Here is a 56,447-nt window from a genome sequence, read left to right on the forward strand (position 1 = left end):
ATGCATTGCTCCGCATGTTCGAACAGCTTTACGATCTGACCAGCCGCAAGCTGTTCCGTGGTTTCCTGTTCCTGTCGGGGGAAGTCGTCGGTGGGCTGTCGGCGCAGAACCAGTTCCGGCGTGTCGAGGCGCTTGGGGGCATCGAGAGCGCCGATCGTTGGATCGAGATCGGCGTCACCCGCAATATCCTGGTGCACGACTACCCGACCAATATGCCGGCGCGCGTGCAGCGCGCCAATCGCGCCTGGGCGGATCTGCCACCGCTGATCGCCGCCACTCGCCAGACCATTCAAGCGCTTCGCGCGGAGAAGCTGATATGACCACCGAAGCCGAACGCCTTCGTCTCGCCGAGCACGGCATGTACCGTCCCGAATTCGAGGGCGACGCATGCGGCGTCGGCATGGTCGCGGCGACCGACGGCAGGGCGTCGCGCCGGGTCGTCCAGTCCGCCATCGATGCGCTGAAGGCAGTGTGGCACCGCGGCGCGGTCGACGCCGATGGCAAGACCGGCGACGGCGCCGGGCTGCACATCGATCTGCCGCACCGCTTCTTCGACGATGCGGTGGTCGCGTCGGGGCACAAGGTGCTGCCGAACCGGCTCGCGGTCGGCATGATCTTCCTGCCGCGCACCGATCTCGGCGCGTCGGAAAGCTGCCGGACGATCGTCGAGAGCGCGATCATCGAGGCGGGCTACACCATCTATGGTTGGCGGCAGGTGCCGGTCGACGTGTCGGTAATCGGGCTGAAGGCGCAGGCTACCCGGCCGGAGATCGAGCAGATCATGATCGCGGGCCCGCTGCCCGACGAGGTCGATGCGGCGGAGTTCGAGAAGAACCTGTACCTCGTCCGCCGCCGGATCGAGAAGCGCGTGATCGCCGCGCAGATCCAGGGTTTCTACATCTGTTCCCTGTCGTGCCGCTCGATCGTCTACAAGGGGCTGTTCCTCGCCGAGAGCCTGTCCGTCTTCTACCCCGACCTGCAGGACCAGCGCTTCGAATCGCGGGTCGCGATCTTCCACCAGCGCTATTCGACCAACACCTTCCCGCAATGGTGGCTGGCGCAGCCGTTCCGCTGCCTCGCGCACAACGGCGAGATCAACACGATCCGCGGCAACAAGAACTGGATGCTCAGCCACGAGATCCGGATGGCGAGCCTCGCGTTCGGCGACAATTCGGAAGACATCAAGCCGGTGATCCCGGCGGGCGCGTCCGATACCGCCGCGCTCGACGCGGTGTTCGAGGCGATCTGCCGCTCCGGCCGCGACGCCCCGACCGCCAAGCTGATGCTGGTGCCCGAAGCCTGGCAGAAGCGCGGCGACGTGCCCGACGATCACGCCGCGATGTATTCCTATCTGTCGTCGGTGATGGAGCCGTGGGACGGTCCCGCCGCGCTGGCGATGACCGACGGCCGCTGGGCGGTCGCGGGCATGGACCGCAACGCGCTGCGCCCCTTGCGCTACACCCGCACCGCCGACGGGTTGCTGATCGTGGGTTCCGAGAGCGGCATGGTCGTGGTGCCGGAGAGCACCGTGATCGCCAAGGGCCGGCTCGGGCCGGGGCAGATGATCGCGGTCGATCTCGACGAAGGCCGCGTGCTCGAAGACCGCGAGGTGAAGGACCGGATCGCCGGCGAGCAGGACTATGCCGGGATGATCGGCGAGTTCCACACCATGAAGGACCTGCCGGTGGTCGAAGGGGGCGTGATCGTCCGCTACGACCGCGCCGAACTCGCGCGGCGCCAGGTCGCGGCCGGGCAGACGCTGGAGGACATGGAGCTGATCCTGTCGCCGATGGTCGACGGCGCCAAGGAGGCGATCGGGTCGATGGGCGACGACACGCCGCTTGCCGTCATCAGCGACAAGCCGCGGCTGATCAGCCAGTTCTTCCGCCAGAATTTCAGCCAGGTCACCAACCCGCCGATCGATTCGCTGCGCGAACGCCATGTAATGTCGCTGAAGACGCGGTTCGGCAATCTCGCCAATATCCTCGACCTGCGCGACCAGCGCGAACGCGTGCTGGTGCTCGATTCGCCTGTGCTCACCGGCGAACATTGGGTGCGGCTGAAGGCGCATTTCGGCACCAGCGCGGCCGAGATCGACTGCACGTTCGACGCCGGCGGCGGCCCCGAAAAGCTCCGCGCGGCGATCCAGCGGATCCGCAACCAGGCCGAACAGGCGGTGCGCGAGGGCAAGAGCGAGCTCTTCCTGACCGACGAGAACGTGTCGGAGGATCGCGTCGCGATCGCCGGCGTGCTCGCCGCCGCGGCGGTGCACACCCATCTCGTCCGGCGCGGGCTGCGTTCCTTCGCGTCGATCAACGTCCGCACCGCCGAATGCCTCGACACGCATTATTATGCGGTGCTGATCGGCGTCGGCGCCACCACCGTGAACGCCTATCTCGCCGAGGCCGCGATCGTCGATCGTCAGGCGCGCGGCCTGTTCGGCGACCTCAGCCTCGAGGATTGCCTGCGCCGCCACCGCGTCGCGATCGAGGAGGGGCTGCTCAAGATCATGTCGAAGATGGGGATCGCGGTGATCTCCTCCTATCGCGGCGGCTACAATTTCGAGGCGGTCGGGCTCAGCCGGGCGCTGGTCAACGATCTCTTCCCCGGCATGCCCGCGAAGATCTCGGGCGAAGGCTATGCCTCGCTCCATCACAGCGCGACGATCCGTCACGAGGCGGCGTTCGACGAGGCGGTCGCGACGCTGCCGATCGGCGGCTTCTACCGCCAGCGCCACACCGGCGAGACGCATGCCTATTCGGCGCAGTTGATGCACCTGTTGCAGACCGCGGTCGCGACCGACAGCTACACCAGCTATCTGCAATTCTCGCGCGGGGTGTCCGATCTCCCGCCGGTCTATCTGCGCGACCTGCTGCAATTCAACTTCCCCGCGGAGGGGGTTCCCGTCGACCAGGTCGAGGCGATCACCGAGATCCGCAAGCGCTTCGTCACCCCCGGCATGTCGCTCGGCGCGCTCAGCCCCGAAGCGCATGAGACGATGGCGATCGCGATGAACCGGATCGGGGCCAAGGCGGTGTCGGGCGAGGGCGGCGAGGACAAGGCGCGCTACACGCCCTATCCGAACGGCGACAATGCGAACTCGACGATCAAGCAGATCGCGTCCGGCCGGTTCGGCGTCACCGCGGAGTATCTCAACGCCTGCGACGAGATCGAGATCAAGGTCGCCCAAGGTGCCAAGCCCGGCGAGGGCGGGCAGTTGCCCGGCTTCAAGGTCACCGAATTCATCGCACAGCTGCGCCATGCGACCCCGGGCGTCACGCTGATCAGCCCGCCGCCGCATCACGACATCTATTCGATCGAAGATCTCGCGCAGCTCATCTACGACTGCAAGCAGATCAACCCGCGCGCGCGGGTCTGCGTCAAGCTCGTCTCGTCGGCCGGGATCGGCACCGTCGCCGCGGGCGTCGCGAAGGCGCATGCCGACGTGATCCTCGTCGCCGGCCATGTCGGCGGCACCGGCGCCAGCCCACAGACCTCGATCAAATATGCCGGCACCCCGTGGGAAATGGGCCTCAGCGAGGTCAACCAGGTGCTGACGCTCAACGGCCTGCGCGGGCGGGTACGGCTGCGCACCGACGGCGGGCTGAAGACCGGGCGCGACATCGTCATCGCCGCGATTCTCGGCGCCGAGGAGTTCGGGATCGGCACGCTGTCGCTGGTCGCGATGGGTTGCATCATGGTCCGGCAATGCCATTCAAACACCTGCCCGGTCGGCATCTGCACCCAGGATGCGCGGCTGCGCGACAAGTTCGTCGGCACGCCGGAAAAGGTGATCAACCTGATGACCTTCATTGCCGAAGAGGTTCGCGACATCCTCGCGCGGCTAGGCATGAAGAGCCTCGACGAGGTGATCGGCCGCACCGAGCTCCTCCGCCAGGTCAGCCGCGGGGCCGAGCATCTCGACGATCTCGATCTCAACCCGATCCTCGCCAAGGTCGACGCGACCGACGCCGAGCGCCGGTTCAGCCTGTCGACCTTCCGTAACGACGTCCCCGACAGCCTCGACGCGCAGATCATCAAGGACAGCGCCGCGGTGTTCAGCCGCGGCGAGAAGATGCAGCTGACCTATTCGGTGCGCAACACCCACCGCGCGGTCGGCACCCGGCTGTCGAGCGAGGTCACGCGCACCTTCGGCATGTCGAAGCTCGCCGACGGTCACGTCACCATCCGTCTGCGCGGCTCGGCGGGGCAGAGCCTCGGCGCGTTCCTGTGCAAGGGCATCACGCTCGAGGTATTCGGCGACGCCAACGACTATGTCGGCAAGGGATTGTCGGGCGGGATCATCATCCTCCGCCCTGCGGTCAGTTCACCGCTCGCGAGCCAAGACAACACGATCCTCGGCAACACCGTGCTTTACGGCGCGACCTCGGGCAAATTGCTCGCGGCCGGGCAGGCGGGGGAACGCTTCGCGGTCCGCAATTCGGGCGCGACCGTGGTGGTCGAGGGCTGCGGCGCGAACGGCTGCGAATATATGACTGGCGGCGTCGCGGTGCTGCTCGGCAAGGTCGGGCAGAACTTTGGCGCGGGCATGACCGGGGGGATGGCGTTCGTCTACGATCCCGACGCGACTTTCGAACGCCGAGCCAACCCCGACAGCATCGTCTGGCAGCGCGTCGCCACCCAGCATTGGGAGAACACGCTCTACGATCTGGTCGCCGACCACGCCAAGGCGACCGACAGCAAATGGTCGAAGGGGCTGATCGAAGATTGGCCGCGGGTCGTTGGTGATTTCTGGCAGGTCGTGCCGAAGGAAATGCTCACCCGCCTGCCACATCCGCTGTCGGAGGAAGAGGCGATCGCCGCGGAATAAGGCGGAGAGTGGGTTTGTCGTCGCACGTCCTCTCGATGGACGGTGACGCGGCCAAATATCTCCGTCACCCCGGACTTGATCCGGGGTCCCGCTAACGCGCGTGAGCCGCAGCCAATGATTGCGAGGCAAGCGGGACCCCGGATCGAGTCCGGGGTGACGGGATGAGTTTCGGGACAGCTGCGGCGTCACCGACTTCACGGCACCGCCCCTTGCAGCCGCGCCTCCGCCGCCGCTACAGCGAGATGATGTGGCAGCTTTACCAATTCCCCCTGTGCCCCTTCTCCCGCAAGGTCCGGCTGTTGCTGGGCGAGAAGGGCGTCGGCTATGAACTGGTGAAGGAATATCCCTGGGAACGGCGCGACGAGTTCATCGACATGAACCCCGCCGGCCAGACCCCGGTGATGGTCGACGTCGCCCGCGCGTCGGCGCCGCTGATCGATTCGGTCGCGATCTGCGAATATGTCGAGGAGACCGTCGACAAGGCCGCGATGATCAACGGCACCGCCGCCAATCGCGCCGAGATCCGGCGGCTCGTGACGTGGTTCGACACTCAATTCTACCGCGACGTCACCGGGCTGCTGCTCCACGAACGCGTCGTCAAGCGCATCGCGCAGCGCTCGGCGCCGGACGCGCGCGGCCTGCGCGATGCGATGAAGGGGGCGGTCGGGCACCTCGATTATATCGATTACCTGCTCGATCACCGGAACTGGCTGGCGGGCGCGACGATGAGCCTCGCCGATCTCGCCGCCGCCGCGCAGATCTCGGTCACCGACTATCTCGGCGGGATCGACTGGAAGGGCCACGAACAGACCGCCCGCTGGTATCGCGGCCTGAAAAGCCGCCCAGCCTTCCGCCCGTTGCTGTCGGAACGGATGGAAATGATCAATCCGCCGGCTCATTATGATAATGTGGATTTCTGACGGGTAGGGTCGGGCGCCTTCCGTTCACCCGTTTGTCCAGTCACCCCTCGGTACGTCCAGCGTTCCTGTCCGCCAGCCGATCCTTGCTCGCAGCCACCACCCCCGTTCGTCCTGACACCAACCCCGTTCGTCCTGAGTAGGGATCGAGTAGCTGCGTCAGCAGTGTATCGAGAGCCCGTATCGAAGGACAGGTTGGCGTGCGGAACCCATGCTTCGATACGAGCCTTCGATACGGCTCTTCGAGCCTACTCAGTCTCTACTCAGCACGAACGGGGTGGGGTGGTTCCATCTAACTCCACCTCACCCTCACCCCAACAGCCGCAGCGTCTCCGCATCCCGCTCGCCCCCGAAGAATCGTTCGAGCGCAGTAGCGAACGGCGCCCCATCCTCCGCGACCGCCTCGAACAACGTCATCGACGACCGCAGCTTGACCGCGTCGATCCCGCCGAAGATCGCCTCCGCGCTCCCCGCCGTCGCCGTCGCCACGCCGGTCGCCTCGATCAGCCGCGCACCCAGCAGCGGGTGTGCCAGATACGCGCGTGCCTCTGCGGCCGACGCGATCGCATAGAAGCGCGCGGTCTCGCTCCGCCCCAGCCCGGCGATCTGCGGGAACACGAACCACATCCAGTGGCTGGCCTTCCGCCCGCGACGAAGCTCGGCGATCGCCGCGGCATAGCTGGTCTGCTGCGCACGGACGAAGCGGTCGAGAGCATTCATGCGCCCCATCTGGGCAACCGACGCGGCGACCGCAACCGTCGTGGCAGCGATGCGTTCTGATTCCGTAACGACGGGGAGCAGCGCATGCGGGCGATCATCGGAATGACGGCGCTGGCCTTGCTGGCCGGGTGCGGCGACGGCAACGATGCGCCGCCCGGCAACGCGGCGGCGTTCGTGCCCCCCGCGGTCCAGGCCCCCGCACCGCTGCCCGGGCAGGCGCAATCGAACCCGCTCACCGCCTATGTCGGCAAATACCCGGGCGACGCGGTCGACGGCGTCGGCTTCTTCGATCGCACCGAGGTCGCGTCCGCGCTGATCGAAGCGGTGCCCGACCCCAAGTTCCGGCGTGCAATAACCAGCCGCGACGTCACCGAGACGCCGATCTTCGCGCGCGGCGGGCGGATCGGCGCGCATGGCTGTGAGCCGCATAATTGCGGCGACAACAACTGGACGTTCCTGGTCCGTCCGAACGGCACCGGTGGGCTAGCCTGCCACCACGTCGCATCGGACGGCGCCAACAGCCGCTGGTATTCGGGTGACAAGCCGGTCGTCCGCCCCGGCGATTGCCCGAGCGCCTGATGCTCGAACATCTTCCCTCGTGGCTGGGCAAGGCCCTGACCGGCCTGCGTGCCGGTGCCGACAAGCTCGCGATCGCGCGCGACGAACTCGGCGGCAGCTATCCCGCGCTGGCGTTGTCGAGCCCGGCCTTCGCCGATGGCGCACGGCTGCCGGAACGCTTTACCGCCGATGGAGAGGGCCGTTCCCCGCCGCTCGTCTGGGGCGATCCGCCTGCGGGCACCGCATGCCTGGCGTTGCTGGTCGAGGATGCCGACGCGCCGACCCCGCAGCCGCTGGTCCACGCCGCGATCTGGGCGCTCGCCGCGGACGCGGGCCGCCTTGCGGAGGGCGATATCGCCGCGGACGGCACCGGCGACGGGGCAGGCGATGTCGGTCGCAACTCCTACCGCCGCGAAGGCTGGCTGCCGCCCGACCCGCCGACGGGGCATGGCGAGCATCGCTATGCCTTCCAGCTGTTCGCGCTGTCCGCGGGGTGCGGCGATCCCGGCCCGACACCTGGCCGGACCGCGATGATCGACGCGATGAGCGGGCATGTGCTCGCCGCCGGACTGCTGATCGGCACCTATAGCCGTGGCGAGGAAGCGCCGGTCGGTCCGGTCGGAGCCGTGGCGCCGGCCTGAAAATGAAAGGGGAGGGCGGCGGCGCGGTGTTCGGCACCGTGCGGTCTCAGCCGATCGTCGTGCCGCCCTGGCCGACGATCAACAGCGCGGTCATGGCGAAGGCCGCCGCGGCGATCAGGAAACTGCGAAGCACCAATTGCGCTCTGCTCCAGCCGATCGCGATCACGCGACCGGCACGACGGGAACGGCAGCGCTGACGGCGACGGCAGCGAAGAACAGCGCGCTGGCGAGCGAGAGAGCGATGCGCTGAGCGTTCTGGAAACGATAGGCCATGGTTGAACTCCTTGTCGTGATCGGGGCGGACCATCCGCTGCCGATGTCCAAGGCTTTGCAACCGCCGTGCCAGAATTGGTAAGTAGTTGATCCGCAGTGATATGGCATTCGCGACGGTTTGGGGGTGGTATGATCCGCCAAGTCGTCCGGCGAAATTCGCCAAAGCTCGGCGCGCGTCGCTGACGCGAGCGACGTTGGATGCACCCAACCCATCTTGTGCTCCCGCGGAGGCGGGAGCCCAGGACCAAGCAGCACCACGATCCGTTACTCTGCCAGACCCTGGACTCCCGCATTGCTGGGAGAACAATAGGTGCCTTGCAGGAGGGGCGCGGCTCCGCGGGACCACAGAAGCATCACGCTGCCGCCCACATGCGAGAACCGTCCCAGCCCAGCCGGAGCTTACCCCGCCACGACCTGGTTCCGCCCCGCGGTCTTCGCCGCGTACAACAGCTGGTCCGCACGAACGAAAGCCTGTTCGCCCGTCTCGCCGTCGCGGATCGTCGTTATCCCCACCGACATCGTCACCGCGCCGAGCGATCGATCGGTGTCGCGGTTGCGGAAGCGCTTCGCGGCGACCGCGGTCCGCGCCAGCTCGATCAGTGCCGCGGCTTTCGCCAGCGTCGTCGGGCCGATCAGCACCGCGAATTCCTCGCCGCCATGCCGCACCACCAGATGCTCGCCGCACGCTTCGGCGATGGTGTGCCCGACGACGCTCAACACCCGGTCGCCGACCGCGTGTCCGTGTTCGTCGTTCACGCGCTTGAACCGGTCGATATCGCACACCGCGAGGCACCACACGCCGCGCGATGTGTCGCGTCCAGCGAAGGCTTCGTCGAACGCGCGGCGGTTGGGCAGGGCGGTCAGCGGATCGCGGCGCGCGGCGAGATGCGCCTCGGCCAACTTCTCGCGCAGGTCGTCGGTCTCGTCGGTGGCGCGCGCCAGCCGCTTTTCCGCATCGTGGATCCGCGCGATCATCGCGCCTGTGACCCGCGCAATCTCGTCGATCCCCTCGATATCCGGCTGGCGGACGATCGCCGCCGCGCTCTGTTCGAGATCGCGACCGAAGCCGCGGGTCTCGTCGTGCATCGCGCGCACCATCATCGCGAAGCCCTCGACCTGCGCCTGGGTCTGCGCGACCAGACGATCGGCGCCGTCGGCCATGGCCTCGGCGATATCGTCCTGCCGCAGCGCGACGACACCCGGCTCGCTTGCCGGCGCTTCTCCCGTCGCGCCGACCCCGAGCTTCTCGATATCGCGGGCGGTAAGGCGGACCCGTCCGTCACTGAGCCGGTCCACCGCCTGCGCAATCGTTCCGTTCGGCTCGGTCAGGATTTGGTAGGCGAAGCTGTAATGCGCGGGATCAGGGCTCAGCCGGTGGTCGGCGAGGAAGCGACCGATCCGATCGTACAGATCGTCCACCTCGTTATCCCCATGCCGTGCCAAGCCCGACGCGTTCATTTACCATCCTATGCGACGGACGGCCATACGCCGGAAATGGTTAGGGTAGCGTTGACGATCCCTCGGCTTCGGCGCCATCGCTACCCCACCGCGTCAGCCGCGCGCCGAACCGCGTACCGCCGCCAGCGTCTTGGCGACATGCTCGCTTGCGTCCATGTCGCTATGCACGAACAGCACGCGGCCGTTACGGCCGATCACGTAGCTGGTGCGGCTGGTGATCGCGCGGCCCTGCATCTTCTGCGGCAGCCCGACGTCATACTCCGCGATCACCTTCGGCCCCGCGCTCGCCACCGCGAACTTGCCCGCGCATTTCTCGGAGGAGAACTTCGCCAGCGTGTCGACGGTGTCTGCCGACATGCCGATCACGGTCGCGCCCGCCTTGGTGAAGTCGGGGATCGCTTCCGCGAACGCGCGAGCCTCGGCGTTGCAGCCGCCGGTGAATGCCGCGGGGAAGAAGTAGAGCACGACCGGCCCCTTCTTCAGCGCATTCGACAGCTTCAGGTTGAACACCTTGCCCGCGATCGCGCCGCGGGTCGCGAAATCGGGGGCCTTTGCGCCCGGTGCCAGCGCAGCGGTTGCCGGCGAGGCGAGAAGCAGGGCGGCGGCGGCGAGATAGCGCATGGCGGAAAACTCCTGGATGGATGCGATACGCTAGGCGTCGTTGCCCGCCGCGTCCATTGGCGATACCGCTGCGGCCATGCCCGTCAGCCAAGCCGATATCGATCTCGCCCACCGCCTCGCCGACGCCGCCGGCGCCGCGATCCGCCCCTATTTCCGCCGCGAGCACGGCGTCGAGCTGAAGGAGGATCGCTCGCCCGTCACGCTGGCGGATCGCGCCGCGGAGACCGCGATGCGCCGGCTGATCGACGCCGAACGATCGGGCGACGGCATCGTCGGCGAGGAATTCGGCACCAAGGAGGGTGTGACCGGACGGCAATGGGTGCTCGACCCTATCGACGGCACCCGCAGCTTCACCGTCGGCCGCGCGATCTTCGGCACGCTGATCGCGCTGGTCGAGGACGGCTGGCCGGTGCTCGGCGTGATCGACCAGCCGGTGCAGCGCGAGCGCTGGATCGGCGTCACCGGCCGGCCGACGCTGTTCAACGGCGCTCCCGCGAACACCCGCACCTGCGCAGCGCTGGAGGGCGCGATCACCGCGACCACCAGCCCGCATCTGTTCGGCGAGGGCGACGTCCCGCACTACATGGCGCTGGTCGCGGCGGTAACGGGCGGCAATGCGCGTCAGGGGCCGGTCTATGGCGGGGATTGCTACAACTACGGCCTGCTCGCCAGCGGTCACCTCGACATCGTCTGCGAATCGGGGCTCCAGCTTTACGACTTCGCCGCGCTGGTGCCCGTCGTCGAGGGCGCGGGCGGGCGGATGTGCGACTGGAACGGCGACCCGTTGACCGCTGCCAGCGAGGGCCACGTCCTCGCGATCGGCGACCCCGCGCGCACCGACGACGTGCTGGAGGCGCTCCACGCCGTACCGCACGCGTGACGGCGATTGCGTTTCGCGCGGCGTTCGGCTAACGGCCCCGCTTCCTCGAACTTCGCGTGGAACAGATTGCCCGGCCAGTGTGGGCTGCCGCGGCGGTTTTTAGCGAAGATCGTCATCGAAAGGACGAAAATGCCCAAACTCAAGACGAAGAGCGGCGTCAAGAAACGCTTCAAGCTCACCGCCACCGGCCTGTTGAAGCACGGCGTCGCCGGCAAGCGCCACCGCCTGCTGCATCACAACGGCAAGTACATCCGCCAGAATCGCGGCACCAAGGTATTGGCCAAGGCCGACACCGCAGCAGTGAAGGCCTGGGCGCCTTACGGCCTCGGTTGAGCGGAAGGGATTAGACTATGGCACGCGTCAAACGGGGTGTAACCACCCGCGCCAAGCACAAGAACATACTTGAGCAGGCAAAAGGCTATTATGGCCGCCGCAAGAACACCATCCGCATCGCGCGGCAGGCCGTCGAAAAGGCCGGCCAATACGCGTATCGCGACCGCAAGGTTAAGAAGCGCACCTTCCGCGGCCTGTGGATCCAGCGCATCAACGCCGGCGTCCGCGCCGAGGGCTTGACCTATTCGCAGTTCATGCACGGCTGCAAGCTGGCCGGCATCGAACTCGACCGCAAGGTCCTGGCCGACATCGCGATGCACGAGGAAGCCGCGTTTACCGCGATCGTCGCGCAGGCGAAGGCAGCCTTGCCCCAGGCCGCCTGAAGGCGCCTGTCCGCGAGGACGAGATCGGGGGCGTCGGTGGCAACACCGGCGCCCTTTTTCTTGGTTGTTCTGGCCGTGCATTCCCCTCCCCGTCATCCCGGCGAACGCCGGGGACCCATGGACTCGGGCGGCTAGTGATCGCGTGCTACCACCAGCCAAACCGCTACCATGGGTCCCGGCGTTCGCCGGGATGACGGATGCGGGGAAAGGGATCAGGCACATGCGCAACGACTTCCAGCCTTGCGTGTACATCCTCGCCAGCCGCCGCCACGGTACGCTCTACATCGGCGTCACCTCGAACCTGCTCGCGCGAACGGTGCAGCACCGCGAGGGGTTGATCCCCGGCTTCACGAGGCGGTACGGCGTCGATCGCCTCGTCTGGTGTGAGGTGCATGACACGATGGAGAGCGCCATCCTTCGCGAGAAGCGGCTGAAGGAATGGCGGCGGGCGTGGAAGATCGAGCTGATCGAAGCGCACAACGAAGACTGGGCCGATCTCGGCATCGCATTGGGACTGCCTCGCCTCGCGCCGGCATCATCGAAAGTGAGCATGAAGTGACCGACGACCTCGACCAGATGCGCGACCATATGCTCACCGCGATCGACGCGGCGGCGGGGCTCGATGCGCTTGACGCGGTGCGGGTCGAGGCGCTCGGCAAGCAGGGGCGGGTGACGCAGTTGCTGAAGACGCTCGGCGGCATGACCCCAGAGGAGCGGCAGGAGCAGGGCCCGCGGATCAACGGCCTGCGCGAGGCGGTCGCGACCGCGATCGCGGCGCGCAAGGCGACGCTAGAGACGATCGCGCTCGACACGCGGCTGGCGGCGGAGACGATCGACCTCACGCTCCCCGCCGACGCACCGCTCGCGGGCACGATCCACCCGGTCAGCCAGGTGATGGACGAACTCGCGGAGATCTTCGCCGACCTCGGCTTCGCGGTCGCCACCGGGCCGGAGATCGAGGACGACTGGTACAACTTCACCGCGCTCAACATCCCGGAGACGCATCCGGCGCGGGCGATGCACGACACGTTTTACTTCCCCGACGTGGTCGACGCGGACAGCGGCAAGGTGACCAAGCGCACCGTGCTCCGCACCCACACCTCGCCGGTGCAGATCCGTGCGATGCAGGCGGCGGGCGGCAACACGCCGATCCGGATCATCGCTCCCGGCCGCACCTATCGGTCCGACAGCGACGCCACCCACACGCCGATGTTCCATCAGGTCGAAGGGCTGGTTATCGACAAGGGGATCACGCTCGGCCATCTGAAATGGACGCTCGAGACGTTCCTGAAGGCGTTCTTCGAGCGCGACGACATCGTCCTGCGGCTGCGCCCCAGCTACTTCCCGTTCACCGAGCCCAGCGCCGAGATCGACGTCGGCTATTCGGTGGTGAAGGGCAAGCGCGTGATCGGCGGCGGGGATGGCTGGATGGAGGTGCTCGGCAGCGGCATGGTTCACCACACCGTATTGGAGGCGGGCGGCTACGACCCCGCCGAATGGCAGGGCTTCGCGTTCGGCTGCGGGATCGATCGACTGGCGATGCTCAAATACGGAATGGACGATCTGCGTGCGTTCTTCGACGGCGATGTCCGCTGGCTGAAGCATTACGGGTTCTCGAGCCTCGACGTGCCCACCTTGTCCGGGGGAGTCGGCGCATGAAGTTCACGCTAGGCTGGCTCCGCGAGCATCTGGACGGCGACGCGACGCTCGACGACATCGTCGAGGCGCTGACCCGCATCGGGCTCGAGGTCGAGGGCGTCGAGGATCCCGCCGCCAAGCTCGCGGCGTTCCGCGTCGCGCGCGTGCTGTCGGCCGGACGCCATCCGCAGGCCGACAAGCTGCAGGTCTTGTCGGTCGATGCCGGCGACGGTCCGTTGCAGGTGGTCTGCGGCGCGCCCAACGCGCGCGCCGGGATGGTCGGCGTGTTCGGCGCGCCGGGTGCCTATGTGCCCGGGCTCGACGTGACGTTGAAGGTCGCGAGCATCCGCGGCGTCGAATCGAACGGCATGATGTGTTCGACGCGCGAGCTGGAACTCGGCGACGATCACGACGGCATCATCGAATTGCCCGCCGATGCGCCGGTCGGCACATCCTATCCCGACTATGCAGGGCTAGCCGATCCGGTGATCGACGTCGCGATCACGCCCAACCGCCAGGATTGCATGGGCGTACGCGGCATCGCGCGCGATCTGGCTGCGGCGGGTCTCGGCACGCTGAAGCCGCTCGCCGTCGATACCACACCGGGGGAGGGCGAGGGTCCCGACATCCATATCGAAGACGCGGCAGGATGCCCTGCCTTCTACGCGCAGGCGGTGTCGGGCGTGACGAACGGCGAATCCCCCGATTGGATGCGCCGGCGGCTGATCGCAATCGGGCAGAAGCCGATCTCGACGCTGGTCGACATTACCAATTACGTGATGATCGATCTCGGCCGGCCGCTCCACGTCTATGACCGCGCGACGCTGTCGGGCGGGCTGGTCGCGCGCAAGGCGAGGGCGGGGGAGCAGGTGCTCGCGCTCAACGGCAAGAGCTACACGCTCGACGAGGACGTGACCGTGATCGCGGATGACGCGCAGGTCCACGACATCGGCGGGATCATGGGCGGCGAGCATTCGGGGGTATCGGCGACGACGACCGACGTGCTGATCGAATGCGCCTATTTCGATCCCGACGCGATCGCGCGTACCGGGCAGAAGCTGCTGCTTACGTCCGATGCGCGCACCCGCTTCGAACGCGGGGTCGACCCGGCATTCCTCGACGAGGGACTCGCGATCGCGGCCCGGCTGGTGACCGCGTTGTGCGGCGGCACCGCCAGCGGCGTCACCCGCGCGGGTAGCCCGCCGACCGCACCCCGAATTGTCAGCTACGACCCGCGGCTGTGCAGCTACCTCGCCGGGCTCCACGTCGCGCCCGAACGGCAGGCAAGGATCCTGCTGTCGCTCGGCTTCTCGGTCGGCGCGATCCACCGGCCCGACGCGTTCGCCGACGCGCTGTTCGCGACGATCGGGTCCGCATGGCCGGTGACCGTGCCGAGCTGGCGCCGCGACGTCGACGGCCCCGCCGATCTGGTCGAGGAAATCGTCCGCATCGAGGGCATCGACAAGGTCCCGTCGACGCCCCTCCCGCGGGTGCCCGGCGTAGCGCGGCCGACCGCGACACCCGAACAGAAGCGCGAGCGCCGGGTCCGCCGGGCCGCCGCGGCGCGCGGTCTCGACGAGGCGGTGACGTGGAGCTTCGTATCGGAGGCGGAGGCCACGCCGTTCGGCGGCGGCGCCTGGTCGCTCGCCAATCCGATCAGCGAAGACCTGAAGGTGATGCGCCCCTCGCTGCTGCCCGGCCTGCTGTCCGCGACCGCGCGCAACCTGCGTCGGGGCGCGACCAGCGTGCGGCTGTTCGAACTCGGCCGCCGGTATCTGGCCGCTGGCGAGCACCCGACCTTGGGCGTCCTGCTCGCCGGCGAGCGCCGCGCGCGGGGCTGGCGCGAGGGTAAGGCGGCGGCGTTCGACGCCTTCGACGCTAAGGCGGAGGCCATCGCGCTGCTCGCCGCGGCAGGCGCGCCGATCGACAATCTGCAAGTCATGCCTGTCGACGCGACTGCAGCAGGCGACGCCTGGCACGCCGGCCAGTCGGCGACGCTGCGGCTCGGGCCGAAGACGGTGCTCGCGGCATTCGGCATGCTCCACCCGCGCGTGCTGAAGGCGTTCGACCTCGACGGCCCGATCGCCGCGGTCGAGCTCTATCTGGACGCAGTGCCGCTGAAGCGCGCTGCGGGCTTCATGCGTCCTGCCTATACGCCGCCGACGCTTCAGCCGGTCCGGCGCGACTTCGCCTTCCTGGTTCCGCCCGGTCTCACCGCCGACACCCTGGTCCGCGCGATCCGCGGCGCCGACAAGACGGCGATCGTCGCAGCCCGCATCTTCGACGTGTTCGAGCGCGACGGCGAAAAATCCGTGGCTGTCGAAATCGTGCTCCAGCCGGGTGATAAGAGCTACACCGAAGCCGAGCTGAAGGCGGTGGCCGACAAGGTCGTCGCGACCGCGACGAAACTGGGAGCATCGCTGCGTGGCTGACCTCATCCGTATCGCCTCGGACACGCTCAGCGCCGCGATCGACCCGAACGGTGCGGAGTTGTCGAGCCTGCGCGACGTCGAGGGACGCGAGCTGATGACCGACGCCGATCCGGCGTTCTGGACCGGGCGCGCGCCGTTGCTCTTCCCCGTCGTCGGCATGCCGTTCCGCGAGACGATCCGCGTCGACGGCGTCGAATACCCTATGAAGAAGCACGGCTTCGCCCGCCGCGCACGCTTTGCGGTCGCGGAGGTCGGGGCGGATCAAGCGCGGTTCGTGCTCGTCGATAGCGACGAGACGCGGGCGAGCTACCCGTTCGCGTTCGAACTCGCGGTGACGTTCCGGATCACCGGACCGACGCTGTCGGTCGACGTCGTCGTCGCTAACCGCGGCGCTGTCGAGATGCCGGCCAGCTTCGGCTTCCACCCCGCCTTCGCGTGGCCGCTGCCTTACGGCCAGGATCGCGGCGCGCACCGCATCATGTTCTCCGCCGACGAACCCGACGCGCTGAAGGCGATCGCCGCGGACGGGACGATCGCGCAAGCTACCCGCGGGACGCCGCTCGACGGCCGCACGCTCCATCTCGCCGACGCGCTGTTCGGGAAGGACGCGCTGGTGTGGGACCGGGTGCGCTCCGACAAGGTCACCTACGGCGCAACGGCCGGGCCGCGGCTCGACATCCGGTTTCCCGATACGCCGATGCTCGGCATCTGGACCAAGCCCGGTGCCGCCTATGTCTGCGTCGAGCCGTGGCACGGCATCGCCGATCCCGAGGGCTATACTGGCGAGTATCGCGACAAGCCCGGGGTGTTCATCGTCCCCGTCGGTGGCGAGAAGCGGATCGGCATGAGCGTGACGCTGGTGCCGTAGCGACCCCTCGTCATGCCGGCGCCATGCCGGTATTTGCCCCGACGCACCGGCCGCGGACCTGCGGCCCGGTGGATGCCGGAACCAGTCCGGCATGACGAAGAGTTGCCATGACCCAGTCCCCCCGCCGCACCTTCGCGATCATCTCGCACCCCGACGCCGGCAAGACCACCCTGACCGAAAAGCTGCTCTACTTCGGCGGCGCGATCCACCTCGCCGGCGAAGTGAAGGCCCGCGGCCAGAACCGCCGGGCGCGATCCGACTGGATGAAGATCGAGCAGCAGCGCGGGATCTCGGTCACCTCCTCGGTGATGACCTTCGAGCGGGAAGGGATTACCTTCAACCTGCTCGACACGCCGGGGCATGAAGATTTCAGCGAGGACACCTATCGCACCCTGACCGCGGTCGATTCCGCGGTGATGGTGATCGACGCGGCCAAGGGCATCGAGCCGCAGACCCGCAAGCTGTTCGAAGTCTGCCGTCTGCGCAGCGTCCCGATCATCACCTTCGTCAACAAGGTCGATCGTGAAGGCCGCCCGGTGTTCGAGCTGCTCGACGAGATCGCCGACATGCTGGCGCTCGACGTCTGCCCGATGAGCTGGCCAATCGGTATGGGCGGCGAGTTCGAGGGCGTGCAGGAACTCGCGACCGGTAAGGTCAGCCGCCCCGAAGGCGACAGCCGCGCCTTCCTCGGCAGGATCGACACCGACGTCACCTTGCCCGATCGATTCGCAGAGGAGATCGAGCTCGCGCAGATGGGCTATCCTGCCTTCGATGCGGAGGCGTACCGCAACGGCGACCTGACTCCGGTCTATTTCGGATCGGCGCTGAAGGATTTCGGCGTCGCCGAGTTGATCGCGGCGCTCGCCGAGTTCGCCCCCAGCCCGCGGCCGCAGCCCGCCGAGCCGGCTCCGGTGCTGCCCGACGAGAAGGAGGTCACCGGCTTCATCTTCAAGGTCCAGGCCAACATGGACCCCAACCACCGCGACCGGATTGCGTTCATGCGGCTCTGCTCGGGGGTGTTCAAGCGCGGCATGAAGCTGACCCCCTCCGGCAGCGGCAAGCCGATCGCGGTGCATTCGCCGATCCTGTTCTTCGCGCAGAACCGCGAACTCGCGGACGAGGCGTTTCCCGGCGACATCATCGGCATCCCCAACCACGGCACGCTGCGGGTCGGCGACACGCTGTCCGAACGCGCGGCGGTTCGCTTCACCGGCTTGCCCAATTTCGCGCCCGAGATTCTGCGCCGCGTCGTCCTGAAGGACCCGACCAAGACCAAGCAGCTGCGCAAGGCGCTCGACGACATGGCCGAGGAGGGCGTGACCCAGGTCTTCTACCCGGAGATCGGGTCGAACTGGATCATCGGCGTGGTCGGCCAGCTCCAGCTCGAGGTGCTGCTCAGCCGGCTCGACGCGGAATACAAGGTCGCTGCCGGGCTCGAACCCGCGCCGTTTGACACCGCGCGCTGGGTATCGGCGGAGGACGCCGCTGACCTGAAGGCCTTCACCGACATCAACCGTGCCGCGATGGCCAAGGACCGCGACGGCAATCCGGTATTCCTGGCGAAGAGCGCGTGGGAAGTCGGCTACATTGCCGACCGTTACGCAAAGGTTCGCTTCGCCGCGACGCGAGAACGCTGAGCAGATTGATCTGGCTCAATAATAAAGATGAGTTCCCCCTATTTGGGGGGTTCGTCCCGCCGAATGCACCGGCGGTCGACGCACGCCGGGAATCGCCTTGTATCAAGGCTCTGCCCGCGCTTTGAGGAAAATGCAGGACGGAGGCAACGATCTCTCCCGGCCTGTCCTCCACATCGATAAACAGGGCGTCGCGCTGTTCGCGCGCGGCTGCCTTTTCGCCACAAAGGGCTCTCCATGCACGTCACCGCGCAGTCCACCAGATCGATCCTCACCAAGCGCCGCCTGATGGCCACTACCCTCGTCTTCGTCGTCGCAGCAACCGCCTGGGCCGAGGTGAAAGAGCCTTACGGCGAAGATTACCCCGTCGTCGTCGTGCCCGGCACCTCGACGCCAAGCCCAACACCCACTCCAACGCCCGCCCCGGTGACCGTCCCGACCGCCCCGGCAGGACGCTCGTTGCGGCTAGGGGTAAACGTCGCGGGTAGTGTCTACTACAATACCGAGCGTGTGTTCGCAAATCTGGCGCAGATCGCAGGCCCGTGGAAAGATCCGAGCGCCGGCTATGCCGCCATGGCCGCCAGCAAGCTCAACGCCTACGGCTTCCCCATTAGCGCCGGTGTGTTGGCGCTCAATGTGCCGCAGCCGGCCTGGGCGGGCAAGGCCGTTGCGGTCACCTGCACATGGCTCGGCAGCGGAACAGTCCGAATCGACGGCGATGCGCGTGTGGTCGGCGCCAACAACCGCGTGTCATTCACTTGGCCCGGCAGGACGGGCACTAATCGGCCGAACATTCTCGTCAATGTTTCAGGGGCAAACACCGCTGCGCCGTTCCGAGCACTCGATTGTCGCGAGCCCGGTCTGGTCGCGAACGGCCAATTCGACCAGCGCTTCGTCGACGACATGAAGCCGTTCGGCGTTCTGCGCTTCCTCGATTGGTCGAATACCAACGGCAACCCCGCGAGTGTGACCTGGGCGAACCGGTCGACGCTCGACAGAGCGGGCACCGATGGCACCGCGTTGGAACACGAAATCGATCTTGCCAACGCCGTAGGATCGGATCCGTGGTTCACAGTCCCGTACAATGCCGATGAGAACTATATCCGCAACATGGGCAAGCTGGTCCACGACCGGCTGGCCCCCGGTCGCCGGGCCTATTTCGAGCTGTCGAACGAGGTCTGGAACTACTCCTTCCCGGTAGCGTCCCAGGCATTGAACGAGGGCATCGCCGAGAAGCTGTCGACCGACAAATACAGCAACGGGCTGATGCGGTATGCGGAAAAGTCGATCTGGATGCACAAGTTCCTGACCACGGCTTTCGCCGACAATCCGGCTCGGTTGGTACGGGTGGTCAGTGCGCAGAACGACAACAGCTTCAGCGCGCGGACGATCATGGCCTTCCGCGATACCGCGAAGTGGGTCGATGCCCTGGCGACGGCACCCTATTTCGGGCACAGCTTCTATACGGGGGCGAACACCTACGTTACCGATTTGTCGAAGCTGTTCGTCTCGCTTGAGGCGATGCGCGTCAGCGCGCTGGCGAAGGCGCGCGAGAACAAGGCGATCGCGGACAAATACGGCAAGCGCTACGTCGCCTACGAGGCCGGGCAGCACATTATCGCGCCGGCGGCAAAGGCGACGCTCGACGCCGCGTTGCAGCGCAGCCCGCTGATGTACGACATCTACAAGCGCTACATTGCCGATTGGAAGGCGCAGATGGGCGACACCATGACGCTCTACTCCGCGACCGGCACGATCTCGCAATATGGATCATGGGGTATGCGGGAATATGCGGGGCAGCCGCTCGCGGAAACGCCTAAGCGGCGCGCTGTGCTGGAAGCCGCCAGGTAAGAGCATCGGGCATGGTTCACCGAAAAATCGGGAACCGACCGACCTACCAGGGCGTAAACTGCCATCGCTTCAGCATGGCGACTTAGACCGGCGGCATCTTGCGATGCCGCCGGTCGTCTTTTCGCCCCCGCGAAAAGCTATTGGCCGTAGGATACCACGGAGCGACGCTGGCGATAGCGCATCGACGCGCCGATCAGGCCGAAGCCGACGAGCATCATTCCCCAGGTGGCGGGTTCCGGAACCGGGCTGATCGTTTCGGCGAAGATGGTGCCAGGTCCTTCGATCGTCAGTGAATAAGCGCCGAAGTCCGCGTTATCGAAGCCGCTTACGACCGCTTGATAGAAGCTTGCGGCAGTCAGTTGAATTTCGATGCGTGACTGAAGAACATTTTCGGCGATATCATCGTCTAAGGCGATCAGACCGGCCAACGGGGCCGACGGTTCGAAGGTGCCATCATACAGCGCCAGGAAGGGATCGTAGGTAAGTGGGACATTGAGCAAAGTCAGGATGTAAGTACCGTCGGCGTCGACGACGAATTCGGTTACTTGAAATCGCACTGCCGTTCCGATGGTCGACTCATTCACGGTCGTCACTGGACGATTATACGTCGGACCGCCGGTGGTGTTGCCTGGCAGAACTACCTTCGCTGCCAGCGCCGGGGATGTTATTCCTACGAGCAGCGCCGCCGCTAAAACCGTCCTCATGACAAACCGTCCCTGACTGATTGTTGATCGTGCCTATCTTGGCCCCCAAGATCAAAGGATGTCGCACGCGTTAAGGAATCGCAAACTTATTTCGCCTGCGAACCATGTTCCTGGCCTTTCCGTCCCGCGATGAGACATGGCTCGAGCGACGGAATCGACCGTGTTGCGGTTCACCGTGTTGGGCGGGGCGGCTGTCGCAATCGCCGCTTCGCGCCATGGACGAAGCCGGTTTCGCAGGTCATTGCCTGGGCATGCCGGGGGGCTGGAGTTCGATTCTTGTTCAATACTATGTGGAAGATGCCCGCCCGCCTGTGGCGCAAGCGAGACGCGGCGGCCGATGGTGGTCATGGCAGTGATCGGCTGGAGATCGCGCATGGGCCGCTCGAGGAAATGGTCAAACTGGCGGCCGATGTCGACGAGGACGAGGGTCAGTTGCTGTCGATCGACTGCGTCGGCGCGAAGAAGCCGCTGGCCTGGTCGGAGATCCGCGCACTGCGCCGCGCGCCCACCTTCCCGATCGAGATCTGACATCGGCGCTGCGGACGCGACCCCACCTGCGTCCGGCCCGACCACGGTCGGCACGCGGCACATGCCCCGCGTGCTCGCCGGCGCGGGCGTGATCGCGGCCGGCATCGTCCTGGTCCTGCTGGCGGGTCTCGCGATTGGCCGCTGGCCGTTCCCGTTCGACGGGCCGATCGTGACCGGGCTGCGGCACTGGGGCGGACCGCGCTGGCTCGCGCATGCCGCGGGCGACGTCACCGCGCTCGGCGGTGGGACCGTGCTGACGATCGTCGTGATCCTGGTCGCCGGCCTGCTCGCGGTTCAGCGGCTGTGGCTCAGCGCGGCCTCGATCCTCCTCGCCAGCACCACTGGCGGCATCGCCGTCGACCTGATCAAGAGCCAGGTGCTCCGCGCGCGTCCCGATCTGGTCCCGCACCTGGTGCCCGCTTCGGGCTACAGTTTCCCGAGTGGCCATGCCGCGAGTAGCGCAGTGGTCTATCTGACGATCGCAGCGATCGCGGGGCAGGTCACCCCGACCCGCGCGATCCGCCGCTATCTGCTCGGCTGTGCGATCCTGCTCGTCGGCGTGATCGGCAGCAGCCGGGTCTATCTCGGCGTGCATTGGCCTAGCGACGTGCTCGTCGGCTGGAGCTTCGGCACGCTCTGGGCACTAGGCTGGTGGATCGCCACCGCCCGCACCCGCGTCGCGATCGGCGGCGAGCGCTAGCGCCGCCGGATCAGCGACCCATCTCGGCTAGCTTGCGCTCCCAGGCGAGCGCATCACGGACGATGCCGTCGAGATCGTCGCGTTCCGGACGCCAGTCGAGCGTGCGCAGGATTGCGCTGTTGTCGGCGACCAGTTCGGCCGGATCGCCCGCCCGGCGTCCCTCCAGACGGCGATTGATGACATGGTTGGTCACCCGATCGACCGCGTCGAGCACCTCGAGCACCGAAAATCCGCGGCCATAGCCCGCGTTGAGTGTGTGCGACCGTGTAGGTTCGTCGACCAGCAACGCGAGCGCGGCGACGTGCGCGGCGGCGAGATCGCTGACATGGATGTAATCGCGCACCCCGGTGCCATCCGGCGTGTCGAAATCGGTGCCGTAGACCCCGACCGCATCGCGCTTGCCGGTTGCCGCCTCGACCGCGATCTTGATCAGGTGCGTCGCGCCAATCGTCGATTGGCCGCTGCGCGCCTGCGGATCCGCGCCCGCGACATTGAAATAGCGCAGCGCCGCATAGTTCATCGGGTGCGCCGCAGCGACATCGCGCAACATTGCCTCGGTCATCAGCTTCGACATGCCATAGGGATTGATCGGCACCGTCGGATCGCCCTCCGCCACCGGCACCTTGGCCGGCGTGCCGTAGGTTGCGGCGGTCGACGAGAAGATGAAGTGCGGCACTCCCTCCGCCACCGCGCTTTCGATCAACGCGCGCGAGGCAGCGGTGTTGTTGCGATAATATTTGAGCGGATCCACCACCGACTCGGGCACCACGACCGATCCGGCGAAATGCATGATCGCGCGGACCCCGTGATCGCGCAGCGCCGCGCGGACCTTGGCATCGTCGGACACATCGGCCACCACCAGCGACGCGCGCCTGTCAACCGCCCAATCGAACCCGGTGACCAGATTGTCGAGCACGACCACGTCATAGCCGGCATCGAGCAGCGCGAGCACCGCGTGGCTGCCGATATAGCCTGCCCCGCCGGTCACCATCACCTTGCCTTGCAATCGCGCCATTTTCGACTCTCCAACTTTGCGCGGGCCCTAGCGGCTTCCTATCTTGGCGGAAAGGAGATCGTAATGACCGACTATGCCACGTTAGCGGGCGGCTGCTTCTGGTGCACCGAAGCTGTGTTCAAGGACGTGATCGGCGTCGAAAGCGTCGAGAGCGGCTATATCGGCGGCACCGTGCCCGATCCGACGTACAAGCAGGTCTGCGGCGGCGAAACTGGCCATGCCGAGGCGATTCGGATTGGCTACGATCCCGAACAGCTGAACTATGGCGACCTGCTCGACATCTTCTTCGCGACCCACGATCCGACGCAACTCAATCGGCAGGGTGGCGATATCGGCACGCAATACCGGTCGGCGATCTTCCCGGAGAATGCGGATCAGGAACGTCAGGCGCTCGCCGGAATACAGCGTGCCCAGGCCGATCAGAGCAAGCCGATCGTCACCACGGTCGAGCCGATGAGCACCTGGTATCCAGCAGAGATCTACCACCAGGATTATTGGGAGACCTCGGGCCGCGCCAATCCCTACTGCATGGCGGTGATCCCGCCGAAGCTGCAGAAGCTGCGCAAGTCGTTCGCGGCCCGGTCTAAGGCTGCGGTGTCGGCGTAGTAACCTTCATGGAGCGACGACGATGACTCGTCGTCGCTCTACTACGTTAGCGCGAGCGCGTGCGGTTCTTGCGAGCGGCGTATTTAGCGTCGCGGATCGCCTTGCGCTCGGCCTCCGTCAGCTCGGGTGCGGCTACCGGGACGGGCACCGCGGCCGCGGCCTCGGCCTTCTCGCGCTTGAGGCGCTTGGCTTCCTCTTCGGCGGCGCGCTTGGCGGCGCGCTTTTCGGCCTCGGCGGCCTCGCGCGCCTCACGCGCGGCGGCGCGGGCCGCGACGACTGACTCGTCGACCGGCGGTTTCGCCTTCAGCTGTTCGAGCGCCTTTTGCTTGGCAAGCGCGGACGCGCCCATCCGGTCGTTGTAATCGGGAAGCTTGAACCCCGCCATTCTCGTCGTCCTCTAGTCGTTCGTCGCGGCCCGCTACTCTGCGGGCGTTCGAACCAGCCCCTTAAACCTTTCTTGGCGGCACGATATCCCCCGCACGTGCTTTTCGCGTCTGCAATAGGTCAGAAGCGCTCGCCGAAGCGGCTTTCATTCATCGAACGACTGTCCTAAGCCGATACTCGGAACGCGGGGGCGCGCTACTTTTCTGGTAGGCGTTTCAATGGCGTAGGGGAGGGCTACGATTGACAAGCGTACCTGCCGGTCTTTGGGAGAGCATCGTCCAATCGGGGCGTGGCCCGATTTGCGCGTTCGACCGTGATTTTCGCCTGATCGGCTTCAACCAGGCGCACAGCGACGAATTCTTCCGCATCTACGCGTACCGCGTGCAGATCGGCGACGTTTTCCCCGACCTCTTCCTTCCCGAACAGGCACCGGTGATCCGCGGCTTTATGGCTCGTGCCCTCGCCGGCGAGGTCTTCAGCGTTGTCGAGGAGTTCGGCGATCCCGACATCGAGCGGCCCTATTGGGAGATCCATTACGCGCCGCTCCGCGACGCCGACGGCACCATCTTCGGCGCCTTCCACCACGCGCAGGATATCAGCGCGCGGCTGCAGGCCGAGGCAGCGCTTGCCGAGACCCGCAACGTCTTGCGCGTGTCGCAGCGGATGGAGGCGGTCGTCGCGCAGGCCGCGGCCGGTATCGCCAATCTCGATGCGCAGGGCCGCTTCACCTTCGTCAACGATCGCTATTGCGAGATGCTCGGCCGCGCGCGGGAGGAATTGCTGCGGCTGCGGATCCAGGATCTGACCAGCGCGATCGATCTGGACCGCGACGTCACCGACATCGCCGCGCTGGTCGACGGCGGCGCGCCGTTCGAGAGCGAACGCCGGTTCCGCCGTCCCGACGGCAGCGAGGTCTGGATCCGCAACGGCGTCTCCGCGATCCGCGGCGCCGACGGCCGGCTCGAATCCATCCTTGCGGTCGCGTTCGACGTGACCGAGCGCCGCCGGCTCGAAGACGAGCTGGCACATGCTCGCGATACGCTCGAAGCCGAGATCGCGACCCGCACCGCGGAGCTTCGCGCCAGTCAGGACCGGCTGCGCACGATCTTCGAGACCAGCTTCGGCTTCCAGGCGCTGATGGATGCGGACGGCGTGCTGCTCGATGCCAACGCCACCTCGCTCGCCACGATCGGCGCCGGGCTCGGCGACGTGGTCGGACGCCCCTTCTGGGACACGCCCTGGTTCGCCGCGACGCCCGGCATGGCGGAGGCGGTGCGCGCCGGCTTCGCGCGCGCGGCTAGCGGCGGGATCTTCCGCCAGTCGATTCATCTCGATCTCCCGGTCGGCGGATGGCGCTGGTATGATTTCGCGATGCGCCCGATCGCCGACCGTAGCGGCACCGTCGTCGCGATCGTTGCCGAAGCGATCGAGACCACCCGCCGCCGTGTCGCCGAGGAAGCGCTGCGCCAGTCGCAGAAACTTGAGGCGATGGGCCAGCTCACCGGCGGCGTCGCTCACGATTTCAACAATCTGCTTACCCCGATCATCGGCGCGCTGGACATGCTCCAGCGTCGCGGGGTCGGCGGCGACCGCGAACATCGGCTGATCGACGGCGCAATGCAGGCCGCGGATCGCGCCAAGACGCTGGTCCAGCGCCTGCTCGCCTTCGCCCGCCGTCAGCCGCTGCGCTCGACCCCGGTCGATCTGGCGGAGCTGGTCGGCAGCATGGCCGGCCTGATCTCGAGCACGCTCGGCCCCAAGATCATCGTCAAGGTCGAGGTGCCCGCCGATACGCCCGCCGCGCAGGCCGATCCCCACCAGCTTGAGATGGCGATCCTCAATCTCGGGGTGAACGCCGGCGATGCCATGCCCGATGGCGGCGTCCTGACGATCTCCGCGCATCTCGAAACCGTCGGCGTGCGACACCGCCTGGATCTCGCACCGGGCGTCTATCTGCGACTGCGGGTCGCGGATACCGGCGTCGGCATGGCCGACGAGGTACGGACGCGTGCCGTCGAGCCCTTCTATTCGACGAAGGGCATCGGCAAGGGCACCGGGCTGGGGCTGTCGATGGTCCACGGGCTTGTCGCGCAGCTCGGCGGCGCGATGGCGATCGACTCGGCGCCCGGCGAAGGCGCGCGCGTCGATCTCTGGCTGCCCGCCAGCGCCCAGCCCGCACCACGCAGCGCGCGCCCCGCCGAGATCCTGCCGCTGATCCGCGCCCGCGGCATTGCGCTGCTGGTCGATGACGAGGAACTGGTGCGCACCAGCACCGCCGACATGCTCGTCCAGCTGGGCTATGACGTGATCGAGTCGCCGTCGGCGGAGGACGCCTTGGCGATCATCCAGAGCGGCAGGCGGATCGACCTGCTCGTCACCGATCACCTAATGGCAGGCATCTCGGGCGCCGAACTCGCGCGCATCCTCCGCGATCTCCGACCGGACCTGCCGATCCTGATCGTGTCGGGCTATGCCGAAGTCGCGGAAATGGCGCCGGACGTCCCGCGCCTCGCTAAACCGTTCCGCCAGGCTGACCTGGCTGCAAGCGTGGCGGCCCTCGCGCTGGCCTGAGGTGTCGGAGGACGAGCCTCCCAGACCGACGAACCTGTAAAGAACTTACAGCGCGACTAAGTCCGCGCCTCCGTTCTGGTCATCAGCACGCGATCACCGACGGAAATCCGGCATCGAGCGCCCGAGCATCATGTACGTACCTTTGCAACATCGACTCGCAAGGGGCTTCAACCATGACCTACCAGGACAGCATCGCGCAGACCGGCCAACTTATCCGCAGCTACAAGGGCAGCTGGGACGGCATCGATGCAGAGGCCGTGGCGCGGATGAAGCTCCAGAACCGGTTCCAGACGGGCATCGAGATCGCGCGCTACACCGCCGCGATCATGCGCCGCGACATGGCCGCCTATGACGCCGATCCCGCCGCCTACACCCAATCGCTCGGCTGCTGGCACGGTTTCATCGGCCAGCAGAAGATGATCAGCATCAAGAAGCATTTCGGCTCGACCGAGCGCCGCTATCTCTATCTCTCGGGATGGATGGTCGCCGCGCTGCGCAGCGAATTCGGCCCGCTGCCCGATCAGTCGATGCACGAGAAGACCAGCGTCCCCGCGCTGATCGAGGAACTCTACACCTTCCTGCGCCAGGCCGATGCCCGCGAACTCGGCATGATGTTCCGCGACATCGACGCCGCGCGTGCGGCGGGCAACGAGATCGAGGAGAAGCGCCTGCTCAACGCGGTCGAGAACTACCAGACCCATGTCGTGCCGATCATCGCCGACATCGACGCGGGCTTCGGCAACGCCGAGGCGACCTATTTGCTCGCCAAGAAGATGATCGAGGCGGGCGCCTGCGCGCTCCAGATCGAAAACCAAGTCAGCGACGAAAAGCAGTGCGGCCACCAGGACGGCAAGGTCACCGTGCCGCACGAGGACTTCCTCGCGAAGGTCCGCGCCTGCCGCTACGCCTTCCTCGAACTCGGCGTCGACGACGGCATCATCGTCACCCGCACCGACTCGCTCGGCGCCGGCCTCACCAAGCAGATCGCGGTCAGCAAGGAGCCGGGCGACCTCGGCGACCAGTATAACGGCTATCTCGATTGCGAGGAGATCGACCCGACCACCGCGCGCAACGGCGACGTCATCCTCAACCGCGACGGCAAGCTGATGCGCCCGAAGCGGCTGCCCTCGAACCTCTTCCAGTTCCGCGAGGGCACCGGCGCCGATCGCTGCGTGATGGACTGCATCGCGTCGTTGCAACATGGCGCGGATTTGCTCTGGATCGAGACCGAGAAGCCGCACATCGAGCAGATCGCATCGATGGTCGACCGCATCCGGCAGGTCGTGCCCAACGCCAAGCTGGTCTACAACAATTCGCCCAGCTTCAACTGGACGCTGAACTTCCGCCAGCAGGTCTACGACGCCTGGATGGAGGCAGGGCGCGACGTGTCGGCGTACGATCGCGCGAAGCTGATGTCGGTGCAATATGACGCCACCGATCTCGGCGCCGAGGCCGACGAGCGTATCCGCACCTTCCAGAAGGACGCGGCGGCGCGGGCGGGCATCTTCCACCACCTCATCACCCTGCCGACCTACCACACCGCGGCGCTCAGCACCGACAATCTCGCCAAGGAGTATTTCGGCGAGGCTGGGATGCTCGGCTATGTGAAGGGCGTCCAGCGCAAGGAGATTCGCGAGGGGATCGCCTGCGTCAAGCACCAGAACATGTCCGGCAGTGACCTCGGCGACGACCACAAGGAATATTTCGCGGGAGAAGCCGCGCTGAAGGCCGGCGGCGCGCACAACACGATGAACCAGTTCGCGGCGTGATGAGCGGGAGCGGCCGCAAGATTGTGTCCCCGCGAAAGCGCGGACCCAGTACTGCTTCCCGCCTTCGCGGGAGCACAACTAGCGCCGATCCACTTGAGCAGCGTCAAACGCTTCCCGCTTGTATCCCGCCGCGCGCTCCGCGAATGACGGCCTGACCAGCCGCTGACGAGGACGCCACCCTGACCGACCATCCGGCCGCCGCTCACACCGTCGTTATCGCGTGACCGGCCTAACCTCCCATGTGCTCGACACGATGCACGGCTGCCCCGCTGTGGGCATGGCGGTGCGGCTGTTCGTCGACGGCGACCTGCTGTCCGCCTGTGTCACCGACGCGGACGGGCGCTGCGAGGCGCTGTTGCTCGACGCACCGCTGCGTCCCGGCCGCTACCGACTCGAGTTCGGCGTCGGCGCCTATTTCGCAGCGAAGGGGCTCGCGCCCGCCGATCCGCCGTTCCTCGACGTCGTGCCCGTCGAGTTCGGCGTCGCGAACGAGGAGGCGCACCACCACGTGCCGCTGTTCGTCTCGCCCTACGCCTATTCTACCTTCCGGAGCAGCTGATGCGTCGCGGCGGTGGCAACGATAGGGCCGCCGCATGATCCGCCGCATCCTCGCGCTCGTCGAACCCTTCATCCTGCTGTTGCTCGGCACCGTGTTGCTGGCGACGCTGCTGCCGCCGCGCGGCGTCTGGGCGACGGTCGCGAGCGTCGCCGCGGATGTCGGTATCGTCCTGCTGTTCTTCCTCCACGGTGCGAAGCTGTCGCGCGAGGCGATCGTCGACGGCGCGCGCAACTGGCGGCTCCACCTCGCGGTACTCGGCACCACCTTCCTGATCTTTCCGTTGCTCGGCCTAGCGTTCGGCAATTTCGCCGCGCTGCCGCCTCTCGTGCTGCAGGGATTACTGTTCCTGACGCTGCTCCCCTCCACGGTGCAATCGTCGATCGCCTTCACCGCGATCGCGCGCGGCAACGTCGCCGCGGCGGTGTGCAGTGCGTCCTTCTCCAACCTGATCGGCATCGCGCTGACGCCGGCGCTGGTGGCGTTGACGATCGGCGGCGTCGGCGGGGAGGGCGCGGGGGTGTCGATCGCCGCGGTGGAGGCGATCGTGCTCCAGTTGCTCGTGCCGTTCATCGTCGGGCATCTGCTGCGACCATGGATCGGCGAGTTGGTCACGCGGCACAAGGCGGTGCTGAGCGTCGTCGATCGCGGCTCGATCCTGCTCGTCGTCTACGCCGCATTCGGTGCCGCGGTGGTCGAGGGGCTGTGGCACCGTGTGTCCGCCGCGGACCTGGCGTTGATCGCGCTGCTCTGCACATTGCTGCTTGGAATCGTCATGCTCTTCACCACGCTGCTGGCGCGGCTGATGAAGCTGGAGCGCGGCGACGCGATCGTGCTGCTGTTCTGCGGGTCGAAGAAGAGCCTCGCTTCCGGCGTGCCGATGGCCGGCGTGTTGTTTCCCGCCGCGCAGGTCGGGGTCGTGCTGCTGCCGGTGATGCTGTTCCACCAGATCCAGCTGATCGCCTGCGCCTTTATCGCGCGCCGCTATGCCGACGCCTTGGCGGACACCGGCGACGCCGACATCGCGGTTTGATCAGGCGGTGACGATCGCGCCGTCGACGACCGCGACGGGCCAAGGCGTCAGCCGCGCACCGACGCACGGCCCGCCGACGCAGCGACCGTCGTCGATCTCGAACAGCGCGCCGTGCCAACTGCACGCGATCAGCGCGCCGTCGGGCGCAAGATACTGATCGAGCGTCTGCGCCAGCGGCACGCCCATATGCGGGCACCGATCGACATAGCCCGTCACCGTGTCGCCGCGCCGGACCACGAAGCCGTGGAACCGCCCCGCCTTCATCTGCAACACGAAGTTGCGCGCCGCGCCGTCCGCCACCGCCTCCAACCGCGCCAGCGTCACGCCCGCGGGGGTCGCAAGCAACCGCTCGGTCACGGCGCGTCCGGCTGGCGATCGGGATGCGCAGCGGCGAAGGCGTCGAGCGCCCGCGCGCGGTCCGCCGCCGCCATCAACGCCGGATAAGGCGCGAGATCCACCGCGAACCGCTCCGCCGAATAGACTTGCGGCACCAGCACGCAATCCGCGAGCCCCGGCGCATCTCCGAACGCGAAGCCGCGGCCGTGCCGCGTGATCAGCACGTCCAGCGCCGCGAAGCCGTCACCGATCCACCGCGCGATCCACGCCGTTACCGCGGCATCGTCCGCGCCCAGGTCCCGGCGCAGCATCGTCTGCACCCGCAAATTGTTGAGCGGATGGATGTCACACGCGACGATCCCCATCATCGCCCGCACCGCGGCGCGATCGTCCGTGCCCGCGGGCAGCAGCGCGGGGTCGGGAAACCGCTCCTCGATCCATTCGAGGATCGCCGGGCTCTGCACGATCACGCTGTCGCCGGTCTCGAGCGCGGGAACCAACCCCTGCGGATTGAGCGCGCGATACGCGTCTGCGCCCTGTTCGCCAGTGCGCAGATCGTGCGTCACCTGCTCGTACGCGACACCCTTCAACGCTAGCGCGATCCGCACGCGATAGGCCGCGCTCGACCGCCAATAGCCGTGCAGCTTCACGCCGATCCTTCGCGGGGCAGCTGCGCCTTCGGGAAGTCGCTCCACACCGCATCGTAATCGAGCTGCGCATGGTCGAGCGCATAGGTCGTCGGCTTGTACGGCCAGCAGCTCTCCAGCATGAACGCCATCGTGCCCTCGATCTTGTGCGGCTTCAGGTCCGCCGCCGACGCGCCCTGCCAACTCGCCAAATCGGGGCCGTGGCCCGCCATCAGATTGTGCAGCGAAACCCCGCCCGGCGCGAACCCCTCCGCCTTGGCGTCGTACGCCCCCATGATCAGCCCCATCGCCTCCGACATCACGTTGCGGTGGAACCAGGGCGGCCGGAACGTCCCCTCCGCGACCATCCAGCGTGGCGGGAAGATCACGAAATCGGCATTGGCGCGGCCGGGCACGTCGCTGGGCGAGGTCAGCAGCGTGAAGATCGACGGATCGGGATGATCGAAGCTGACCGTGTTGATCGTGTTGAAGCGTGACAGGTCGTAGCGCCACGGCGCGAGGTTGCCGTGCCACGCGACGACGTCGAGCGGCGAGTGATCGAGCGTCGTCGTCCACAGCGATCCCATGAACTTCTGCACCACCTCGGTTGCGTCGTCGCGGTCCTCGAACCACGCCACCGGCGTCTCGAAATCACGCGGATTGGCAAGGCCGTTGGCGCCGATCGGGCCGAGATCGGGCAACCGGAACAAGCTCCCGTGATTCTCCGCGACATAGCCGCTCGCGCTGCCGTCGGGCAGGGTCGCGCGGAACCGGACGCCGCGCGGGATCAGCGCGATCTGCCCGGGTGCGACCTCGATCCGGCCGAGCTCGGTGAACAGCGTCAGCCGGCCATGCTGCGGGATGAACAGCAACTCGCCATCGGCATTGGTGAACACCCGATCGGTCATATCGCGATTGGCTGCGTAGACGTGGAGCGCCACGCCCTCGAGATCCGCCGGGTCGCGGTTGGCAAGCATCGTCGTCATGCCGTCGATCAGGTCGGTCGGCGCGTCGGGGATTGGCGCCGGGTCCCAGCGCAGCCGGTTCGGCGCGAGCGGCGCGTCGGTGGTGCCGGGCGCCAGCCGCGGCGCGCCTTCGTAGCGCCGATACGGCGGATGCTCGGCTGTCGGGCGCATGCGGTACAGCCAGCTCCGCCGGTTCTCGTGCCGCGGCGCGGTGAAGGCGGTGCCCGACAACTGCTCGGCATACAGCCCAAATGCTGGCCGCTGCGGCGAATTCCGCCCGATCGGCAGCGCGCCGGGGATCGCCTCCGTGGACACGTGATTGCCAAAGCCTGGGATATAGTCGCTCATGTCATCCTCTCCCGTCGGGGGCTGGTCGGTCACGCGAAGGCGCAAAGGCCCGAAGAAGTCGTGCATCGGGTAATCGATGTCTCTGTCCCGCGAATGTTGATGCACCACCCCATATTAGACCACCCCGGCGAAAGCCGGGGCCCAGTTGGGAGACGATTGTAACAGCGTATCGCACCTCACCACATCCGCCTTCCTACCTGGGCCCCGGCCTCCGCCGGGGTGCTAAGAGGGGTAAGCCACCTCCCCCTTCTTGTGCGCCCGCCTTCGCGTGAACCCCGCATCGACCGACCACCCGCCGGCCCGTCGGACCCGGCAAAGCCGGCCCCTATGGACCGGCTCCGCCGCGCCGCCCGGTCGACGGCGGCGCCTGCGCGCCGCAGCTCGGGCGATCCTCGCCCATCGATCAGGCGTCGACCGAAATCACCCCGCGCCGGATCTGATCCAACTCGATCGACTCGTACAACGCCTGAAAATTGCCGTTGCCGAACCCTTCGTTTCCCTTGCGCTGGATGATCTCGAAGAAGATCGGCCCCACCATCGCCTCGGTGAAGATCTGCAGCAACAGCCCCTCGTTCTCGACGTCGCCATCGATCAGGATGCGGTTGCGGCGCAGCCGTTCCAGATCCTCGCCGTGCCCCGGCACGCGCTTGTCGACCAGCTCGTAATAGGTCTCGATCGTGTCCTGCAAACGCACCCCGCGCGACCGCAGCTTTTCCACGGTGGCGTAGATGTCGTCGGTGGTCAGCGCGAGATGCTGGATGCCTTCGCCCTTATAGTCGCGAATGAATTCCTCGATCTGGCTATGCTCGTCCTGGCTTTCGTTCAGCGGGATGCGGATCGCCTTGTCGGGCGCGATCATCGCCTGGCTGAACAGCCCTGTCGCCTTGCCCTTGATGTCGAAATACTTCTGCTCCTCGAAGCCGAAGATCCGCCCGTAGAAGGACGACCAGGTCCGCATCTCGCCGCGACGGACATTGTGGGTGAGGTGGTCGAGCAGGTCCAGCCCGACATTGTTCTCGGCCTCCGCCTCGGCGGCACCGGGCACAGCGTCCCAATCGTCGTACAGGCTGCCGTTCGCGCCGTGGCGGTCGACCAGGTACAGCAGCGATCCGCCGATCCCCTCCAGCACCCACGATCCCTCGCCCAGCGCGCCCTGCGACGCGTCCGCGGCCTTCGCCCCGCGCTCGATCGCTGCGGCATGCGCCTGTTCGGCATTGGCGACGCGGAACGCCATGCCGTTCGCCGAAGGGCCATGTGCCGCGGCGAACGCGGTCGCCTGTCCGCCGCTCTCGCGGTTAAGCAGCAGGTTGATGCGCCCCTGCTTGTACCGCGTCACCGCCTTGGTGGGATGGGTCGACGCCGGCACGAACCCCAGCATCTCGAACTGCCGCGCGAGCGCATCCGGATCGGGCGAGGTGAATTCGGCGAATTCGAAGCCGTCGAGCCCCATCGGATTGACGTCGAAATGATCCATCGTCGCGAGTCCTTAACTGGTATCTTGTGTTACCAATTCGTGGGCGTTTGCCAAACCGATGTCAACTGTTACGGTTCCGCCATGAAGCGGCTCGTCCTCGAGAATTTCATCCCATACCGGCTGTCGCTGACCTCGAATCTCGTCAGCGACACGATCGCGCGGACCTATGAAGCGCTATACGGGCTGAGCATCCCGCAATGGAGGCTGATCGCAGTCACCGCAGAAAAGTCGGGCGTGACGCAGCAGGCGATCGGGTTGCAGATTCGGATGGACAAGGTCACGGTCAGCCGCGCCGCGATCGCGCTCGTCGAGCGCGGGCTGCTGCGCCGCATCGCCAATGCCGAGGATCGCCGGTCCCACCTGCTCGAACTCACCGACGCCGGTCGCGATCTCTATGCAGTGGTCGCGCCCAAGGCCCTGGAACTCGAACGCCGGATCTTCTCGCAATTCGACCGCGACGAGGTGGCGACCTTCACCGCAATGCTCCAGCGCATCGAAACGATCGCACTGTCGCTGGAGGACTGAGTCAGCGGGTGCGCTAAACCTGCCCACGTAACCCACCATTGCCTGTGTCGATATACGCCCCCTTGCGCTCGCCGCCGTTTCCGGGGCAAGCGCAGGGTTCCTTCCCCAGGGCAGAGCGAACCGCGCCGCGGTGGTCGAAGGAGTATGCGCAATGAACGTCGTAGCCATGGTCGACCGGTCGGGTCTCCACGTCGCGGATTCGCTGGCGCGCTTCATCGACGATGCCGCGCTGCCCGGCACTGGTATCTCGCCCGACGCGTTCTGGGCGGGTGCCGCCGCGATCTTCACGCGCTTCGCCCCCGAAAACGCCGCGCTGCTCCGCACCCGCGACCGGATGCAGGGCGAGATCGACGCCTGGCACCGTGCCAATGCCGACCGGCCGGTCGATCGGCGCGCTTATCAGGCCTTCCTGCGCGACATCGGCTACCTCGTCCCCGAACCCGCGCCGTTCATGATCGCCACCACCAGCGTCGACGATGAGATCGCGACGCTCGCGGGTCCGCAAGTCGTCGTTCCGGTGCTCAACGCGCGCTTCGTGCTCAACGCCGCCAATGCGCGCTGGGGCAGCCTCTACGACGCGCTCTACGGCACCGATGCGATTCCGGGCACCGCGGCGGGCAAGGGCTACGACCCGGTTCGCGGTGCGCAGGTGATCGCCTGGGCAAAAGCGTTCCTCGACGACGCGGTGCCGCTCGCGTCGGGGTCATGGAGCGATTGGGCGGGCGGCGATCCCGCGCTCGCCGACCCGGCACAACTGGTCGGACACGCCGGCGCCAACCTGCTGCTCCGCCACAATGGCCTCCATATCGAATTGGTGATCGACCCCGCGCACCCGATCGGTCGCGGCGATCCCGCGGGGCTTGCGGACGTGGTGCTCGAATCCGCGCTCACCGCGATCGTCGACCTCGAGGATTCGATCGCCGCGGTCGATGCCGAGGACAAGGTGGCGGCCTATGCCAATTGGCTCGGGCTGATGAAGGGCGACCTGGCGGCGAGTTTCGACAAGAACGGGCGCACCCAGACGCGCACGCTGGAGCCCGACCGCCGCTACACTGCGATCGACGGCAGCGAGCTCGTGCTGCCCGGCCGCAGCCTGCTGTTCGTGCGCAACGTCGGTCACCTGATGACCACACCCGCGGTCCGCCTCGCCGACGGCAGCGGGGCGCCCGAAGGCATTCTCGACGCGATCGTCACCAGCCTGATCGCGGTCCACGATCTCCGAGGCGGCACCAACAGCCGCACCGGATCGGTCTATATCGTCAAACCCAAGATGCACGGCCCCGAAGAAGCCGCCTTCACCGATCGCCTGTTCGACGCGGTCGAGGACCTGCTCGGCCTCGCGCGGCACACCGTGAAGGTCGGGGTGATGGACGAGGAGCGCCGCACCTCCGCCAATCTCGCCGCGTGCATCCATGCGGTGAAGGACCGCATCGTCTTCATCAACACTGGCTTCCTCGATCGCACCGGCGACGAGATGCACACGTCGATGCTGGCCGGCGCGATGATCCCGAAGGGCGAGATGAAGAACGCATCCTGGATCAAGGCGTATGAGGATCGCAACGTCCAGATCGGGCTCGCCTGCGGGCTGTCGGGCCGTGCGCAGATCGGCAAGGGGATGTGGGCGGCGCCCGATCGGATGGCCGACATGCTCGACCAGAAGACCGCCCACCCGCTGACCGGCGCCAATACCGCCTGGGTCCCTAGCCCGACTGCGGCGACGCTCCATGCGACGCACTATCACCGCGTCGACGTCTTCGCCCGCCGCCGGGAACGCGCCGCGGAGTCGATCGCGTCGCTCGACGCGCTGCTCGACATCCCCGTCGCATCCGGCCGAAACTGGGCGCCAGAGGAAGTACGCGAGGAACTCGACAACAATGCGCAGGGCATCCTCGGCTATGTGGTCCGCTGGATCGACCAGGGCATCGGCTGTTCCAAGGTCCCCGACATCCACGACATCGGCCTGATGGAAGACCGCGCGACGCTCCGCATCAGTTCGCAGCACATGGCCAACTGGCTGCGCCACGGCGTCGCGACGCCCGAAGATGCCGACGCCGCGCTGGTCCGAATGGCTGCGAAGGTCGACGCGCAGAATGCGGGCGACCCGCTGTACGAAGACATGGCGGGCAACGAAGCCACCAGCCTCGCCTTCCAGGCGGCCCGCGCGCTGGTGTTCGAGGGGCTGCAACAACCCAACGGCTACACCGAACCGCTCCTCCACCGCTTCCGCGCGATGAAGAAGGCGATGGCGGCCGACTCGAAACTGTAACCGCCACGAGATGTGGGTGACTTAATCGGCGGGCATAAGCTGGAGGCGACAGCTCCGGGGGGAACCCATGCCGCCATTCGACAACGTCACCGACATCGCGGATTTCGTCCATTCGACACCCGCGATCCCCGAACGGATCGTCGAGCGGCGGCAGTACCGGACGATCTGGATCAGCGACGTCCATCTCGGCACCCGCGGCTGCAACGCGGATCTGCTGATCGACTTCCTCGACCATGTCGACAGCGAGCAGCTCTATCTGGTCGGCGACATGATCGACGGCTGGCGCCTGAAGAAACGCTTCTACTGGCCCGCCGCGCACAACGACGTGGTCTGGCGATTGCTGAAGCGCGCGCGCCGCGGCACCCGCGTGATCTACATCCCCGGCAATCACGACGAGGTGTTCCGCCAGTTCACCGGGCTCGACTTCGGCGGCATCCAGATCATGCGGAAAGCGATCCACGAGACCGCCGACGGCCGCCGCCTGCTGGTGCTGCACGGCGACGAGTTCGACGCGATCACTTTGGCGCACCGCTGGCTCGCGCACCTCGGCGACGGTGCCTACACCGCGCTGATGGTGGTCAACCGCTGGGTCAACGCCGCCCGCCGCCGGCTCGGCATGCCCTATTGGTCGCTGTCGAAGCACGCCAAGGCCAAGGTCAAGAACGCGGTCGCGTTCATCTCGCATTTCGAGGAGGTCGTCGCCCACGCCGCCGGGGTGCGCGGGGTCGACGGCGTGGTCTGCGGTCACATCCACACCGCCGAGATCCGCGAGATCGCGGGCGTCGCCTATTACAACGACGGCGACTGGGTCGAAGGCTGCACCGCGCTCGTCGAGCATCACGACGGTCGGATCGAGCTGCTTCACTGGGCCGACGAGATCGCCCGCCGGCCCATCGCCTCCACCGCCACGATCGTCCCGCTCGCCGCCTGAGGAGAATAGCCGATGCGTATCGCCATCGTCACCGACGCCTGGACGCCGCAGATCAACGGCGTCGTCCGCACACTTCAGGCGGTCACCCGCGAACTCGAAGCGATCGGGCACGAGGTGCTGGTGATCGCGCCCGACCGGTTCGTGTCGGTGCCATGCCCGACCTATCCCGAGATCCGCCTGGCGCTGGCCAGCACCGCAGCGGTCGCGCGACTGATCGACGATTTCGGGCCCGATGCGATCCACCTCGCGACGGAGGGTCCGGTATGCCTCGCCGCGCGCAAGCATTGCCTGGTGCGCGGGCTACCCTTCACCACCGCCTATCACACCCAGTTCCCCGATTACGTCGCCGCGCGCACCGGCGCCAATCCCGACTGGATCTGGCGCTACATTCGCTGGTTCCACGCGCCTGCGCAGGCGATCCTCGCGGCGACGCCGTCGATCGCGCGGACGTTGAACCAGCATGGCCTGGCCCAGGTGCGGGCGTGGGGACGCGGCGTCGATTTCTCGCTCTTCGGCATGGCCGGCGCGCGCGATCCGGACATCGCCACGCTGCCGGAGCCGGTGCAGCTCTATGTCGGGCGCATCGCGGTCGAGAAGAACCTCGAGGCCTTCCTATCGTCCGCACACCCCGGATCGAAGGTCGTGATCGGTGAAGGACCGGCCCGGGCCGCGCTCGAACGCCGCTTCCCCGACGCGCATTTCCTCGGCGTTCGGTCGGGCACCGCGCTCGCCGCAGCGTATCGCGCCGCCGACGTGCTGGTCTTCCCGAGCCGCACCGACACGTTCGGCCTGGTGATGATCGAGGCGCTCGCCTGCGGCACGCCGGTCGCCGCCTATCCGGTGACCGGCCCGGTCGACGTCCTCGACGAGCGCGTCGGGGCGATGCACGCCGACCTCGACGTCGCAATCGCCCAGGCGTTGACCCGTGAGCGCGTCGCCTGCGCCGCCTATGCGGGGCGGTTCAGCTGGCCCGCCAGCGCGCGGCAGTTCCTCGCCGCGCTGGTGCCGATCGCGGGATATTCGCTCGCGGCCTGAACGCGGGCACATTCTTGCGACAATTGCGGGTTAGGCGCTTCGCTCACGATTGTTGGGTGATGAGTCGATGCGGTATTTGATGGTTCTACTGGCGGCATCGAGCTGGACCGCGACCGCCACGGCGCAACAGGCACCGGCGCCTGAACCCGCACCCGCACCCGCACCCGCACCCGCTTCCGCTGCTGAAGCCGCACCCGCCGATCCGACGGCAGCAATCCCGGCCACTGGCGGGGCGCCTGCCGCTCAGGAGCCGGAAGGAGAGGTGTCGGACGAACCCGACATCATCGTCACCGGCCAGCGCAACCTGCCCGGCTCGGTGGTCGGCGACATTCCGCCCGACCAGCAGCTCGGCCCCGCGGACATCCGCAGCTACGGCGTCAGCTCGGTGTCGGACCTGCTGACGGAGCTGGCGCCGCAGACGCGGAGCGGTGCGGGCGGGGCGCCGGTGGTGTTGCTCGACGGGCGCCGGATCGCTGGGTTCCAGGAGATCCGCGATATCCCGACCGAAGCGATCGCACGGGTCGATATCCTGCCCGAGGAGGTCGCGCTCAAATACGGCTATTCCGCGGATCAGCGCGTGGTCAATTTCGTCCTCCGCCGCCGCTTCCGCGCCACCACCGTCGAAGCGGCGAACCGCGTCGCCACCGAAGGCGGGCGGACCAATCCGCAGGGCGAGCTCGACCTTCTCCAGATCCGCAACGGCGGGCGGTTCAACGTTCACGCGGAGTACCAGGAACAGTCGCCGCTGTTGGAATCCGAACGCTCGATCCTCGCCGCGCCGACCGAAGGCACGGGCGGCACCGCGTTCGACCAGCGCCCCTACCGGACGCTGCAGAACTTCAGTCGCGATATGTCGATCAACACGATCTACGCGCGCCCGATCGGATCGGTGTCGGCGACGCTCAACGCGCAGATCCAGGCGACCGACAGCGTCGGTCGCTTCGGGCTGCCGACCGCGCAGCTGACCGTCCCCGCGGGCTCGCCCTTCGCGACCGACGGCACCGCGACCGCGCTGACGCGGGTGCTCGACGGTGGCGACTTCGGTCCGCTGAAGCAGCGCAACGCGGCGATCACCAGCCATCTCGGCACGACGCTGACGGGCGTGGTCAGTGGCTGGAACTGGTCGCTCACCGGCAGCTACGACCGCGTGGAAAGCGAGACGATCACCGATGTCGGGGTCGATACCTCGGCGTTCCAGGCGCGGCTCGACGCCGGCGACCCGTCCGCCAACCCGCTCTCGACGCTCACCGCGCGCGACATCGGCGCGCTGCCCAGCAACCGCGGTGAATCGACCTCCAGCGTCGGGGCGATCGATGCGCTGGTCAACGGCTCACTGTTCGAACTGCCCGCGGGCAAGGTATCGACCGCGATCCGCGTCGGCGCGACCACCAGCGATTTCTCCAGCCGATCCTTCCGTTCCGGCCTGGTCCAGACCGGCGAGGTTTCCCGGGACGGCGCCAATGGCCGGATCAACATCGACCTGCCGATCGCCAGCCGCTCGCGCGACGTGCTCGGTGCGATCGGTAATTTCTCGCTCAGCGCCAATGCCGCGATCAACCAGTTGTCGGATTTCGGCACGCTGATCTCCTATGGCTATGGCGCCAACTGGTCACCGATCGAGGCGGTACGGATCATCGGGTCGATCAACAATCAGGAGGGCGCGCCGAGCGCGAACCAGCTCGGCAACCCGGTGATCACGACGCCCAATGCGCGGGTGTTCGACTACGTCCAGGGTCGGACCGTGACGGTGACCACGCTCAGCGGCGGCAACCCGCTGCTGCGCGCCGACGATCGCCGCGTCCAGCGGCTCGGCCTGACGCTGAAGCCGTGGAGCGAGAAGGACCTGACGCTCACCGCGAACTTCACCGACACCCGGATCGACAACCCGATCGTGTCCTTCCCGTCGCCGACCGCGGCGATCGAGGCGGCGTTTCCGGATCGGTTCACGCGCGACGCGGGCGGCGCGCTGACCCGGATCGACGCGCGGCCGATCAACTTCGCGCGGTCTGAAAGTTCCGAAGTGCGCTGGGGGATCAACTTCTCCAAGCCGATCAAGTCGAAGATCCAGAAGGAGCTCGAGGCATTCCGTGCGGGCACCGGGCCCAACCCGTTCGCCGGCCTCCAGCCGCCGGGCGGTCGACGCCCCGGCGAGGGCGGCCCAGGCGGAGCCGGCGGACCGGGAGGTGAAGGTCGCGGCGGCGCCGGTGGTGGTGGCGGTAGAGGATTCCGCGGCGGTGGCGGCTTCGGCGGGGGCGGGGGCGGTCGCGGGCAGGGCGGCGGCCGTATTCAGTTCGCGCTCTACCACACCTGGCATCTGACCGAACGGGTGCTGGTCGCGGACGGCGGGCCCAGTCTCGATCTGCTGCGCGGCGACGCGATCGGGCTGTCGGGCGGGGAGCCGCGCCACGAATTCGAAGGGCAGGCGGGTTATTCGAACAACGGCATCGGCGTGCGCCTGTCCGCCAACTACGCTACGGGTACGCGGGTGAACGGCGGCACCGCAGCCAATCCGGAGGCGCTGCGGTTCGGCGGGCTCGCGACCGCGAACCTGCGGATCTTCGCCGATCTCGGCCAGCAGCTCGGTCTGGTGAAGGCGCATCCGTGGATCCGCGGCACCCGCGTGACCTTCTCGATCGACAACCTCTTCAACACCCGCCAGCAGGTCACCGACGCCACCGGCGCGACACCGATCAGCTTCCAGCCCGATTACCTCGATCCGCTCGGCCGATCGGTGCGGATCAGCCTGCGGAAGCTGTTCTTCTAGGGCCAGACGACTTCAAGTTGGACCATTCACCTCTGTCGTCATCCCCGCGCAGGCGGGGATGACGGGGAAGTGAGGCAATGTCGTCCCGCTTCACCTCCCGATGCGCTGCTCCAGCCAAGCCGCCGCCTGTTCGGGCGTCCGCTTGTCCGCATCCCGATCGACCTGATAATTGGCGGCGCGCATCGCGGCGACCGGGATGCGCCCGACCAGCGGCTTGATCGCCGCCAGGAACGCCGCATCACGCGCGTGGGCGGGCGCCACCAGCAGGATCGCGTCGTAGCTCGGGATCGCGTGGCGCGGGTCGGCGAGCACCACCAGCTTGTCCGCGGCGATCCGCCCATCCGATGAGAAGGCGGAGATCACGTCGGCATCGCCGCTCGCCAGCGCGCGATACATGAAGGTCGGGCTGTACGGCTTGGTCGCGGCGAAGCGCAGGGGATAGGCCCGCTTCACCGCCGCCCATTCCGGACGTTCGAGAAATTCGAGGTCGCTGCCGAGCGTCAGATCGGGCGACGCGGGCACCAGATCGTCGAGTGTCGCAATGCCCAGCCGTTTCGCCTCGTCGGCCTTCATTGCGAACGCATAGGCATTCTCGAACCCCAGCGCGCCGATCACCCCGACGCCGCTGGTCTGTCGCGCCCAGTCGGTGATCGCGGCGATCATCCGCGCGGGCGGCGGCACGTCCTTGCGCTGCATCGCCCCGGTCCAGATCGTCCCGGCATAATCGACATAGACATCGACATCGCCCCCCGCGACCGCGCCGAACACCACCGCGGAACCGAGCCCGTCGCGATACTCGACCGTGTAGCCCGCCGCCGCCAGTCGTGCGCCGATCAGCCGCGCCAGTATATATTGCTCGGAGAAGTTCTTGGCGCCGACGACGACGCGGCGGTCGTCGTCGCGCGACCACAAAGGCGTTGTCGCCGCAGCGAGGCCGATGATCAGCACAGCGGTCGCAGTCACCCACACTCCACGACGCCGGGTACGGATGCCGCGCTCGATCGCGCCGATCAACGCATCGACTGCAAGCGCCAGCCCCGCCGCCGCGACGCATCCCGCCAGCACCAGCGCCCAATTCTGCGTCTGAAGCCCCGCAAAGATCAGGTCGCCGAGGCTCGGCTGCCCGACCGTCGTCGACAGCGTTGCCGCACCGATCGTCCACACCGCGGCGGTGCGGATGCCCGCGACCAGCACCGGCGCGACCAGCGGCGCCTCCACCAGCCGCAGCTTCTGCGCGGGCGCCATTCCGACCGCATCCGCGGCTTGCAGGATCGCAGGATCGATTCCGTGCAGTCCCGCCACGCCGTTGCGGAGGATCGGCAGTAGCGCGTAGAGCGTCAGTGCGATCAGCGACGGCAGGAAGCCGAGCGCGGGAATGCCCCCGCCGACCAGCCCCGATAGCCACAGCAGCAACGGATAGAACAGCGCCAGCAGCGCCAGCGACGGAATCGTCTGGACAAGGCTCGCGAAGCCCAGCGCGACCTGCGCGACGCGGGGAGAGCGCGCTGACCAGATCGCCAGGGGCAGGCTGATCGCGATGCCGATCAATAGCGCCGCCGCCGCGAGCAGGACGTGCTGCGCCAGCAGCGGCGGGACGCGGCCGAGCGCCTCGACGAAGGCGCTCACCCGGCCAGGACCCGCAACCGCTCGGCCTGATCGCGCGGCACCGCGACCAGCGCCTGCGCCGCATCGCCGCCGCCGCCCGCCAGCAGCGTCGCCGGTGTCGCGTCGGCGACGATCCGCCCCGCGGTCATCACCAGCACGCGGTCCGCGAGCAGCAAGGCCTCGGCCATGTCGTGGGTGACCAGGATCGTCGTCAGCCCCAGCCGGTCGTGGAGCCGACGGATTTCGCCGCCCAGCGCGTCGCGGGTGACAGGATCGAGCGCACCCATCGCCTCGTCGAGCAGCAACAGCCGTGCCCCGGGCGCCAGCGCGCGCGCGATCCCGACCCGCTGGCGCTGCCCGCCCGACAGTTCGGCGGGCATCCGCGCTGCCAGCTCGCGGGGCAGCGACACCAGGTCGAGCAGCGCGCCGACATCGGCGGTCTTGCCTGCGATCCGCGCGCCGATCGCGACGTTCTCCGCGACCGTCATGTGCGGGAACAACCCGACCTCCTGGAACACATAGCCGATCCCCCGACGCAGGATCGGGGCAGGCGCGTCGGCGACGTCCGCGTCGGCGATCAGGACGCGTCCCGCGCTCGGCTCGACCAGCCGGTTGACCGTCTTGAGCAGCGTCGACTTGCCCGATCCCGAGGTGCCGACCAGCGCGACGAAGCTGCCGCCGGCGATCTTCAGCGAGACGTCGTCGACCGCCAGCGTGGCGCCGAAGCGGCGGCTGACGCCTTCGAACCGAAGCGATATCGCTGGCATTGCCACCGACGATGCGGGAAAGACCCTGCAAGGTCAAACGGCCAGCGACGACGATAGGCGAGGGTGCATGAGCGAAGTCCGGGCAATCTTCATCACCGGCGGCGGATCGGGCATCGGCCGGGCCACCGCGCGGCTGTTCGCCAATCGCGGCTGGCGCGTCGGGCTCGCCGATGTCGACGAGGCCGGGCTGAACGAAACCCGCGGCATGTTCGGTGGCATGGCGAGCAGCTACGTCATGGACGTCCGCGACCGCGGCGCCTGGACCGCGAGCCTCGATGCCTTCGTCACCGCGAGCGGCGGGCGGCTCGACGTGCTGTTCAACAATGCCGGGATCGGTTCGGGCGGTCCGCTGGCACAAGCGACGTTCGAGGAGATCGACCGGGTCGTCGCGGTCAACTTCGTCGGGGTGCTGAACGGTGCACGGATCGGCTACGAGTATCTGGCGCGGACCCCGGGATCGTGCCTGCTCAACACCGCATCGGCTTCCGCGATCTATGGCACCTCGGGCCTTGCCACCTATTCCGCGACCAAGTTCGCGGTGCGCGCGCTGACTGAGGCGCTCGACGGCGAATGGCATGGCGCGGGGATCAAGGTTCGCGATCTCATTCCCGGCTTCATCGAAACCCCGCTGCTCGATGCGCTGCCCGGCAACAGCAACCGCACGATCCGCGAGGCGGTGACCGCGGCCGGGATGGAGCTGACCTCCGCCGATACGGTCGCCGAAGCCGCCTGGGCCGCGGTCCACGGCGACAAGGTCCACACCTATGTCGGCAAGACCGCGCATCGCCTGGCGTTCGCGGCGCGATGGACGCCGAAAGCGTTGCGTAAGCGAATGCGGCGTCGCTGAGAGCCCGTTTGAGAACGCGCTGTAGCGCGTTTCACGGTGCCGGCCCGCTCCCCCTCCCGACCTCCCACACGGTATCCTGATGGGAGGTCGGGAGGGGGAGCGGGCCGGCACCGCCTTATAAACTCGCTCTTTCGCGAGTTTCAAACAGCCTCTGACTGGTAAGCCAACCATCGCTTTTCCTCGTCTGCCCAAGGGCCTATAGCGCAGTACACGCATGACCACCGCGACTCCCCTGCTGCCGCCTGCCGACTGGCGGGACTTCCTCGCGCTGACGAAGCCGCGGGTGATGACGCTCGTGGTCTTCACCGGGCTGTGCGGCATGCTCGCCGCGCCGACCTCGATCCATCCCGTGCTCGGCTTCACGGCGATCCTCTGCATCGCGCTCGGCGCCGGGGCGGCGGGTGCGCTGAACCAATGGTATGAGGCGGATATCGACGCGGTGATGCGGCGGACGCAGAAGCGGCCGTTGCCGGCGGGCCGGATGGACCGTCAGTCGGCGCTCCATTTCGGGGTCGGGCTCAGCGTGTTCTCGGTGCTGCTGATGGGGCTCGCGATCAACCTCGCCGCGGCCGCGATCCTTACCGTGTCGATCCTGTTCTACGTGTTCGTCTACACCGTCTGGCTGAAGCGCCGGACCCCACAGAACATCGTCATCGGTGGTGCGGCGGGCGCGTTTCCGCCGCTGATCGGCTGGGCGGCGGCAACCAATGACGTCGCGACGCTGCCGGTGCTGCTGTTCCTGCTCGTGTTCCTGTGGACGCCGCCGCATTTCTGGGCGCTCGCGCTGTTCGTGAAGACCGATTACGCCAATGCCGGGGTGCCGATGCTGCCGGTTGTCGCGGGCGAGCGGGTCACCCGTCGCCAGATCGGGCTCTACACCATCCCAATGGCGGCGGTCGCGATCGCGCCCTGGCCGCTGGGGCTGACCGGCTTTATCTACGGCGCCGTCGCGGTCGTCACCACGGCCATCTTCGCCGCGCTGGCGCTGGTGGTCGCGACCCGCGCCACCGCGGCGGACGACGCGATGACGCCCGAAAAGCGGCTGTTCAAATATTCGATCCTCTATCTGTTCGTCATCTTCGGCGCGCTCGTCGCCGATCGCTGGATGTTGTCATGATCCCCCCCGAGCAAAATCACGACCAAGACCTGATCCGCCGTCGCCAGAAGAGCCGTGCATTGGTGCTGGCGCTGCTGCTCGGTGCGCTCGTCGTGCTGATCTTCTTCATCACGCTGGTGCGGATCCGGGGGCAGATGCAATGAACCGCCAGTCGCGGACCGCGCTGCTCGCGGTGCTCGGGATCAGCTTCATGGGCGGGCTCGCCTTCGCCAGCGTGCCGCTCTACCGGATGTTCTGCGAGGCGACCGGGTTCAACGGCACCACGAACCGCGGCCTCAACGCGCCCGGCGCGATCAACCGCCGCATCACGGTCGATTTCGATGCCAACGTCGCCAAGAAGATGCCGTGGCGGTTCCGCCCGGAAAGCCCGTCCGACGTGGTCGAGATCGGCGCGCGCGACATGGCGTTCTTCACCGCGACGAACACCAGCGACAAGCCGATCACCGGCACCGCCACCTTCAACGTGACGCCAGCGACCGCGGGCAAATACTTCACCAAGATCCAGTGTTTCTGCTTCACCGAACAGACGCTGAAGCCCGGGGAAACCGCGCGGATGCCGGTGATCTTCTACGTCGACCCGAAGATCCTGAAGGATCCCGACGCCGCCGACATCGACACGATCACGCTCAGCTACACGTTTTACGAGGTGGATTCCGCCAAGGCTGCGGGCTAGGGTAGAGGCATAATCGCCCCGGCAATGGGGCACCAGACGAACAGGGAAGCGACGAATGGCCGGCGCCAAGAACCACGACTACCATATCCTTCCGCCCGACATCGTCCCGATCATGGGCGCGTTCTCGGCGCTGACCATGGCGGTCGGCGGCATCATGTGGATGCATGGCGGTCACCTCGGCCCCGACAAGGGCAATGGCGGCGGCTGGATCTTCTTCATCGGCCTCGCGGCGGTGCTGTTCACGATGTATTCGTGGTGGGCGAAGGTCATCGACGAGGCGCATCACGGCGATCACACGCCGGTGGTGCAGCTTCATTTCCGCTATGGGATGATCCTGTTCATCGCCTCCGAGGTGATGTTCTTCGTCGGCTGGTTCTGGGCGTTCTTCGATTTCTCGCTGTTCCCGACCGCGATGAGCATCGTCGACGGACAGGTCGAGCGCGCGGCCGAAGGCGCTGCGGCGATCGCCGCGACCTGGCCGCCCAAGGGGCTGGAGGTGATCAACGCCTTCGAACTGCCGCTGCTGAACACGCTGATCCTGTTGACCAGCGGCACCACCGTCACCTGGGCGCACCATGCGTTGATCCACAACGAACGTGGCGGCGAGAAGACCGGGCTGTGGGGCATGATCGGCGTCGGCAACCGCGACGGCGTGCTGAAGGGGCTGTGGCTCACCGTCATCCTCGGCGCGCTGTTCACCTCGATCCAGGCTTATGAATACGCCCACGCGCCGTTCCCGTTCAAGGGCATCAACTATGGCGCGGCGTTCTTTATGGCGACCGGGTTCCACGGTTTCCACGTGCTCATCGGCACGATCTTCCTGATCGTCTGCCTCGTCCGCGCGTACAAGGGCGACTTCACCCCACGCCAGCATTTCGGCTTCGAAGCCGCCGCCTGGTACTGGCATTTCGTCGACGTGGTGTGGCTGTTCCTCTTCGTCACCGTCTATGTCTGGGGTGGCTGGGGCGCGCCGGTCCACGGCGGCTGATCGAACCAGGGCGCGGGATCATCGTGGACGATCTTCCCGCGCCGGCTACTCCGGAGCCGGCTGAACCCGACCGCCGGCCTTCGGTCGTCCAGGCCGGGTTGAAGGGCCTCTGCCCACGCTGCGGCGAACCGACGCTGTTCGCGGGCATGCTCCGGTTCGCCGACAAGTGCAGCGCCTGCGGGCTCGACATCTCCTCCTTCAACGTCGGCGACGGCCCAGCGGCGTTCCTCACACTGATCCTCGGTACGCTGGTGGTGATCATGGCGATCGCGCTCGAACTGACGCTCAGCCCGCCCTTGTGGCTGCACATGCTGATCTGGATACCCGTCACGCTCGCCGGCACGATCGGCACCTTGCGCCTGACCAAGGGCGCGCTGCTCGCCGCCGAATTTCGCAACGCCGCGCGCGAGGGCAAGATCGACCTGCGGCCATGAACGCGCGACGGTTTCCCGTCATCCCGACGATCATCGTCGCGCTCGCGGTCGCTACGATGATCGCGCTGTGCCTGTGGCAGTTGCTCGACCGGCTGCCGAAGAAGGAGGCGTTTCTCGCGCAGATCGAGCGCAATCCCGCCAGGCCCCCTGTCGCGTTCCCACGATCGCCCGACGATCGCCTGCTCTTCCGCCGATCCTCGATCGACTGCCGCGACCCGCGCGATCAGCAACTCGCCGGCGCCGGTGGTGCCGGGTATCGCGTGATCGTGCGGTGCGCGGGCGGCGTCGCGGTCCAGCTCGGCACCACGCGCGATCCGAAGGACAGGATCGCGTGGTCGGGCGGCAGGATAGACGGCTACATCAGCCACGCACCGGATTCGCGCGCGCTGATCACGACGCTGTTCGATCACCGCGCACAGGAAATGATGCTGGTCGCAGCGGCGCCACCCGCGGGCCTCGCCGCCAACCGCCCGCCCGACCTTTCCGCCATCCCCAACAGCCATCTGGCCTATGCCGGGCAATGGTTCTTCTTCGCCGCGATCGCGAGCGTGATCTACGTGCTTGCATCGCGGCGACGCAGCCTCCGCGCACCCGGAGCCGGCCCGTCCTCCTGATGTGAGGACGACGCGACAGGATAATCTCACCCGTTCCGTTATCCCCGCGCAGGCGGGGATCCAGACTGGCAAGCGTCGCGGCTTAAGCCCAGGCAGCCAGTATGGATCCCCGCCTGCGCGGGGATGACGACTATAGCTGGTTCCGACCTCATCCACCCTCTGCCGCTATCCCGCAGGTTGCCGCCCACCCGCTGCGTCGCTAAGCCGCGCGGCCATGCGGTACATCAGCACGCGGGGGGCGGCCCCCATCCTCGATTTCCGCGGCGCGACGCTCAACGGGCTGGCCGCCGATGGTGGGCTTTACCTGCCCGAGGCATGGCCGACGCTGTCGCGCGAAACGATCGCTGGGCTCGCCGGGCTTTCCTATGCCGATACCGCGGTCGAGATCATGCTGCCGTTCGTCGGCGACACGTTGTCGCGCGCGGAGCTGAAGGGCCTGTGCGACATCGCCTATGGCCGCTTCTCGCACGGCGCGGTGACCCCGCTGGTGCAGATCGATCACGACCAGTGGCTGCTCGAGCTTTTCCACGGCCCGACACTCGCGTTCAAGGACGTCGCGCTGCAGCTGCTGGGGCTGCTCTTCGAACGGTTCCTGACGGGCACTAACCAGCATCTCACCGTGATCGGCGCAACCTCCGGCGATACCGGATCGGCGGCGATCGACGCGGTCGCGGGACGTAGCGGGGTCGACATCTTCATGCTTCACCCGGTCGGCCGGGTGTCGGATGTCCAGCGGCGCCAGATGACGACGGTGCTCGCGCCCAACGTCCACAACATCGCGATCGACGGCGACTTCGATACCGCGCAGGCGCTGGTGAAGGCGGTCTTCAACGACCCCGATCTGTCCGCGCGCTACGATCTGTCGGCGGTGAATTCGATCAACTGGGCGCGGCTGATGGCGCAGATCGTCTATTATTTCTACGCCGCGGTCCGGCTCGGCGCACCCGATCGCCCGGTCGCCTTCTCGGTCCCGACCGGCAATTTCGGTGACATCTTCGCCGGTTACGTCGCCGCGCAGATGGGCCTGCCGGTCGCCAGGCTGATCGTCGCTACCAACGTCAACGACATCCTCTACCGTGCTTTGTCCGCGGGCGACTATTCGAAGGGCATCGTCCAGCAGACCCCGACGCCGTCGATGGACATCCAGATCAGCTCGAACTTCGAACGGCTGTTGTTCGATCTCGGCGGTCGCGACGGCGCGGCGTTGGCGGCGCAGATGGCGGGGTTCGAATCCGCGGGCAGCATGCGCCTCACTAACGCCCAGTCCGAGGGTGCCGCGGCGTTGCTGGCGAGCGAGCGGGTCGATGTCGATACCATGTCGATGACGATGCGCTGGGCATCCGAGAATGCCGGCCAGATCATCGATCCGCACACCGCGATCGGCCTGGCCGCGGCACAGCGGGCCCGGCTCGACGTGCCCGTGGTCACGCTCGCCACCGCGCACCCCGCCAAGTTTCGCGACGCCGTCGAGCGCGCGACGGGCGTCCGTCCCGAGCTGCCCGCCCGCGTTGGCGACCTGTTCGACCGCACCGAACGCTACGTTACCTTACCCGCGACCAAGGCCGCGATCGCGTCCTATCTCGACGAGCACGCGGTCCGGACATGACGCTGGTCACCATGATCGGCGAGCCCTGGGCCGATTACGGGCTGGTCGACAGCGGGCATGGCCGCAAGCTCGAACGCTATGGCCGGTTCCGCTTCATTCGCCCCGAGCCGCAGGCGATGTGGGCGCCGCATAGCGACGACTGGCACGCACAGGGCGAGTTCGTGCCCGGCTCGGACGAGGATGGCGGCGGCCAGTGGCGGTTCGCGGAGCCGGTGCCGCGTGACGGCTGGCCACTCGAATGGAACGAGGTGCGCTTCGGCGCGCAGACGACGCCGTTCCGCCATCTCGGTTTCTTTCCGGACATGGCACCGGTGTGGAGCTGGATGCGCAAGCGGCTCGAGGGGCTCGACGCGCCCGATTGCATGAACCTGTTCGGCTATACCGGGGTCGGCACGCTCGCGCTCGCAAGTCGCGGGGCGAAGATGGTGCATGTCGATGCGTCGAAGAAGTCGGTCGAAGCCGCCCGTGCCAATGCCGTTCTGTCGGGGATGAGCGCGGCGCCGGTGCGCTGGATCGTCGACGACGCTGCCAAGTTCGTCGCGCGCGAGGTTCGTCGCGGGCGCCGCTATGACGGCATCCTGCTCGATCCGCCCAAATATGGTCGCGGGCCGGAGGGCGAGGTATGGCGGCTGGAGGAGGATCTGCCGCGCTTGATGGCAGACTGCCGCAAGCTGCTCGACGCCGACTCGCGGTTCCTGTTCCTGACGGTCTACGCGGTGCGAATGTCCGCGCTCGCGATCGGTGAACTGCTCCGCCAATTGTTCGCGGATCTGCCGGGCAACGTCGAGGCGGGCGAGCTCGGCGTTCGCGAGGAGGCGAGGGGCCTGGTACTGCCCACCGCGATCTGGGCACGCTGGAGCCGCTGAGCTCAATCCATCCCGGCACGCATCGCAGCCGCGGCGACAAACGGTGCTCCCGCGGCGATCAGCAGCGACACCGCCGCGAGCAGCTTCAACGCACCCCCACCACCCTCGATCGAACCGACCCCGAAGATCAGCAGCGGCAGCGCGAGCGGCAGCATCACCAGTCCCGCGACCGCGCCCGCACTGCGCAGCCCTGCGGTCAGGGCACCCGTCGCCACCGCCAATGCCGCAAGTCCGGGGGTGCCGATCAGCAACCCGATCTCCACGGTCGCGAGCGTCGTCGCGGGCAGGTCGAACAGCCCGGCGACGATCACCGCCGCGAGCATCAGCGGCGGCGCGAAGGCAACCCAGTGGGCGACGATCTTCGCCGCCGCGACGAGCGCCATCGAGGCCCCGCGCACTGCCAGCTGATCGAGGATCCCCGCCTCCAGATCGGGCGCGACCAGCCGCTCCACCGGCAGCAGCGCCGCAAGCAGTGCCGCCGCCCAGATCACGCCACCGCCGATCCGCGCGAGCAGCGCCAGATCCGGCCCGACGGCGAACGGGAACAGCGTCGCGGTCATCAGGAAGAAGGCGATCGGCCACCACAGTCCGCCACCGCGCCATGCCCGGCGCAGGTCGCGCGCGACGAGGCTCGCGACGACGCTCATGCCGCGCCCAGCTCGATCGACAGCGCGCCGGGCAGATCGATCGGCAGATGGGTCGCGACGAGCACGGTCCCACCCTGTGCCCGGTGATCCGCGATGACGCTGCCGAGCGCGGCCACTGCCCGCGCATCGAGCCCGTTGGCGGGTTCGTCGAGCAGCCACAGTCTCGCCCCCGACGCTAGAACCCGCGCGATCCCCGCACGCCGCCGCTGGCCGGTCGACAGCAGCCGCACGGGCACTTCGGCGAGCGGCGCCAGGTCCATCCTCGCGAGCGCCGCCGCCGCACGTCCGGCCTCGTCGTGATCGAGCTTCGTCCAAAATGCCAGGGCGTTGGCCAGCGTAAGATCGGGATCGAGCGCGCTAGCCTCGCCGAGCAGCGCGGGGGCGGTCGTGCCGCGGCTCACCGTCCCCGCTGCCGGCGCCAGCAGCCCGGCCGCGATACGGATCAGCGTCGATTTACCGGCGCCGTTCGCCCCCGTCACCAGCGCCGCCTCGCCCATCGCAAGTTTGAAGGATAGCGCCTCGAACAACAGCTTGTCCCGGCGTATCGCCGACACGCGGTCAAACGCCAGGGCTGCGGTCACGCGTCGGTCACCAGATCCTCGAGGGCGTGCATGTCGGCGTCGCTCAGCCCGAAATGATGGCCGATCTCGTGGATCGTGACGTGCGCGACCAGATCGTCCAGCCGGACGCCGGTCTCGATCCATTCGTCCAGGATCGCGCGGCGATAAAGGTGAATGCGATCCGGCAAGCTGCCCGACTCGGCGGAGGATTTCTGCCCGACCGGATTGCCGTGATAGATCCCGGTCAGGTCGAGCGGATGATCGATACCGAGGTTCGCGAGGACATGGTCTTCGGCGATCTCCTCGATGATCAGCACGATGTCGGTGAGGTGCGCCGCGAACGGCTCGGGCAACGCCGCGATCGTCGCGCGCGCGATCGCCTCGATCGCCGCCGCGTCCGGCGCGGTTCCGATTGCCCCTTGCCCGTCCATGGCCCGAGCCATAGTCGGTCGCGGATACACGCGGCAAGGAGCGGCACGCATGATCGAGGCGTTGAACGAGACCGAACGCGCCGAGGCGCTCGATGGCTTGCCCGATTGGGATTATGACGAGGCGCGCGACGCGATCACCCGCGCGCTGGTGTTCGCGGATTTCGTTGAGGCGTTCGGCTTCATGACCCAGGTCGCGCTGATGGCGGAGAAGGCGGATCATCATCCCGAATGGAAGAACGTCTACAACCGCGTGGACATCCTGTTGACCACGCACGACGCCGGTGGCCTGTCTCCGCGTGACATCGAGATGGCCGAGGCGATCGACGCGCTGGTCGACGATTAGGGTTCGGGCGATTGGGTCGGCAGGGAATGACGGCCCGCCGCTAATGGCGAGCCCCTAGATCATCCCCCAAAGCAGCGTCACGTTCAGCCCGATGATCACCGCGGTGATCGTCCACGCCAGCACCCGCAGCCAGACCGCACTGGCGAACTCGCCCATGATCGATCGCCGCGCAGTGAACGCCACCAGCGGCACCACCGCGAACGGCAGTTGCAGGCTCAGTATCACCTGGCTCAGCACCAGCAGCTTGGTCGCGCCCGTGTCGCCCGTCGCCGCCACGACGAACACCGCGGGAACGATCGCGATCAGCCGCGTGACCATCCGCCGTGCCCAAAGCGGCAGGCGCAGGTTGAGGAAACCTTCCATGACGATCTGGCCGGCGAGCGTGCCGGTCACCGTCGAATTCTGACCCGAGGCGAGCAGCGCCACCGCGAACACCACGCTCGCCGCGCCCACGCCCATCATCGGCGACAACAGCCGGTAAGCCTCATCGATCTCCGCCACGTCGGTCCGCCCCGCGGTGTGGAAGGTCGCCGCGGCGACAATCAGGATCGCGGCGTTGATGAAGAAGGCGAGGCCGAGCGCGACGGTGCTGTCGATCGTTGCCAGCGTCACCGCCTCGCGCTTGTCGTCGAATGCGCGGGTCTGGACGATCGACGAATGGAGGTAGAGATTGTGCGGCATCACCGTCGCGCCGAGGATGCCGATCGCGAGGTAGAGCTTGGCCGGATCGGTAACGATCCCGAACGTCGGCACCAACCCCGCCATGACATCGCCCATGTCCGGTGCGGCATGGAACAGCTCGAACGCGAAACACCCCGCGATGATCAGCAACAGCGCGACGATGAAAGCCTCGAGCTTGCGGAAACCGAACCGTTGCAGCGCGAGGATCAGGAACACGTCGAGTGCGGTCAGCATCACGCCCCACACAAGGTCGATCCCGAACAACAGCTTCAGCGCGATCGCTGTGCCGAGCACCTCGGCGAGGTCGCACGCGATGATCGCGATCTCGGCGAGCACCCAAAGCGCGAAGGATACCGGCCGCGAGCAATAGGCGCGACATGCCTGGGCGAGGTCGAGCCCCGCCGCGATCCCGAGCCGCGCCGACAGCGCCTGCAAGACGATCGCCATCAGGTTGGACAGCAGCACGACCGACAACAGCGTATAGCCGAATGCCGAGCCGCCGGCGATGTCGGTCGCCCAATTGCCCGGATCCATATAGCCGACCGCGACTAGGAAGCCCGGGCCCATATACGCGCCCAGCCGGCGCCAGAACGGACCACCCTTCGGGATCGCGATCGAGCGGTGGGTCTCTCCGTGCGAGAGACCGGGCAGGGAGGCGGAGTTCGGCGGCATCGTAGGGTGCTCTGGCGGACCGCGCGGGGAGGGGCAAGCACCTTACGCCGCGCCTCTGCCTATCAAACCAAAGGCGGCTCCCGGATGGGAACCGCCTTCAGCCCGTAGTGACAGTTGAATTACAGCCGAAGACGATCGGCCGTGCAATCACCCGCAACACCATACTCCGTCATATCGTCATGAGGCGGCGTAGGCGTGCGGCGAACCGTTGATCAAGCGGTGACTGCCTCGGCCTTTGCGTTGATCTTGCCCGTCGCCATCGCGGTCAGCTTATCGTCGGTGGCATATTCCTCGTCGAGCGTTTCCTTCAGGATCGCGGCGACTTCGCTGCGACCGAGCTGATTGGCCCACGCGATCAGCGTGCCATAGCGCGTGATCTCGTAATGCTCGACGGCCTGTGCAGACGCGATAAGCGCCGCGTCGAGCACCGCCTTGTCGGCGATCTCGCCCGCGACTTCGTTGGCTTCCTTAATAATGCCGTCGATCGCGGGGCAGGTCACCGCCTTCGCCTTCTCGCCGATCAACCCGAAGATGCGCTCGAGCCGCTCGATCTGGCCCTCGGTTTCACGCAAATGCGTCTCGAAGCCCTGCTTCAGGCCAGCGGCCGTCGCCTTGTCGATCATCTTGGGCAGCGCTTTGGTGATCTGGTTCTCGGCATAATAGACGTCCTGCAGCTGATGCAGGAACAGATCTTCGAACGTCGCGATTTCCTTGCTGAACAAGCCCATGTCGATTCTCCTGTGCGAAAGCATACCGGTCGATCATCGCCGGCGTTCGCGGGGACAACGGGTGGGGTTCGACATGGTTTCGTGTTCGCGGGATTAGCGCCAACCTGCTCAAACAGCGAAAAGCCGCCGACCTTTCGGCCGACGGCTTCGCTTCTACGATAGAGAGGGAGTCTCAGGCGTAGACGGTCTTGGTGCTGCGACGACGATAGCGCGACGCGCCGGCAACCATGCCGAAGCCGACGAGCATCATACCCCAGGTAGCAGGCTCCGGCACTGCGGTGACGCTAAAGTTCGCGACCTCGAATGCGTCCTGCGCGGGCAGGTTGCTGAACACGACGCTCTGGATCGTCTCGCCGGCGTCGGTAGTGAACTGCGCATACTGCGAGAACGCCTGGTTGCCGTTCGTCTGGCTGAAGCCAAGGCCCTGCGCCGTGAACGAGTAGTTGCCCGTGCTGCTGACGATGGTCAGCAAGTTGTACGTGTCCGGCGAACCCCAGAGAAAGCTGAGAAAGTTGACCGGCGCCTTGAACGTCAGGATCGCAGGCTGACCGGCCAGCAGGCCCGCCGCCAGGAAGTTGCCACCGAAAACGCCGCCCTTGGGAATGTCCGCGAACGGACGATCCGAGTTGTAGACAGTCCCGCCCGTCAGGGTCGCGGTCGCGCCGCCGTCAAGGCCGGCCGACGTCAGCGTCGAATACGAGCCAGTGTTGCCACCGAGCGATCCGATGACCGCCGCGTTAGCGACGGAGGGCAGTGCACAAAGTGCGGTCGCCGCCAGGGCGAGCTTCATCAAACGCATTAACTAATCTCCTGTTGATGGCCCGCCGGTCACATCGGGTGACAGGGAGGTTCACATCGCAAGTCATCAGTTAACAAAAAGTTCCGCAGTGCACCATATACCCGCCGTAGATCGCGTTCGGCTCGTCCCGCTATGGCACAGCATCCTTGGTGCACTGCGACGTAGTTACAGGGACTTAAGATACTAACGGGTCAAACCGGGTCGCTGTCGGCACCATAATGATGCCAGGCGAAGATCGCGGCCGCGCCGCGGTGCGGGCGCCAGTTTTCGGCAAGCTGGCGCACCAGCTTCTCGCTCGGGCGTCCCTCATGACCCAGGATACGACCGACCTCGATCTGCACCGCCAAATCGCCCGCAGGCCAGATATCGGGCCGGCCCTCGGCGAACAGCAGGTAGATCTCCGCCGACCAGCGGCCGATCCCTTTCACACGTACCAGTGCCTCAATCGCTTCCTCGTCGTCCTCGGGCAGGCGGGCGAGATCGAGGCGCCCGCTGATCACCTCGTCTGCAAGGCTTTTCGCATAGCTCGATTTCTGCCGTGAAAAGCCGCAGGCGCGCAGGTCCTCGTCGCTGGCAGCGGCGACCGCATGCGGATCCGTTGCATCGCCGACCAGTGCCTCCAGCTTGCGCCAGACCGCATCTGCGGCCTTGACGCTCACCTGCTGCCCGACGATCGTGCGCAGCAAGGTCGCATAACCGCGCGCCCGGATCCGCGGCGCTGGATAGCCGACGCGACCCAAGGCCGCGGCGAAGGCGGGCTCGCCGGCTGCCAGCGCATCGATCGCGTCGGTAAGCTGTTGTGCGCTCAGGCCCATAAGGCATCTGCCCCTTGATCGCGCTGCCCCCGCACTGCATTGGCAGCCGCGAATTTCAGGGAGTCGAGCATGCCTAAGCT

Annotated in this window: 55 protein-coding genes and 1 pseudogene (2 of these 56 running past the window's edge); 37 read left to right on the forward strand and 19 right to left on the reverse strand. The window is 67.1% G+C overall.

Annotated elements, in window-relative coordinates; all coding sequences use genetic code 11:
• The 3 genes from ACFE77_RS01880 to ACFE77_RS01890 all read left to right on the forward strand — a co-directional run.
• Window positions 1-320, forward strand: partial view of a hypothetical protein gene (locus ACFE77_RS01880; RefSeq protein ID WP_375419923.1) — the 3' portion only. The gene continues 160 nt to the left of window position 1, outside the view; the window shows 320 of its 480 coding nt (coding positions 161-480); its start codon lies off the left edge, out of view; the stop codon is at window positions 318-320.
• Entirely contained in the window at window positions 317-4,831 is a 4,515-nt protein-coding gene (gene gltB / locus ACFE77_RS01885) for a glutamate synthase large subunit (protein WP_375419924.1), read from the forward strand. Before ACFE77_RS01880 ends, gltB begins: the two co-directional genes overlap by 4 nt.
• A 245-nt stretch (window positions 4,832-5,076) precedes the next feature.
• Complete coding sequence (locus tag ACFE77_RS01890; protein ID WP_375419987.1) at window positions 5,077-5,751, forward strand: glutathione S-transferase family protein; 675 nt, start codon at window positions 5,077-5,079, stop codon at window positions 5,749-5,751.
• A 306-nt stretch (window positions 5,752-6,057) separates the two neighbouring features.
• Here the strand turns inward: ACFE77_RS01890 and ACFE77_RS01895 are convergent, their stop codons facing one another.
• The gene (locus ACFE77_RS01895) at window positions 6,058-6,468 is read right to left on the reverse strand and encodes a DUF1810 domain-containing protein (RefSeq protein ID WP_375419925.1); all 411 of its coding nucleotides are present in this window, start codon (window positions 6,466-6,468) and stop codon (window positions 6,058-6,060) included.
• Between the two features lie 84 nt (window positions 6,469-6,552).
• Between ACFE77_RS01895 and ACFE77_RS01900 the strand changes: the two genes are divergently transcribed.
• Together ACFE77_RS01900 and ACFE77_RS01905 are read left to right on the forward strand one after the other, a co-directional pair.
• Window positions 6,553-7,047, forward strand: coding sequence for a hypothetical protein (locus ACFE77_RS01900; RefSeq protein ID WP_375419926.1), 495 nt, complete (start codon window positions 6,553-6,555; stop codon window positions 7,045-7,047).
• The gene (locus tag ACFE77_RS01905; RefSeq protein WP_375419927.1) at window positions 7,047-7,667 is read left to right on the forward strand and encodes a YbhB/YbcL family Raf kinase inhibitor-like protein; all 621 of its coding nucleotides are present in this window, start codon (window positions 7,047-7,049) and stop codon (window positions 7,665-7,667) included. Before ACFE77_RS01900 ends, ACFE77_RS01905 begins: the two co-directional genes overlap by 1 nt.
• Window positions 7,668-8,339: 672 nt before the next feature.
• On the opposite strand, the gene ACFE77_RS01910 is transcribed toward ACFE77_RS01905, so the two are convergent.
• Window positions 8,340-9,359, reverse strand: coding sequence for a GGDEF domain-containing protein (locus ACFE77_RS01910; protein ID WP_375419928.1), 1,020 nt, complete (start codon window positions 9,357-9,359; stop codon window positions 8,340-8,342).
• Window positions 9,360-9,491: 132 nt separating this feature from the next.
• Window positions 9,492-10,019, reverse strand: a complete 528-nt coding sequence (locus ACFE77_RS01915; protein WP_375419929.1) for a peroxiredoxin — start codon at window positions 10,017-10,019, stop codon at window positions 9,492-9,494.
• A gap of 76 nt (window positions 10,020-10,095) precedes the next feature.
• On the opposite strand from ACFE77_RS01915, the gene ACFE77_RS01920 reads away from it, so the two are divergent.
• The 9 genes from ACFE77_RS01920 (at window position 10,096) to ACFE77_RS01960 (ending at window position 20,038) form a co-directional block, all read left to right on the forward strand.
• Window positions 10,096-10,899: an inositol monophosphatase family protein gene (locus ACFE77_RS01920; protein ID WP_375419930.1), complete on the forward strand. Its 804-nt coding sequence runs from the start codon at window positions 10,096-10,098 to the stop codon at window positions 10,897-10,899.
• A 129-nt stretch (window positions 10,900-11,028) separates the two neighbouring features.
• Complete coding sequence (gene rpmI, locus ACFE77_RS01925; protein WP_055841668.1) at window positions 11,029-11,232, forward strand: 50S ribosomal protein L35; 204 nt, start codon at window positions 11,029-11,031, stop codon at window positions 11,230-11,232.
• A gap of 17 nt (window positions 11,233-11,249) precedes the next feature.
• Entirely contained in the window at window positions 11,250-11,615 is a 366-nt protein-coding gene (gene rplT / locus ACFE77_RS01930; protein WP_375419931.1) for a 50S ribosomal protein L20, read from the forward strand.
• Between the two features lie 220 nt (window positions 11,616-11,835).
• Window positions 11,836-12,174: a GIY-YIG nuclease family protein gene (locus ACFE77_RS01935; protein WP_375419932.1), complete on the forward strand. Its 339-nt coding sequence runs from the start codon at window positions 11,836-11,838 to the stop codon at window positions 12,172-12,174.
• A gap of 17 nt (window positions 12,175-12,191) precedes the next feature.
• Entirely contained in the window at window positions 12,192-13,274 is a 1,083-nt protein-coding gene (pheS, locus tag ACFE77_RS01940) for a phenylalanine--tRNA ligase subunit alpha (RefSeq protein ID WP_375419988.1), read from the forward strand.
• Window positions 13,271-15,685: a phenylalanine--tRNA ligase subunit beta gene (gene pheT / locus ACFE77_RS01945; RefSeq protein WP_375419933.1), complete on the forward strand. Its 2,415-nt coding sequence runs from the start codon at window positions 13,271-13,273 to the stop codon at window positions 15,683-15,685. The genes pheS and pheT overlap by 4 nt, the downstream gene beginning before the upstream one ends.
• The gene (locus ACFE77_RS01950) at window positions 15,678-16,553 is read left to right on the forward strand and encodes an aldose 1-epimerase family protein (protein ID WP_375419934.1); all 876 of its coding nucleotides are present in this window, start codon (window positions 15,678-15,680) and stop codon (window positions 16,551-16,553) included. The genes pheT and ACFE77_RS01950 overlap by 8 nt, the downstream gene beginning before the upstream one ends.
• A 107-nt stretch (window positions 16,554-16,660) precedes the next feature.
• A complete protein-coding gene (locus ACFE77_RS01955) occupies window positions 16,661-18,190 on the forward strand; it encodes a peptide chain release factor 3 (RefSeq protein WP_375419935.1) in 1,530 nt (509 codons plus the stop codon).
• 234 nt (window positions 18,191-18,424) lie between these two features.
• Entirely contained in the window at window positions 18,425-20,038 is a 1,614-nt protein-coding gene (locus ACFE77_RS01960; RefSeq protein WP_375419936.1) for a hypothetical protein, read from the forward strand.
• A 137-nt stretch (window positions 20,039-20,175) separates the two neighbouring features.
• Here the strand turns inward: ACFE77_RS01960 and ACFE77_RS01965 are convergent, their stop codons facing one another.
• Entirely contained in the window at window positions 20,176-20,742 is a 567-nt protein-coding gene (locus ACFE77_RS01965) for a PEPxxWA-CTERM sorting domain-containing protein (RefSeq protein WP_375419937.1), read from the reverse strand.
• Window positions 20,743-21,018: 276 nt separating this feature from the next.
• Here ACFE77_RS01965 and ACFE77_RS01970 point away from each other — a divergent pair, with 276 nt between their 5' ends.
• Together ACFE77_RS01970 and ACFE77_RS01975 are read left to right on the forward strand one after the other, a co-directional pair.
• Window positions 21,019-21,270 (forward strand): hypothetical protein, encoded by a 252-nt coding sequence (locus ACFE77_RS01970; protein WP_375419938.1) that lies wholly within the window; start codon window positions 21,019-21,021, stop codon window positions 21,268-21,270.
• Window positions 21,271-21,331: 61 nt separating this feature from the next.
• On the forward strand, window positions 21,332-21,970 hold the full coding sequence (locus tag ACFE77_RS01975; protein ID WP_375419939.1) for a phosphatase PAP2 family protein: 639 nt from the start codon (window positions 21,332-21,334) through the stop codon (window positions 21,968-21,970).
• 10 nt (window positions 21,971-21,980) lie between these two features.
• On the opposite strand, the gene galE is transcribed toward ACFE77_RS01975, so the two are convergent.
• On the reverse strand, window positions 21,981-22,985 hold the full coding sequence (gene galE, locus ACFE77_RS01980) for a UDP-glucose 4-epimerase GalE (protein WP_375419940.1): 1,005 nt from the start codon (window positions 22,983-22,985) through the stop codon (window positions 21,981-21,983).
• A 63-nt stretch (window positions 22,986-23,048) separates the two neighbouring features.
• Here galE and msrA point away from each other — a divergent pair, with 63 nt between their 5' ends.
• Complete coding sequence (gene msrA, locus ACFE77_RS01985; RefSeq protein WP_375419941.1) at window positions 23,049-23,591, forward strand: peptide-methionine (S)-S-oxide reductase MsrA; 543 nt, start codon at window positions 23,049-23,051, stop codon at window positions 23,589-23,591.
• Between the two features lie 46 nt (window positions 23,592-23,637).
• On the opposite strand, the gene ACFE77_RS01990 is transcribed toward msrA, so the two are convergent.
• Window positions 23,638-23,976 (reverse strand): DUF6481 family protein, encoded by a 339-nt coding sequence (locus ACFE77_RS01990; RefSeq protein ID WP_375419942.1) that lies wholly within the window; start codon window positions 23,974-23,976, stop codon window positions 23,638-23,640.
• 239 nt (window positions 23,977-24,215) lie between these two features.
• Between ACFE77_RS01990 and ACFE77_RS01995 the strand changes: the two genes are divergently transcribed.
• The 4 genes from ACFE77_RS01995 (at window position 24,216) to ACFE77_RS02010 (ending at window position 29,904) form a co-directional block, all read left to right on the forward strand.
• Window positions 24,216-26,546, forward strand: a complete 2,331-nt coding sequence (locus ACFE77_RS01995; protein ID WP_375419943.1) for a PAS domain-containing protein — start codon at window positions 24,216-24,218, stop codon at window positions 26,544-26,546.
• 173 nt (window positions 26,547-26,719) lie between these two features.
• Window positions 26,720-28,315 (forward strand): isocitrate lyase, encoded by a 1,596-nt coding sequence (locus tag ACFE77_RS02000; protein ID WP_375419944.1) that lies wholly within the window; start codon window positions 26,720-26,722, stop codon window positions 28,313-28,315.
• Window positions 28,316-28,535: 220 nt separating this feature from the next.
• A complete protein-coding gene (gene uraH / locus ACFE77_RS02005; RefSeq protein WP_375419945.1) occupies window positions 28,536-28,874 on the forward strand; it encodes a hydroxyisourate hydrolase in 339 nt (112 codons plus the stop codon).
• A gap of 34 nt (window positions 28,875-28,908) precedes the next feature.
• The gene (locus ACFE77_RS02010) at window positions 28,909-29,904 is read left to right on the forward strand and encodes a bile acid:sodium symporter family protein (protein ID WP_375419946.1); all 996 of its coding nucleotides are present in this window, start codon (window positions 28,909-28,911) and stop codon (window positions 29,902-29,904) included.
• Here the strand turns inward: ACFE77_RS02010 and ACFE77_RS02015 are convergent, their stop codons facing one another.
• From ACFE77_RS02015 to hppD, 4 genes are all read right to left on the reverse strand, one after another.
• Window positions 29,905-30,261, reverse strand: a complete 357-nt coding sequence (locus ACFE77_RS02015) for a Rieske (2Fe-2S) protein (protein WP_375419947.1) — start codon at window positions 30,259-30,261, stop codon at window positions 29,905-29,907.
• Complete coding sequence (maiA, locus tag ACFE77_RS02020; protein WP_375419989.1) at window positions 30,258-30,896, reverse strand: maleylacetoacetate isomerase; 639 nt, start codon at window positions 30,894-30,896, stop codon at window positions 30,258-30,260. The genes ACFE77_RS02015 and maiA overlap by 4 nt, the downstream gene beginning before the upstream one ends.
• Window positions 30,887-32,179 carry a homogentisate 1,2-dioxygenase gene (gene hmgA, locus ACFE77_RS02025; RefSeq protein ID WP_375419948.1) on the reverse strand — a complete coding sequence of 431 codons (1,293 nt, stop codon included), beginning with the start codon at window positions 32,177-32,179 and terminating at the stop codon, window positions 30,887-30,889. The genes maiA and hmgA overlap by 10 nt, the downstream gene beginning before the upstream one ends.
• Before the next feature lie 403 nt (window positions 32,180-32,582).
• The gene (gene hppD / locus ACFE77_RS02030) at window positions 32,583-33,653 is read right to left on the reverse strand and encodes a 4-hydroxyphenylpyruvate dioxygenase (RefSeq protein WP_375419949.1); all 1,071 of its coding nucleotides are present in this window, start codon (window positions 33,651-33,653) and stop codon (window positions 32,583-32,585) included.
• Between the two features lie 81 nt (window positions 33,654-33,734).
• On the opposite strand from hppD, the gene ACFE77_RS02035 reads away from it, so the two are divergent.
• From ACFE77_RS02035 to ACFE77_RS02055, 5 genes are all read left to right on the forward strand, one after another.
• A complete protein-coding gene (locus ACFE77_RS02035; RefSeq protein WP_375419950.1) occupies window positions 33,735-34,178 on the forward strand; it encodes a MarR family winged helix-turn-helix transcriptional regulator in 444 nt (147 codons plus the stop codon).
• Between the two features lie 166 nt (window positions 34,179-34,344).
• The gene (locus ACFE77_RS02040) at window positions 34,345-36,444 is read left to right on the forward strand and encodes a malate synthase G (protein WP_375419990.1); all 2,100 of its coding nucleotides are present in this window, start codon (window positions 34,345-34,347) and stop codon (window positions 36,442-36,444) included.
• 67 nt (window positions 36,445-36,511) lie between these two features.
• On the forward strand, window positions 36,512-37,375 hold the full coding sequence (locus tag ACFE77_RS02045; RefSeq protein WP_375419951.1) for a UDP-2,3-diacylglucosamine diphosphatase: 864 nt from the start codon (window positions 36,512-36,514) through the stop codon (window positions 37,373-37,375).
• Between the two features lie 12 nt (window positions 37,376-37,387).
• On the forward strand, window positions 37,388-38,410 hold the full coding sequence (locus tag ACFE77_RS02050; RefSeq protein WP_375419952.1) for a glycosyltransferase family 4 protein: 1,023 nt from the start codon (window positions 37,388-37,390) through the stop codon (window positions 38,408-38,410).
• 79 nt (window positions 38,411-38,489) lie between these two features.
• Entirely contained in the window at window positions 38,490-41,174 is a 2,685-nt protein-coding gene (locus ACFE77_RS02055; protein WP_375419953.1) for a TonB-dependent receptor, read from the forward strand.
• A 90-nt stretch (window positions 41,175-41,264) separates the two neighbouring features.
• Here the strand turns inward: ACFE77_RS02055 and ACFE77_RS02060 are convergent, their stop codons facing one another.
• The gene (locus ACFE77_RS02060; RefSeq protein ID WP_375419954.1) at window positions 41,265-42,800 is read right to left on the reverse strand and encodes an ABC transporter permease/substrate-binding protein; all 1,536 of its coding nucleotides are present in this window, start codon (window positions 42,798-42,800) and stop codon (window positions 41,265-41,267) included.
• Window positions 42,797-43,546, reverse strand: a complete 750-nt coding sequence (locus tag ACFE77_RS02065; RefSeq protein ID WP_375419955.1) for an ATP-binding cassette domain-containing protein — start codon at window positions 43,544-43,546, stop codon at window positions 42,797-42,799. The genes ACFE77_RS02060 and ACFE77_RS02065 overlap by 4 nt, the downstream gene beginning before the upstream one ends.
• A 67-nt stretch (window positions 43,547-43,613) precedes the next feature.
• Between ACFE77_RS02065 and ACFE77_RS02070 the strand changes: the two genes are divergently transcribed.
• From ACFE77_RS02070 to ACFE77_RS02110, 9 genes are all read left to right on the forward strand, one after another.
• Window positions 43,614-44,393: an SDR family oxidoreductase gene (locus tag ACFE77_RS02070; RefSeq protein WP_375419956.1), complete on the forward strand. Its 780-nt coding sequence runs from the start codon at window positions 43,614-43,616 to the stop codon at window positions 44,391-44,393.
• A 214-nt stretch (window positions 44,394-44,607) separates the two neighbouring features.
• Window positions 44,608-45,510, forward strand: a complete 903-nt coding sequence (locus ACFE77_RS02075) for a heme o synthase (protein ID WP_375419957.1) — start codon at window positions 44,608-44,610, stop codon at window positions 45,508-45,510.
• Complete coding sequence (locus ACFE77_RS02080) at window positions 45,507-45,653, forward strand: hypothetical protein (RefSeq protein ID WP_375419958.1); 147 nt, start codon at window positions 45,507-45,509, stop codon at window positions 45,651-45,653. The genes ACFE77_RS02075 and ACFE77_RS02080 overlap by 4 nt, the downstream gene beginning before the upstream one ends.
• Window positions 45,650-46,183, forward strand: coding sequence for a cytochrome c oxidase assembly protein (locus tag ACFE77_RS02085; protein WP_375419959.1), 534 nt, complete (start codon window positions 45,650-45,652; stop codon window positions 46,181-46,183). Before ACFE77_RS02080 ends, ACFE77_RS02085 begins: the two co-directional genes overlap by 4 nt.
• Before the next feature lie 55 nt (window positions 46,184-46,238).
• A complete protein-coding gene (locus tag ACFE77_RS02090) occupies window positions 46,239-47,171 on the forward strand; it encodes a cytochrome c oxidase subunit 3 (protein WP_375419960.1) in 933 nt (310 codons plus the stop codon).
• Between the two features lie 23 nt (window positions 47,172-47,194).
• A complete protein-coding gene (locus ACFE77_RS02095; protein ID WP_375419961.1) occupies window positions 47,195-47,605 on the forward strand; it encodes a DUF983 domain-containing protein in 411 nt (136 codons plus the stop codon).
• A complete protein-coding gene (locus tag ACFE77_RS02100; protein WP_375419962.1) occupies window positions 47,602-48,219 on the forward strand; it encodes an SURF1 family cytochrome oxidase biogenesis protein in 618 nt (205 codons plus the stop codon). The genes ACFE77_RS02095 and ACFE77_RS02100 overlap by 4 nt, the downstream gene beginning before the upstream one ends.
• A 214-nt stretch (window positions 48,220-48,433) precedes the next feature.
• Window positions 48,434-49,825, forward strand: coding sequence for a threonine synthase (gene thrC, locus ACFE77_RS02105; RefSeq protein WP_375419963.1), 1,392 nt, complete (start codon window positions 48,434-48,436; stop codon window positions 49,823-49,825).
• On the forward strand, window positions 49,822-50,691 hold the full coding sequence (locus tag ACFE77_RS02110; protein WP_375419964.1) for a class I SAM-dependent methyltransferase: 870 nt from the start codon (window positions 49,822-49,824) through the stop codon (window positions 50,689-50,691). The genes thrC and ACFE77_RS02110 overlap by 4 nt, the downstream gene beginning before the upstream one ends.
• A gap of 2 nt (window positions 50,692-50,693) precedes the next feature.
• Here ACFE77_RS02110 and ACFE77_RS02115 read toward each other — a convergent pair whose 3' ends face one another.
• The 3 genes from ACFE77_RS02115 to ACFE77_RS02125 are packed head-to-tail and all read right to left on the reverse strand — an operon-like array spanning window position 50,694 to window position 52,329.
• Window positions 50,694-51,338, reverse strand: coding sequence for a heme exporter protein CcmB (locus ACFE77_RS02115; protein ID WP_375419965.1), 645 nt, complete (start codon window positions 51,336-51,338; stop codon window positions 50,694-50,696).
• Entirely contained in the window at window positions 51,335-51,919 is a 585-nt protein-coding gene (ccmA, locus tag ACFE77_RS02120; RefSeq protein WP_375419966.1) for a heme ABC exporter ATP-binding protein CcmA, read from the reverse strand. The genes ACFE77_RS02115 and ccmA overlap by 4 nt, the downstream gene beginning before the upstream one ends.
• Window positions 51,916-52,329 (reverse strand): metallopeptidase family protein, encoded by a 414-nt coding sequence (locus ACFE77_RS02125; RefSeq protein ID WP_375419967.1) that lies wholly within the window; start codon window positions 52,327-52,329, stop codon window positions 51,916-51,918. Before ACFE77_RS02125 ends, ccmA begins: the two co-directional genes overlap by 4 nt.
• Before the next feature lie 49 nt (window positions 52,330-52,378).
• Here ACFE77_RS02125 and ACFE77_RS02130 point away from each other — a divergent pair, with 49 nt between their 5' ends.
• The gene (locus tag ACFE77_RS02130) at window positions 52,379-52,672 is read left to right on the forward strand and encodes a 4a-hydroxytetrahydrobiopterin dehydratase (RefSeq protein WP_375419968.1); all 294 of its coding nucleotides are present in this window, start codon (window positions 52,379-52,381) and stop codon (window positions 52,670-52,672) included.
• Window positions 52,673-52,726: 54 nt separating this feature from the next.
• On the opposite strand, the gene ACFE77_RS02135 is transcribed toward ACFE77_RS02130, so the two are convergent.
• The 4 genes and pseudogenes from ACFE77_RS02135 to ACFE77_RS02150 form a co-directional block, all read right to left on the reverse strand.
• The gene (locus ACFE77_RS02135; protein ID WP_375419969.1) at window positions 52,727-54,025 is read right to left on the reverse strand and encodes an Nramp family divalent metal transporter; all 1,299 of its coding nucleotides are present in this window, start codon (window positions 54,023-54,025) and stop codon (window positions 52,727-52,729) included.
• Window positions 54,026-54,237: 212 nt separating this feature from the next.
• Entirely contained in the window at window positions 54,238-54,753 is a 516-nt protein-coding gene (locus ACFE77_RS02140) for a ferritin-like domain-containing protein (protein ID WP_375419970.1), read from the reverse strand.
• A 172-nt stretch (window positions 54,754-54,925) separates the two neighbouring features.
• Window positions 54,926-55,036, reverse strand: a pseudogene (locus tag ACFE77_RS02145) (PEPxxWA-CTERM sorting domain-containing protein); the annotation flags it as partial.
• Window positions 55,037-55,743: 707 nt separating this feature from the next.
• Window positions 55,744-56,367 (reverse strand): DNA-3-methyladenine glycosylase family protein, encoded by a 624-nt coding sequence (locus ACFE77_RS02150; RefSeq protein ID WP_375419971.1) that lies wholly within the window; start codon window positions 56,365-56,367, stop codon window positions 55,744-55,746.
• A 69-nt stretch (window positions 56,368-56,436) separates the two neighbouring features.
• Between ACFE77_RS02150 and ACFE77_RS02155 the strand changes: the two genes are divergently transcribed.
• Window positions 56,437-56,447, forward strand: the 5' portion of a protein-coding gene (locus ACFE77_RS02155; protein ID WP_375419972.1) for a 2Fe-2S iron-sulfur cluster-binding protein. Its footprint extends 307 nt past the window's final position; only the first 11 of its 318 coding nucleotides appear in the window; the start codon lies at window positions 56,437-56,439; its stop codon lies off the right edge, out of view.

This window comes from uncultured Sphingomonas sp., from assembly GCF_964243315.1.
In the GTDB taxonomy this organism is placed as follows: Bacteria; Pseudomonadota; Alphaproteobacteria; order Sphingomonadales; family Sphingomonadaceae; genus Sphingomonas.

Coding starts and splice junctions, on each gene's coding strand:
- ACFE77_RS02065 (WP_375419955.1), bottom strand. CDS start 43,546: ATGCCAGCGATATCGCTTCGGTTCGAAGGCGTCAGCCGCCGCTTCGGC.
- ACFE77_RS01935 (WP_375419932.1), top strand. CDS start 11,836: ATGCGCAACGACTTCCAGCCTTGCGTGTACATCCTCGCCAGCCGCCGC.
- ACFE77_RS01990 (WP_375419942.1), bottom strand. CDS start 23,976: ATGGCGGGGTTCAAGCTTCCCGATTACAACGACCGGATGGGCGCGTCC.
- galE (WP_375419940.1), bottom strand. CDS start 22,985: ATGGCGCGATTGCAAGGCAAGGTGATGGTGACCGGCGGGGCAGGCTAT.
- ACFE77_RS01975 (WP_375419939.1), top strand. CDS start 21,332: ATGCCCCGCGTGCTCGCCGGCGCGGGCGTGATCGCGGCCGGCATCGTC.
- ACFE77_RS02040 (WP_375419990.1), top strand. CDS start 34,345: ATGGTCGACCGGTCGGGTCTCCACGTCGCGGATTCGCTGGCGCGCTTC.
- ACFE77_RS02070 (WP_375419956.1), top strand. CDS start 43,614: ATGAGCGAAGTCCGGGCAATCTTCATCACCGGCGGCGGATCGGGCATC.
- gltB (WP_375419924.1), top strand. CDS start 317: ATGACCACCGAAGCCGAACGCCTTCGTCTCGCCGAGCACGGCATGTAC.
- ACFE77_RS02100 (WP_375419962.1), top strand. CDS start 47,602: ATGAACGCGCGACGGTTTCCCGTCATCCCGACGATCATCGTCGCGCTC.
- hppD (WP_375419949.1), bottom strand. CDS start 33,653: ATGGATCATTTCGACGTCAATCCGATGGGGCTCGACGGCTTCGAATTC.
- ACFE77_RS02090 (WP_375419960.1), top strand. CDS start 46,239: ATGGCCGGCGCCAAGAACCACGACTACCATATCCTTCCGCCCGACATC.
- ACFE77_RS02130 (WP_375419968.1), top strand. CDS start 52,379: ATGATCGAGGCGTTGAACGAGACCGAACGCGCCGAGGCGCTCGATGGC.
- rplT (WP_375419931.1), top strand. CDS start 11,250: ATGGCACGCGTCAAACGGGGTGTAACCACCCGCGCCAAGCACAAGAAC.
- hmgA (WP_375419948.1), bottom strand. CDS start 32,179: ATGAGCGACTATATCCCAGGCTTTGGCAATCACGTGTCCACGGAGGCG.
- pheS (WP_375419988.1), top strand. CDS start 12,192: ATGCGCGACCATATGCTCACCGCGATCGACGCGGCGGCGGGGCTCGAT.
- ACFE77_RS01960 (WP_375419936.1), top strand. CDS start 18,425: ATGCACGTCACCGCGCAGTCCACCAGATCGATCCTCACCAAGCGCCGC.
- ACFE77_RS02110 (WP_375419964.1), top strand. CDS start 49,822: ATGACGCTGGTCACCATGATCGGCGAGCCCTGGGCCGATTACGGGCTG.
- ACFE77_RS02045 (WP_375419951.1), top strand. CDS start 36,512: ATGCCGCCATTCGACAACGTCACCGACATCGCGGATTTCGTCCATTCG.
- ACFE77_RS02080 (WP_375419958.1), top strand. CDS start 45,507: ATGATCCCCCCCGAGCAAAATCACGACCAAGACCTGATCCGCCGTCGC.
- pheT (WP_375419933.1), top strand. CDS start 13,271: ATGAAGTTCACGCTAGGCTGGCTCCGCGAGCATCTGGACGGCGACGCG.
- ACFE77_RS01890 (WP_375419987.1), top strand. CDS start 5,077: ATGTGGCAGCTTTACCAATTCCCCCTGTGCCCCTTCTCCCGCAAGGTC.
- ACFE77_RS01905 (WP_375419927.1), top strand. CDS start 7,047: ATGCTCGAACATCTTCCCTCGTGGCTGGGCAAGGCCCTGACCGGCCTG.
- ACFE77_RS01920 (WP_375419930.1), top strand. CDS start 10,096: ATGCCCGTCAGCCAAGCCGATATCGATCTCGCCCACCGCCTCGCCGAC.
- ACFE77_RS02010 (WP_375419946.1), top strand. CDS start 28,909: ATGATCCGCCGCATCCTCGCGCTCGTCGAACCCTTCATCCTGCTGTTG.
- ACFE77_RS02115 (WP_375419965.1), bottom strand. CDS start 51,338: ATGAGCGTCGTCGCGAGCCTCGTCGCGCGCGACCTGCGCCGGGCATGG.
- ACFE77_RS01915 (WP_375419929.1), bottom strand. CDS start 10,019: ATGCGCTATCTCGCCGCCGCCGCCCTGCTTCTCGCCTCGCCGGCAACC.
- rpmI (WP_055841668.1), top strand. CDS start 11,029: ATGCCCAAACTCAAGACGAAGAGCGGCGTCAAGAAACGCTTCAAGCTC.
- ACFE77_RS01900 (WP_375419926.1), top strand. CDS start 6,553: ATGCGGGCGATCATCGGAATGACGGCGCTGGCCTTGCTGGCCGGGTGC.
- ACFE77_RS02035 (WP_375419950.1), top strand. CDS start 33,735: ATGAAGCGGCTCGTCCTCGAGAATTTCATCCCATACCGGCTGTCGCTG.
- ACFE77_RS02125 (WP_375419967.1), bottom strand. CDS start 52,329: ATGGACGGGCAAGGGGCAATCGGAACCGCGCCGGACGCGGCGGCGATC.
- ACFE77_RS02000 (WP_375419944.1), top strand. CDS start 26,720: ATGACCTACCAGGACAGCATCGCGCAGACCGGCCAACTTATCCGCAGC.
- ACFE77_RS01955 (WP_375419935.1), top strand. CDS start 16,661: ATGACCCAGTCCCCCCGCCGCACCTTCGCGATCATCTCGCACCCCGAC.
- ACFE77_RS02050 (WP_375419952.1), top strand. CDS start 37,388: ATGCGTATCGCCATCGTCACCGACGCCTGGACGCCGCAGATCAACGGC.
- ACFE77_RS02135 (WP_375419969.1), bottom strand. CDS start 54,025: ATGCCGCCGAACTCCGCCTCCCTGCCCGGTCTCTCGCACGGAGAGACC.
- ACFE77_RS02085 (WP_375419959.1), top strand. CDS start 45,650: ATGAACCGCCAGTCGCGGACCGCGCTGCTCGCGGTGCTCGGGATCAGC.
- msrA (WP_375419941.1), top strand. CDS start 23,049: ATGACCGACTATGCCACGTTAGCGGGCGGCTGCTTCTGGTGCACCGAA.
- ACFE77_RS02140 (WP_375419970.1), bottom strand. CDS start 54,753: ATGGGCTTGTTCAGCAAGGAAATCGCGACGTTCGAAGATCTGTTCCTG.
- ACFE77_RS02150 (WP_375419971.1), bottom strand. CDS start 56,367: ATGGGCCTGAGCGCACAACAGCTTACCGACGCGATCGATGCGCTGGCA.
- ACFE77_RS01965 (WP_375419937.1), bottom strand. CDS start 20,742: ATGAGGACGGTTTTAGCGGCGGCGCTGCTCGTAGGAATAACATCCCCG.
- ACFE77_RS02055 (WP_375419953.1), top strand. CDS start 38,490: ATGGTTCTACTGGCGGCATCGAGCTGGACCGCGACCGCCACGGCGCAA.
- ACFE77_RS01895 (WP_375419925.1), bottom strand. CDS start 6,468: ATGAATGCTCTCGACCGCTTCGTCCGTGCGCAGCAGACCAGCTATGCC.
- thrC (WP_375419963.1), top strand. CDS start 48,434: ATGCGGTACATCAGCACGCGGGGGGCGGCCCCCATCCTCGATTTCCGC.
- ACFE77_RS02075 (WP_375419957.1), top strand. CDS start 44,608: ATGACCACCGCGACTCCCCTGCTGCCGCCTGCCGACTGGCGGGACTTC.